The sequence below is a fragment of the Gardnerella sp. c11Ua_71 genome, assembly GCF_055818025.1.
In genome coordinates this window covers 173015-230685 of the sequence record NZ_JARFVR010000003.1, presented here as the reverse complement: position 1 = coordinate 230685, position 57671 = coordinate 173015, and the positions used below count along the sequence as shown (strand labels likewise).

General features: G+C 45.2%; 42 protein-coding genes (2 of these 42 running past the window's edge). 13 read left to right on the top strand and 29 right to left on the bottom strand.

The window, feature by feature from the left end:
* The 5 genes from P0106_RS03460 to P0106_RS03440 all read right to left on the bottom strand — a co-directional run.
* Nucleotides 1–1149 carry the 5' portion of a hypothetical protein gene (locus P0106_RS03460; RefSeq protein WP_257987295.1) on the bottom strand. 171 nt of this gene lie to the left of the window's left edge, so the window shows 1149 of its 1320 coding nt (coding positions 1–1149); the start codon lies at nucleotides 1147–1149; the stop codon falls past the left edge of the window.
* Nucleotides 1150–1504: 355 nt separating this feature from the next.
* Nucleotides 1505–2311 carry a GTP pyrophosphokinase gene (locus P0106_RS03455; RefSeq protein ID WP_004574898.1) on the bottom strand — a complete coding sequence of 269 codons (807 nt, stop codon included), beginning with the start codon at nucleotides 2309–2311 and terminating at the stop codon, nucleotides 1505–1507.
* A gap of 237 nt (nucleotides 2312–2548) precedes the next feature.
* On the bottom strand, nucleotides 2549–3649 hold the full coding sequence (locus tag P0106_RS03450) for a class C sortase (RefSeq protein WP_473730445.1): 1101 nt from the start codon (nucleotides 3647–3649) through the stop codon (nucleotides 2549–2551).
* Nucleotides 3650–3966: 317 nt separating this feature from the next.
* Nucleotides 3967–5658 carry a SpaH/EbpB family LPXTG-anchored major pilin gene (locus P0106_RS03445; protein ID WP_473730444.1) on the bottom strand — a complete coding sequence of 564 codons (1692 nt, stop codon included), beginning with the start codon at nucleotides 5656–5658 and terminating at the stop codon, nucleotides 3967–3969.
* A gap of 292 nt (nucleotides 5659–5950) precedes the next feature.
* The gene (locus tag P0106_RS03440; RefSeq protein ID WP_013399713.1) at nucleotides 5951–11080 is read right to left on the bottom strand and encodes a Rib/alpha-like domain-containing protein; all 5130 of its coding nucleotides are present in this window, start codon (nucleotides 11078–11080) and stop codon (nucleotides 5951–5953) included.
* A 793-nt stretch (nucleotides 11081–11873) separates the two neighbouring features.
* Here P0106_RS03440 and P0106_RS03435 point away from each other — a divergent pair.
* Entirely contained in the window at nucleotides 11874–12191 is a 318-nt protein-coding gene (locus P0106_RS03435; RefSeq protein ID WP_473730443.1) for a DUF6725 family protein, read from the top strand.
* Nucleotides 12192–12430: 239 nt separating this feature from the next.
* Here P0106_RS03435 and P0106_RS03430 read toward each other — a convergent pair whose 3' ends face one another.
* The 9 genes from P0106_RS03430 to sufB all read right to left on the bottom strand — a co-directional run bounded on the left by P0106_RS03430 (nucleotide 12431) and on the right by sufB (nucleotide 22719).
* Nucleotides 12431–13270 carry a ParA family protein gene (locus P0106_RS03430; RefSeq protein WP_004113420.1) on the bottom strand — a complete coding sequence of 280 codons (840 nt, stop codon included), beginning with the start codon at nucleotides 13268–13270 and terminating at the stop codon, nucleotides 12431–12433.
* Nucleotides 13271–13323: 53 nt separating this feature from the next.
* A complete protein-coding gene (locus P0106_RS03425) occupies nucleotides 13324–14343 on the bottom strand; it encodes a site-specific tyrosine recombinase (protein WP_472997825.1) in 1020 nt (339 codons plus the stop codon).
* Between the two features lie 15 nt (nucleotides 14344–14358).
* On the bottom strand, nucleotides 14359–15426 hold the full coding sequence (locus tag P0106_RS03420; RefSeq protein WP_473730442.1) for a prephenate dehydrogenase: 1068 nt from the start codon (nucleotides 15424–15426) through the stop codon (nucleotides 14359–14361).
* Entirely contained in the window at nucleotides 15420–16448 is a 1029-nt protein-coding gene (locus P0106_RS03415; RefSeq protein ID WP_101887675.1) for a prephenate dehydratase, read from the bottom strand. Before P0106_RS03415 ends, P0106_RS03420 begins: the two co-directional genes overlap by 7 nt.
* Before the next feature lie 91 nt (nucleotides 16449–16539).
* Nucleotides 16540–16974: an alcohol dehydrogenase gene (locus P0106_RS03410; RefSeq protein WP_101887676.1), complete on the bottom strand. Its 435-nt coding sequence runs from the start codon at nucleotides 16972–16974 to the stop codon at nucleotides 16540–16542.
* A 21-nt stretch (nucleotides 16975–16995) separates the two neighbouring features.
* A complete protein-coding gene (gene typA / locus P0106_RS03405) occupies nucleotides 16996–18921 on the bottom strand; it encodes a translational GTPase TypA (protein ID WP_101886560.1) in 1926 nt (641 codons plus the stop codon).
* Between the two features lie 161 nt (nucleotides 18922–19082).
* Nucleotides 19083–19859: a Fe-S cluster assembly ATPase SufC gene (sufC, locus tag P0106_RS03400; protein WP_004113429.1), complete on the bottom strand. Its 777-nt coding sequence runs from the start codon at nucleotides 19857–19859 to the stop codon at nucleotides 19083–19085.
* 11 nt (nucleotides 19860–19870) lie between these two features.
* Nucleotides 19871–21160: a Fe-S cluster assembly protein SufD gene (gene sufD, locus P0106_RS03395; RefSeq protein WP_473730441.1), complete on the bottom strand. Its 1290-nt coding sequence runs from the start codon at nucleotides 21158–21160 to the stop codon at nucleotides 19871–19873.
* Nucleotides 21160–22719, bottom strand: a complete 1560-nt coding sequence (gene sufB / locus P0106_RS03390) for a Fe-S cluster assembly protein SufB (RefSeq protein WP_004117361.1) — start codon at nucleotides 22717–22719, stop codon at nucleotides 21160–21162. The genes sufD and sufB overlap by 1 nt, the downstream gene beginning before the upstream one ends.
* A 232-nt stretch (nucleotides 22720–22951) precedes the next feature.
* On the opposite strand from sufB, the gene P0106_RS03385 reads away from it, so the two are divergent.
* Together P0106_RS03385 and P0106_RS03380 are read left to right on the top strand one after the other, a co-directional pair.
* Nucleotides 22952–23215, top strand: coding sequence for a type II toxin-antitoxin system RelB/DinJ family antitoxin (locus tag P0106_RS03385; protein WP_004113434.1), 264 nt, complete (start codon nucleotides 22952–22954; stop codon nucleotides 23213–23215).
* Complete coding sequence (locus tag P0106_RS03380) at nucleotides 23208–23468, top strand: Txe/YoeB family addiction module toxin (RefSeq protein WP_004113436.1); 261 nt, start codon at nucleotides 23208–23210, stop codon at nucleotides 23466–23468. Before P0106_RS03385 ends, P0106_RS03380 begins: the two co-directional genes overlap by 8 nt.
* Nucleotides 23469–23477: 9 nt before the next feature.
* Here P0106_RS03380 and P0106_RS03375 read toward each other — a convergent pair whose 3' ends face one another.
* The 6 genes from P0106_RS03375 to coaD all read right to left on the bottom strand — a co-directional run bounded on the left by P0106_RS03375 (nucleotide 23478) and on the right by coaD (nucleotide 28265).
* Nucleotides 23478–24551, bottom strand: coding sequence for a tyrosine recombinase XerC (locus P0106_RS03375; protein WP_473730440.1), 1074 nt, complete (start codon nucleotides 24549–24551; stop codon nucleotides 23478–23480).
* A 42-nt stretch (nucleotides 24552–24593) separates the two neighbouring features.
* Nucleotides 24594–25490, bottom strand: a complete 897-nt coding sequence (rnc, locus tag P0106_RS03370) for a ribonuclease III (RefSeq protein WP_174190870.1) — start codon at nucleotides 25488–25490, stop codon at nucleotides 24594–24596.
* Nucleotides 25491–25600: 110 nt separating this feature from the next.
* Entirely contained in the window at nucleotides 25601–25795 is a 195-nt protein-coding gene (gene rpmF / locus P0106_RS03365; RefSeq protein ID WP_004113441.1) for a 50S ribosomal protein L32, read from the bottom strand.
* A 250-nt stretch (nucleotides 25796–26045) separates the two neighbouring features.
* Nucleotides 26046–26690 (bottom strand): YceD family protein, encoded by a 645-nt coding sequence (locus tag P0106_RS03360; RefSeq protein WP_065189531.1) that lies wholly within the window; start codon nucleotides 26688–26690, stop codon nucleotides 26046–26048.
* A 2-nt stretch (nucleotides 26691–26692) separates the two neighbouring features.
* Nucleotides 26693–27622 carry a hypothetical protein gene (locus tag P0106_RS03355; protein WP_246979672.1) on the bottom strand — a complete coding sequence of 310 codons (930 nt, stop codon included), beginning with the start codon at nucleotides 27620–27622 and terminating at the stop codon, nucleotides 26693–26695.
* Between the two features lie 73 nt (nucleotides 27623–27695).
* Nucleotides 27696–28265: a pantetheine-phosphate adenylyltransferase gene (gene coaD / locus P0106_RS03350; protein WP_014554409.1), complete on the bottom strand. Its 570-nt coding sequence runs from the start codon at nucleotides 28263–28265 to the stop codon at nucleotides 27696–27698.
* A gap of 319 nt (nucleotides 28266–28584) precedes the next feature.
* On the opposite strand from coaD, the gene P0106_RS03345 reads away from it, so the two are divergent.
* On the top strand, nucleotides 28585–29994 hold the full coding sequence (locus P0106_RS03345) for a nicotinate phosphoribosyltransferase (protein WP_009994867.1): 1410 nt from the start codon (nucleotides 28585–28587) through the stop codon (nucleotides 29992–29994).
* Here the strand turns inward: P0106_RS03345 and P0106_RS03340 are convergent.
* Nucleotides 29991–30338, bottom strand: coding sequence for a DUF3039 domain-containing protein (locus tag P0106_RS03340; protein WP_014554407.1), 348 nt, complete (start codon nucleotides 30336–30338; stop codon nucleotides 29991–29993). The two genes, P0106_RS03345 and P0106_RS03340, sit on opposite strands and share 4 nt — an antisense overlap.
* Nucleotides 30339–30477: 139 nt before the next feature.
* On the opposite strand from P0106_RS03340, the gene cysS reads away from it, so the two are divergent.
* The 7 genes from cysS to trmD all read left to right on the top strand — a co-directional run bounded on the left by cysS (nucleotide 30478) and on the right by trmD (nucleotide 37674).
* Nucleotides 30478–32067: a cysteine--tRNA ligase gene (cysS, locus tag P0106_RS03335; protein WP_473730439.1), complete on the top strand. Its 1590-nt coding sequence runs from the start codon at nucleotides 30478–30480 to the stop codon at nucleotides 32065–32067.
* Nucleotides 32068–32139: 72 nt separating this feature from the next.
* Complete coding sequence (ffh, locus tag P0106_RS03330) at nucleotides 32140–33840, top strand: signal recognition particle protein (protein ID WP_004114574.1); 1701 nt, start codon at nucleotides 32140–32142, stop codon at nucleotides 33838–33840.
* A gap of 25 nt (nucleotides 33841–33865) precedes the next feature.
* A complete protein-coding gene (locus tag P0106_RS03325; protein WP_473730438.1) occupies nucleotides 33866–34948 on the top strand; it encodes an endonuclease/exonuclease/phosphatase family protein in 1083 nt (360 codons plus the stop codon).
* 572 nt (nucleotides 34949–35520) lie between these two features.
* The gene (rpsP, locus tag P0106_RS03320; protein ID WP_004113466.1) at nucleotides 35521–35982 is read left to right on the top strand and encodes a 30S ribosomal protein S16; all 462 of its coding nucleotides are present in this window, start codon (nucleotides 35521–35523) and stop codon (nucleotides 35980–35982) included.
* A gap of 2 nt (nucleotides 35983–35984) precedes the next feature.
* Nucleotides 35985–36218: an RNA-binding protein gene (locus tag P0106_RS03315; RefSeq protein ID WP_004113470.1), complete on the top strand. Its 234-nt coding sequence runs from the start codon at nucleotides 35985–35987 to the stop codon at nucleotides 36216–36218.
* Nucleotides 36215–36811: a ribosome maturation factor RimM gene (gene rimM / locus P0106_RS03310; protein ID WP_473730437.1), complete on the top strand. Its 597-nt coding sequence runs from the start codon at nucleotides 36215–36217 to the stop codon at nucleotides 36809–36811. Before P0106_RS03315 ends, rimM begins: the two co-directional genes overlap by 4 nt.
* A 32-nt stretch (nucleotides 36812–36843) precedes the next feature.
* Nucleotides 36844–37674, top strand: a complete 831-nt coding sequence (gene trmD / locus P0106_RS03305; protein WP_075038756.1) for a tRNA (guanosine(37)-N1)-methyltransferase TrmD — start codon at nucleotides 36844–36846, stop codon at nucleotides 37672–37674.
* A gap of 382 nt (nucleotides 37675–38056) precedes the next feature.
* On the opposite strand, the gene rsmD is transcribed toward trmD, so the two are convergent.
* Nucleotides 38057–38638: a 16S rRNA (guanine(966)-N(2))-methyltransferase RsmD gene (gene rsmD, locus P0106_RS03300; protein WP_415697034.1), complete on the bottom strand. Its 582-nt coding sequence runs from the start codon at nucleotides 38636–38638 to the stop codon at nucleotides 38057–38059.
* Nucleotides 38639–38863: 225 nt separating this feature from the next.
* Between rsmD and uriH the strand changes: the two genes are divergently transcribed.
* Nucleotides 38864–39802, top strand: coding sequence for a uridine-preferring nucleoside hydrolase UriH (gene uriH / locus P0106_RS03295; protein ID WP_004113476.1), 939 nt, complete (start codon nucleotides 38864–38866; stop codon nucleotides 39800–39802).
* A gap of 28 nt (nucleotides 39803–39830) precedes the next feature.
* Nucleotides 39831–41252, top strand: a complete 1422-nt coding sequence (uriT, locus tag P0106_RS03290) for a uridine transporter UriT (RefSeq protein ID WP_004114561.1) — start codon at nucleotides 39831–39833, stop codon at nucleotides 41250–41252.
* 125 nt (nucleotides 41253–41377) lie between these two features.
* Here the strand turns inward: uriT and P0106_RS03285 are convergent, their stop codons facing one another.
* The 7 genes from P0106_RS03285 to P0106_RS03255 form a co-directional block, all read right to left on the bottom strand.
* A complete protein-coding gene (locus tag P0106_RS03285; protein WP_004113479.1) occupies nucleotides 41378–42526 on the bottom strand; it encodes a PfkB family carbohydrate kinase in 1149 nt (382 codons plus the stop codon).
* 256 nt (nucleotides 42527–42782) lie between these two features.
* Entirely contained in the window at nucleotides 42783–45185 is a 2403-nt protein-coding gene (locus tag P0106_RS03280) for an ATP-dependent DNA helicase RecG (RefSeq protein ID WP_473730436.1), read from the bottom strand.
* A 367-nt stretch (nucleotides 45186–45552) separates the two neighbouring features.
* The gene (rpmB, locus tag P0106_RS03275) at nucleotides 45553–45747 is read right to left on the bottom strand and encodes a 50S ribosomal protein L28 (protein ID WP_004105392.1); all 195 of its coding nucleotides are present in this window, start codon (nucleotides 45745–45747) and stop codon (nucleotides 45553–45555) included.
* Nucleotides 45748–45891: 144 nt separating this feature from the next.
* Complete coding sequence (gene fni, locus P0106_RS03270; RefSeq protein ID WP_473730435.1) at nucleotides 45892–48381, bottom strand: type 2 isopentenyl-diphosphate Delta-isomerase; 2490 nt, start codon at nucleotides 48379–48381, stop codon at nucleotides 45892–45894.
* On the bottom strand, nucleotides 48378–49517 hold the full coding sequence (gene mvaD / locus P0106_RS03265) for a diphosphomevalonate decarboxylase (protein ID WP_020759554.1): 1140 nt from the start codon (nucleotides 49515–49517) through the stop codon (nucleotides 48378–48380). Before mvaD ends, fni begins: the two co-directional genes overlap by 4 nt.
* A gap of 66 nt (nucleotides 49518–49583) precedes the next feature.
* A complete protein-coding gene (mvk, locus tag P0106_RS03260) occupies nucleotides 49584–50741 on the bottom strand; it encodes a mevalonate kinase (protein WP_182835732.1) in 1158 nt (385 codons plus the stop codon).
* Between the two features lie 918 nt (nucleotides 50742–51659).
* A protein-coding gene (locus P0106_RS03255) for a peptidase (RefSeq protein ID WP_473730434.1) crosses the window boundary here: on the bottom strand, nucleotides 51660–57671 show its 3' portion. The gene runs 1518 nt beyond the window's last position; the window shows 6012 of its 7530 coding nt (coding positions 1519–7530); its start codon lies beyond the right edge, outside the window — the gene reads right to left on this strand; it ends in the stop codon at nucleotides 51660–51662.

Below are 57671 nucleotides of genomic sequence, written 5' to 3'. Positions count from 1 at the left end.
ATTTGTGCTGAAGTTGTTGACATTTTCAACACTTCCATCAAAATACTCAGTACGCAAGTCGCAAGCAACCGAGCGGCTATCAAGCAAAGTTCTATCTTCAATCAAATATTTATCAGTGCCATCAAACTCTCCAACAATAATTTTTCCGTTAACTTTCCACATAAAATCTGCGCGATATGGACTCTGTGGATAATTCGGGTTTGGAAACTCGTGCTGCAACTCTGGCTCCACAAAACCAAGCTCAAGCATTATCGCCCGCGCAAGTGACTCTCCGCCGTTTTCGCTCTTAGGGTTCGCATAGTTTACCAAAGTCTCCATTCGCGACAAAACATCAAATTCATCGGTGCCAAGAAAATTTGGATTGTTAATAGGAGAATAATTTACACCATAAAAATCCGCGTTTTTTGGATTCTGAACACTGTTCAAGAACTGCGGCGTATCGCTACAACAATCCATGGAGCCGTAAAATTTACGACAAACACGCAAAATTTTGTTAAGATCTTCACCTTTTCGAGCAGCAGAATCGAAAGTTGCTAGCGACTCGGAGAACGACCCCTTCCAAGCGCACACGTAGAGAACGTTGTAAATGCTGGCAACATGACTAATCGCAAGCTCTTCAGCAGTCGGAATATGCCCAAAAGTATGGCCAAATGACGACGCCGCCTCATTTTTATAGCTGTTTTTATTAAAATCATCAAGCCTTATGCCAGACTCATCCTCTATTATGTCTGAAAGTTTTAGTCGGTTATATTTATGTCTAAATGCACTTCGCACCGACTTTTTCTTGTCCAAAGCAGATTTTTTACAATTCGAAGCAAATTTTTCCGCATAACTAGACGACACATATATTTCGGTAAGCGAATGATGTATGTAAGGCAAGTGAACCACCTCCAGCCCCAAAAGCACAGCGGCAGTTTCGCCAGTAAAATTCCACTTTTTTATCTTTATCTTATTTGTAAGAGTGACTGCAATACGCTTGACTTTATCTTTGTACAGTAATCGATTCCAGTGATCGCGAATAGCGTAGAAGCCATTGTAAGGCTCAATCAGCTCTCCAGACTTAAGATATCGGCGCAGAATTGAGCGATCGTTGAAACGCGACGCCATTAGGCATGAATTATTTCGCTCCGACTCAAGTAAATTGTTCATGAGTCTGGCAGGGAGATTTGTATTTCTACAAGATTCCTCTGCACCATATGAGAAATTTTTGTTAGTAAACATAGACCGATAATAAGTGGCGGCGTTGCGCTTGTAAATAGATTTTTAGCAATGTGGTTAAAGGCTATAAACCGTTGAAAACCGCGCGTTTTGTAGCGATTCATGGCGTGTCGAGCAACAAAAAGCGTCAAGTTTTCCCGATTTTGTTGCTCAAAATGGCAAAATCAACAACAAAAAGCGGACGATTTTCCCGAGAATGTTGCTTAAAATGGTGTGTCGTGCTACAAAAAGCGGAGATAGCGCTCGCGCGCTCTAAGTGCGAAGGCAGGTCGTCGCGCATTAGTTGTTACGACTCAGGCGCATCCTCCACGCGCGGCGCACCATTAATATCGCGATGAATACCCTGCATTTGCGCCTCAATTGCCTGCAAATTCTGCGCGCACTCAAGCAGCGTCTTAGAATGCTCCGCCAACTTTGCGTCCGGCAAATCAGCCTTATAGCGCAACGCGTGCTCCAAACTCGCCCAATAATCCATTGCGATTGTACGGAATTGCACCTCCACCGGCGTGTAATGCGCACCCGACGACAAAAACACTGGCACAGCGTAAATTACATGCAAACTGCGGTACCCATTCGGCTTTGGGTTTTTAATATAATCCTTAACCTGCAAAACTTGAATATCCGTTTGCTTGGAAAGGTATTGCGCAACCGCGTACACGTCGTCGCGATAGTTGCAAATCACACGGATTCCAGCCACGTCGAACAGGTTGTCGCGAATCGAACGCGTTGATATGCTTAGGTTTCTGCGGCGTAGCTTCTCAAAAATCGAGTGCACGGATTTTAGTCGCCGCTCCATGTGATGCACGGGATTGTGCGAAAATCGCACCTGAAACTCGCCGTCCAAAATCTCCAGCTTCGTGCTAATTTCGTACATCGCACCTTCGTACACTTGCATCATGTTTACGAATTCGTCCATTTGATCGGGCGGAAGATGCGGCGTTTCGCTTTTTATAGGTGATTTTTGCGCGGACTTTTCGTCAGCGGTTGCTTGCGACTTTTCCGCGGTGGCGTCTGGCGCCCCACCATCTCCCGCTCCTTGCAAGCTGGCGTAAAGTTCGGCCAAATTTAAACGATTATGACGATCAAGTATCACGGTTCTTATTCTACTCGTAATTTTGTTATAAGTCTGATAATCGCCTGAGAATATGCGCGACGACCTGCCTTCGCGCTTAAAGCGTAGCGAGCGAAGGCAATTCGGAGCGCTGAGCCGCTCAAGGCAGAAGCACTGCTTCTGCGCGGCGAAGACGTGAGCGCGGCTAATCCGCGCGAACGATGTGACGCACTTTCTAGCTCTAAACAGCGTGTTGGACTACAAAATCGGGAAATAGCGCTAGCGCAGTTTAATCTCGCCGCGCCCAACCCACAGTATGTGCTTGCCGCGAATATCCCACTTACGCCGCCTCTTACCAGCAACCACAGTGATCATCATGGCAAGAATCGCCGCCGAGAATATCATCGCAATAACAAACAACGTCATCCATAGCGGCCATTGCACATGGTCTTCTGGCGGCGCAACAGGGTCCGGCAGCACACGATACCCCGTAACCAGCAACCTATGCGAGTTCACACCATACGGCGTACAAGTAAGCAGCGTAGCTAAATCGCGCCCCTTCTCGCGCTGCAGCAAACTTATATCGTGCGGATCCACCACGTTTATACGAAACACCTTGTAACGCAAGGTCTCCCCTTGCACATCAAGATAAAAGTAGTCACCCTTTTTAAGGTCTGTTAGCGAATCAAACATGGTTGCGTTCGGCAAACCAGTGTGCGCAGTGATCACAGTATGCCGCCCCTTGCCACCCACTGGCAAATCCGTGCCGTACAAGTGTCCAGCGCCTCGCGCCAACGTGTCTTCTTTTGTACCGTGGTAAATCGGCAGCTTTACACCAATCTTCGGAATTTTTACAATGCCAATAATGCCCATCGGCTCCTCAAGCGTTTTAAGATAACGCTTGTATCCAGGCGTGTTAGTTATATCTTCCTGACCGTCGCCGCCGTACGGGTCGCGCGTGAACATGTCTTTGCGCGTTGCGTTATAACGTTTCGCAGCGCGAATGTGTTCGCGCCGCACGTCGCCAGCCTGATCGTGATTATATTTATCGTACGCTGTCGATATCTCCTTAGAAACGTGATTGTTCCACAGCGTTGAGCACACAGGGTAGCTAAAGCACAAAATGCCTGCAAGAACCAGCGCAATCGGCTCTAAGATACGCATCAGTGTGCTTTTCTTTTTAGTTGTTTTTTTAGTTTTGTTTATATTTTTGCTTGAGTTGGATCGTGGAGTCTGCTCTTCGGTTGCTTGCGATTCTTCCGCTAGCAAATCACTCGCACCAGCCACACTGGAGGTACGCTTCGCCTTATTCTTAAACAATTCAGCAATCGCTCGCGCACGCAGTGAGCGGCACCAATTGCTAATATCGGCTAGCTTCATAACTCCTCCAAGCTCAAGCTATTTAATGAAAGATAATATTTGGTTTGATTTTGCTACAAACGCAGTGGGATTTTGTGCTTTTTGTTGCTCAAAACGGCAAAATTAACAACAAAATCGGGAAAAACTTACCGAAAATGTTGCTTAAAACCACAAAATCAACAACAAAAAGCGGAAAACGACGGGTTTTGTTGCTTTAACAGTCCACATAGGATTGAGTCTAGGGTTTTTGCCCTAGACTCAATCGTTATAGACTCAATCGTTTATAGATTTAATCTTATAGACTCAATCGTTTATGATTTGCTAATTAACTGAGCAAATCACGCAGCCTGCTGCTCTTCTTCCTTCTTGCGATTCTTAAGGAATACGAACATACCAGAGCCCACAAGACCAAGACCAACGAGAGCAAAGATAATCACGCCAGCAGCACCAGTCTTTGGAAGCTTGAACCAATTGTTGCCCTTGTTATCTGGAATGTTAGGAATTTCAAGAGTAAATACCTCTGTATCACTCTCATTAGTTGTGATATTCACTGTATAAACCTTGGTAGAACGAGCATATCCTTCCGGAGCCTTAGTTTCCACAACATAGAACGTATTACCAACTTTAGCTACATAAGGCGTTGTTTTACCGTCATCACCAGTTTTCTTTCCAGCTGTATTATCAGAATCTCCAAAGTTACTCATTGCTTTATCACATGCATTATTTTCATCTGGATTAGCAGCACACTTAGTTGCTTCATCTTGATTTGTAAATGCCTTAAAAACTGCATCTTTTAGTTTCTTTCGAGAATCACTATCAACAGAATTACCTTTTTCAGTAGTGCCATCAAACTTGAAAATCTGGAATTTACGGAATTCATCATCTGTGCTTCCACCTGGCGTTGGGGTGCCACCACCAGTACCATTACCTGGAATGAATCCAGACTTGTTGGCTAATTTTTTCTTAGAACCAAGATCAGTGAAACTAGCTGTCTTGTTAAGAGTTAATTTAAGAATAACCTTAATCTCAGGAACTTCAGCACTACCAGATACAGCATTTAACTTAGTGCAGATTTCAGTAAGACCAGTATCTGTAAACTTAACCATAATACGTCTACGAGTTACGGTCGAACCAGACTTATCAATGTCACTATCAGATTCCGATAGTTGATAGTCTGTATTTACGGTCAATTTTTTGTCGCCAATGTAAACTTCTTTGACTGCACCTACACCAAGATCAGTGTAAGCATTTTTCAATGCATCATCATAAACAGCTAAACCTTTAAGATCGGCAGCAACAAGATTAGTGTTACCATTAGACGCTTTAGTCTTGTTTGGCTTCGCTTTTATAGTGTAGGTGATAGTATCGCCAGCACCAATGATTTCGCCAATATTAGATGTCTTAGTAACATTATTCTTAATATTAGTGTTTTTTGGCTCAACACTCACATCATACGTGTACGTATTGTTAGTCTTTGCATTTTCACGAGTAATCTGAGGAATAGTTACAAAGAATGGATCAAAATCAGCAGTGTAGCCTTCTGGAGCACTAACCTCATCTACACGATATAGACCTATTTCTAGATCGTTAAACTTGGCGACACCATCTTCATTACCCACATGAGCTGTAGTTTGTTTTTTAACATCTTCATCGGTAAGATTTTTATCATATTCGACTGATATAGCATTACCATTTCTAATGCTTTCATTGAGCTTAGTAACCTTAGCAGCAAGTTTTACCCAGCTATCTTCTTTCTTAAGATCGTACATAGTTTCGTTACCGATTTTTGTAACTTTCCTTAAGGCAAAGACCACTCCGTTCAATCCAACTTTTGTTTGAGAGTCCTTCTTATGAATGGTAATGGAACCTTTCTTGTTGGCGTCAAGAGTTGTATCCCATGGAGCCTTTTCAGCAGCAGTCTGAGCAGCCCAAGCGGAGCTGCCAGCAACCACGGCGCCAGCAACGCACAGCGTGCCAGCCATTGCAAGCGAAGCCACCGCGGCAACGCATTGTTTAGTGAACTTATTCACTTTCTTCTCCTTTATATCAGTGCCCTTTTGGGCAGGTTTTTGAGGAAAATACGGTTATTGTTTAATGTTTATTGTTTATTTTGTGTTGCGATATGTAGGCAAGCCACAATCTGTAAGCAAGCCACGGTCGTGATCGAGCCACGGTCGTGATCGAGCCACAATTATTCATCGCGCTAATGTTTACGCGAATCGTAGTACGCAACAAGTTTTAGCGAGAATCGCACCGCAAGCTTGCAAGCCAGCGCTACTCTTTCGACTAGCCGACTAGCAGGATTGCGTGCAAATTTTTTCATCAGCATCGCCACCTTTCGCTACGTCGCCTTAAAGCGCGAAGCTTTTTGGCAGTTTTGCAGATAAAATCTTTAATCAGTGTCTTACGCAACAACGCATCAAGCATCGCGCGCCCCCACTTGGTCTGATCAAGGAAGAACCCAGCCGCCATGGTGCCCGTGCCAATCACGCACACTACGCTCAGCAGCATGTTCCAGTTCACGCAATCTTCCCCGCCTGTCTTCGGCAGCTTAAATTGTTCGACCACGTGTACTGGGAAATACTTGACAGCCCAATCTTCATCCCTATTACCAGTTGGATTAATCGTTGCTGCAATGTCGTTATTTGTAACGTCAATTTTGTGATCGTCACCAACAGCCGCTTTGTATGTATCCAAAGCATCAGGCTTCAACGCAAACACAGCGCAATAGTATTCTCCAGTTTGAGCAGGCGCTTTGCTGCTCGTAATAGTTCCGCTTGCGCGCTCTGTTGTATTTCCAGTGCTGTCAAACAAAAGGTACTTACCTGCAGGATTGCAGCCATCACCAGCTTTACCACTCTTACGGCACTCCTGTTGTTCCTGGAAGCTTGCATGATCCCATGCCTTCTGCCAATCAAGTTTGAAGAACAGCTTATCGAGATTTTCACTCCACTGCTGCGAATTACTGCTGTTAGAAGTAGCACTACCTTCCCTACACAGTAATCTAAGAGTAATGCCGCCAATTTTATGAGATGACCAAGAGTCAATACCCATATTCTTCAGCAAGCCAATACCCTTCATAACAGTAATGCCATTAATATCGTCTACAGGTCCAGTAAACTTGCCATTTTCATACTGCTTGTATACGTTAAGATGCAAATCACCATTCAACTTCCATGGTCGCAAAATATTCACAGACGCATAAATAGGCTTACCATTGTTACCAGAATCTTCATCTTGAGAAGTGGAACCATCTGGATAGTGAACAACAACAGGCACTTTATCAGGATTATTCTCTGTCGTGGCAGGCATCCACTTATGAGGATAAAAAGCTACTTTGCCGAATTTACCAGCTTGGGTTTTATCCTTAGCATTCTTTTTATCATCGGTATTATCTTGGCCATTTTCAAACAAAGCGTAGGTTAACAATGGAATATTTGCATTTTCAGATTTATACTTCTTAATCTCAAACCAAGTTCCAGCAGGCAAATCGCCTGTTTTAATATCATCCTGATTGTAGGTAGCTTCATTTGCATTCTTGGTACTTTTAGGCACTTCAGAAGTTCCGTGAGTACCAGCATCAAGGGTAATGGTCTCATACTTTGGGTTATAGTAGTGAGAATCTGGATGCACGGAAATATTTAACGTACTTACTGACCAGTCAATACCATTTACAGTATCCAGCTCAGGATTATTTGCATTTGTTTTATTATTTAAAACAGTTTTAATCTGATCGAAAACATTACCTGAAGAAAGGTGCTTTCTTACAATTCCATCGAACTTATCTTGCAGTTTTCCATGCTTACCTTTAATGACAAGATCTTTAATAGCGTATACTTTGCAAACAAAGTCACCGTAATTCTTAGGAGTACCTTTAATATACCCATTAGTACGCTCAGTAGTTTCATTATTACCATTGGCATTCACGTCATAGTCATAAAGGTAATCTGAAATATTACATCCACTACCATTAGATTTATTACACTTCTTACGCAAAGCATTATCCGTAGCATGCAACCACTGTTTTGGAGAAGAAGCGTTCCCTGGACCAACAAGAGTTAAACCATTAATTCCTCCAAGTTTGTAAGAATTAGGTTTAGCTTTACCAGTCTTAGTATCCTTCTCGTAGCAAATCATGCGTTGGTAAATAAGACCTGGCTTATATGTTGACCAAGAGTCAACAAGCTTATCTTGAATTTTTTTATTCTTCTTATACTCGTTACCTCCAAGAATATGGAGCTTTAAATCACCATTACGTGGAGTTTCTCGAACAACATGTACCTTCGCGTACACGGGGTTTCCAAGATTACCTGAATCTGGGTCTTCAGAAGTAGAACCATCTGGATAATGCACAACTACAGGCTGATTATAATCACCATCTTCCATCCACTTATGAGGTCGGAACGTAACCTTACCAAATCTACTTCCAGATCCCTCAGATGAATCATTGCCTTTATTTCCGCTCTTTGGCTTATTACTTTGATTTTCAGGTTCCCAATCAGCCCAGTTTAACTTATTATCACCAGTTTTATATTTTTTAAACTCAAACCATGTTCCGTCAGGAAGTGGGCCTTGCTTAACATCACCCTGATTCTTATTGGCATTGTTAGCATTTTTCTGGCTTGTAGGAGATGAAGTTGTATTCTTGTACACTTTACCATCAATAACTTTTGTACTGTTAGTAAAGTTACCAGCTCTAGCAGTTATAGGCACATAACTAGGGTTGTATCTGTGAGACAGTGAGTAAACAGTAAAGCGGAAAAGAGATGAAGCCATATCTCCGGAGTTATAATCCTTCATAAGAGACGGAGAATCTTTAGCTAATTTATCAAAGTTTTCTAATAATTGGCTACCTTGATGGAACGCAAACACTCTGCAACCAAAGGTACCTTTAGAGATAGGAGTACCACTGATTGTTGCGCGAGAACGCTCCATAGTATCTTTTTCATAATCTTTTTTATAAAGATACTTATTAGTTTCACACTTAAGATTATCTCTTGTACATAGTGCTTCTTGCTTTTCGCTTGCACGTTCCCATTGCACTGGATCTCCAAGATGCAATCCATTAAAACTATCAGAACTACTTTTTATAAAAGTGTGATTTGCTGTGATATTATTCTTCTCTTCGTAACAAATAGAACGAAATACAATCTTGCCCTGATTAACATTAGACCATGAGTCAAGAATCAAATTTGGTTTCATTTTTTCATTGATAGTAAGATTCAGCGGCCTATTCGAATCCACTCCAATACCACTTAGACTATAATTATCGTTACCTTTATTTATTGCTAAATGTAAGTCACCTTGACCTGCAATAATTTTTTTTACGGTGACTTTGGCATAAACAGGAGCACCATCATTCGCTGAGTCAGGTTCTGCAGACGTAGAACCATCTGGATAGGTAACAAGCACAGGCGTCTGTTCGCTTTTGCCTTGATCAACTTTACCTGGAGTAAAATGTACCCTACCTGTGTTTGAATCATTATTCTCAATTTTTGACCAACTTAATACATTAGAGCTAATGTCAATAGTGCTATTGCCTAATTTATTAGTATATTTTTTTAAGACAAATGAAGTACCTCGAGGAAGAGGACCCTCTTGAATAATAACGTTATTTTTTCTATTTGAATCTTTAGCACTAGCAGGTGGATTTGTATAAGCATTCTTCGCAGTAGGCTCAACATTTTCTAACGTCTCATACACAGGGTTGTATATCCACGATTGAGGTATGACCTTAACCTTCGTATTGTGAGTGTATTCAAGAGTCTTAGAATTGTTGCAATTGTACAATTCGGGATTAGGATATGTAATTTTTGTTCCAAAAGTAAAAGTCTTATCTTTATCAGATTTACGCGGATTATACGTTATATATCCTGAATTAGGATTAATATAAACAGACCCTTCAGGCATCTTATTAGGAGAATTTACTGTTTGAATACTACTATCAGACTTGTTTACAATTGAGTATCGTATACCAATATCATCAGGTAAATCAGTGGAAGTTTTTCCATCATACACAAATTTACCTGTAGAACTGTCACCCTCCCATTTACCCGTTTTGATAAAAGGCTTTACTGTTACTGGACGACCATAAGTAGTAAGCGGAACATTATCCTTACCGTAATCTTTCAGCATAGAATCGTTATACTGTGGATAATCAATGTCATTCACACCTTTAGGGTTCATGTTATGCAAGTGTTCCACATAATCAGGTATGCCATCACCATCAGTGTCAAATGGACCAAAAACCGCGTACTTATTTCTACGCCAACTACTTCTAAAACCAGCAGCAACAGGCATTTTTGTATACACATCTTTTTCAGTGTATCCATTTGCTAAGTAGGCACTTACAATCCACGTAAAGCGCTTATCACCAGTATCCCATTCAAGACTTGCAAACATCGTTTCAAAAAGATTATTCTGATTCCACTTGTATATTTCGCACATAGAATACTGGCAATCCTCAGGTTTTCCCTGCAATCGCGAATATTTGTAAGGATTTGGAAGACCACCACCAACGCCATTGTCTCCACTAGAAGGACCAAGATTATCATTCCAATTATCGTTGAAACCTTTAAACTGCCCACGATCACTAGGATCTTTAGTATATGTCCAAGCTGTCCAAGTCCCTGCAAATGTTTTCAAAGTACCAATGCGCATATCATCTTGATCTTCACGAACAAGTTGCGCAGAAGTATCACCTGTTTGTACCTTACCGCTTGAGCCTTCCCAATAGCGTTTAACAAGTATTGAGCTTTTATCTAGACCTTTAGGCAAAAACACTGAAAGAGTAGGTTTACCCCAATAAGCAGTACCGTCTTTAGGTTTATTTCCTTTAGGCTGCAACTCACCTGAATCAAGCTGCCTAGCAAACTCAGCATTTCTGTTGAAAATTATTTTATAAGTTACTTTTGTTCTTCCATTTTCTTTTTCAATAACAGGATCTTCAATCCTCATATCTCTAAATGCATCAGCAGCATCATAAGTGTGCTCTTCATCTTTCCTACCTCTATTATCTTCAGTTGTAGGAGCAACATAACCGTTACCAGCGTAATCCCACCAAACACTTGCCGCATTAGCCCTATTCACTGGCGGCACGATGAGCATGGTTACTATGGTGGCAAAGGTGACAATTATTGCAAGAATCATGTTTCGGAAGATATGCGATTTTCTTGCTGTTTTACCTACGTATGAACTTAATGAATCATTATCCGATAATGAAGAAGAAGATGATGAAGATAAAGAAGATGATGAAGAATTTACTTGCATATTTGAGTACGAATAAATTGGCGCACTGTGGTAATCGGAATCTGGGCGCATTGAATAGGTAGAGTCAGAACCAGCAGACGCATCTGCCACACTATTCGCATTGTCAGTATCGCTCACAGAAAAAACCTTCTGCGCAATGCAGCACACGCGAGATGCGAAACGAGCAAACTTTGCAGGTAACATAATCGACTCACCTTCGATTGTCATTTTTGGCTAGTTTGTACATCCTAGCCATTTTGGCAATTTCGGCTATTGCATAAGCAACACCCTGCTTTTACACGAATCCCAAAATTGGGCAGAATACTACACGTATCAAGTACAGAAGTACTAAGAGCATTCAAATACATGAACTAGCATTTAGCAATTGCAGCATTTACAAACAACGCTTAATGCAATTCCACATGTGAGCACAACAATAAAGCAGCAGAACGCGCAGCTTTACTAAAGTACTCAAGCAAAAGCATTTAGCAAATATACCCCCCCCATAACGAATTGCAAGAAAAAATAGACTTTAACAGAGCTTTAAGGAAAAGTTTTTATAATTGTTCTCTTTTACAAAAAAATATATTGATTGATTGCTAATAACAGAATAGTTTTATGTAGTAGGTGAAGTGTTTTGCGTGACCTGCGTGTCGTAAAACCACAACATCTTGTGGTTCGGATGCGCACTGACCACAAATCGCCAGCTATGTAGTGCGATTGTACTGAATTTCAGCGTTTTTGATACAAACGCACTACATAAAAGCTCTCAGGCAGGTCGTCGCGCAAACTCGGGAAAGCAGATCATTCGTTCGAGCACTGCAGAGTATTGCAAAACGTTACGAGTTTGATAGCACTGCGATACAATTAACAAAGTCAAAGCAAAACACACGGCAAATAACGCGAATACACAAATAACACGGAAGGCAGCACTACGATTAGCTTAATTAGGCGGCAGATTCTGCCAGAGTTTATACCAGTTGGCGCACGAATTGTTGTGCGAACATACAAAGTCGCGCAATTAGGCGGCGACGAAAGATTGCAAACCAATTGCAACGCACAAACAAACAATGGCAGAACAGAAACAGCTGGCAGCGAGCAAGCAAACAATGACAATGCTCAAACAGGCAATGGCAGCGCGCAAAAAATCGAATACCACGACGCGATTGGTCACGTAATCAGCTGGGACGGAGCAACATTGCATCTTATGCGAGATGCGGCAGCAAACGGAAGCCGACCCGAGCAAGAAATGTTCATTGACGCGCGCACAATCGTGCGATTAAAGCCCGTGCCCGAGCGCAAACATCGCAGCTAATCTACGCAAGCTATGTAGTGCGATTTTACCGAATTTCAGCGTGTCGTACCGCGTGCTACGCTTTAAGCAAAAAGGCAGGTCGTCGCGCGAGAGAATGTTGCTCTAATTGGCGTGTCGAGCAACAAAAAGCGGAAAGTTTTCCCGACTTTGTAGCTCAAAACCACAAAATCAACAACAAAAAGCGGAAATATCGTTCGCGCACTACAGCGCAATGCGAAGGCAGATCGTCACGCAAAGCGCTATTCAACAACGCCGTTAGAAATCAGCTCGCGCGCAACCTCGCGATACTCCTTAGCAGTCTTATGCTCAGGAGCAAAAATCGTAATCGGAACCGCCGCAACAGTGGAATCTGGCAGCTTAATCGAACGCGAAATAACAGAATGCAGCACGCGCCCCTGGAAAGCCTCGTAAATCCTTTGCAAAACCTCTTCGCTATGCAAAGTGCGCGTAAACATAGTAACGAGCACGCCAAACACTTGCAAATCTGGGTTAATTCTGTGCTGCACTTTTTCAATCGACTGCATAAGCAGCGCAACGCCTCTAAGCGCAAAGAACTCCGCAGCAACAGGAATAATCACACCATCCGCCGCCGTAAGCGCGTTTACAGTGAGCAAGCCAAGCGAAGGCTGGCAGTCAATAATAATAACGTCGTATTCGTTACGAACTTTGCGCAACACGCCAGCCAAAATCTGCTCGCGACCAACCTCGGTAACAAGCTGCACCTCTGCAGCAGAAAGATCAATGTTTGCAGGCATAACGTCAATGTTTTCGGTGGCAGTGTGACGAATCACATCGTGCACGTCTACAGAAGAATCAAAAAGCGCCGTATAAACCGTGTTATCAAGCGCGTTCGCATTAATCCCAAGCCCCACCGTTGCAGCGCCTTGCGGATCGAAGTCAACAATTAAAACTCGCCTACCGTATTGACTCAACGCACCAGCGATATTGATGGAGCTGGTGGTTTTACCAACGCCACCCTTCTGGTTACACATAGCAATAATGCGCGCAGGACCGTGCGTTGTAAGCGCATCGGGCGCGCGGAAAGTCTCATATTCGCGTCCAAGTAAATCAGTAGGCATAAACTTCAGTCTATCAAAAGGTATGTTCAGTGAATCGATGCGTCGTTGTGTATCTATCTCGCGCGCGGATGACTCATAACATACGCCTCCATAAGCGCATCTGGGCTTATATGCGTATAAATTTGCGTTGTTGTAACGGACGCATGACCAAGCAGCTCCTGCACAGTGCGCACATCGGCTCCGCCCGAAATCAAATGCGTTGCAAATGAATGTCGAAGCGTGTGCGGATGCAATTCTTTGCCAATTTTAGCCATTTTGCCAGCACGCGAAATCGCCTCCCACGCGGATTGACGAGATAGCGATTTGCCACGTTTGTTGAGGAAAATCACGTGAGTATTAGCAGATTTTGACGATGAGTTTAAGGGTGACTTGAGTCGCGACTTTACTTGCGACTTTGCGGTTGCTGGCGACTTTTGCGCGCGACTTGCAAGAATAGGTCTTGCGTTAGCTAAATAATCGCGCAACGCACGTACCGCGCACTTTCCAATCGGCACGAGTCTCTGCTTTTGTCCCTTGCCACTAAGCCGCACAACTGATTCCGTCAAATCAATATCCTCGAATTTTAGTCCAACCGCCTCGCTCACACGCGCGCCAGTCGCGTACAAAAATTCCACAAGCGCACGGTCTCGAAGCGAGACAGCATCCGTGCTACCAAATCCGCCAGCAGCATCGATTACGCGCTCCACTTCGCTAATGCTGAGCACGTCTGGAAGATGCTCCGCTTGCTTTGGCGCTTTGACTTCTGCAGAAGGGTCGCTTGCGATTTGCGCGTTGGAAAGCATGAATTTGTTCCACTCGTGGATGCTTGCGATTCGCCGCGCAATCGTGCGAGGCCCTAAGTTTTGCGATGCCATTGCTTGTGATGACATTGCGCGCACGTATTCTTCAATATCTAGTTGCGTGATTTCATTAACATCGTTTATTTTTCGGGCTTCACGCAGCCAGTTCGTGTATTTTGTAAGATCCGACTCGTAGGCTTCAACGGTTTTGGGAGAAAGCCCACGCTCCACGCTTATGTGGTTTAGAAACTGCTGGATTTTTGGGGAAAATGGTGATTGCTGCGATTCGGTCATATGTGCCGCTCTAATCTACCACTTCGAGTTGCGTAATGCGCAAGCAACCGCAGAATCGCTAAACGCCACGCCAACAATCTGCTCGCCGCTTTGCGCGCTTTGAATCAGCTGACTTTGCCAATCACCTGCACAATCAAGTGCAAATCGAAGCTCGCGCAAATCGCCAGCCGACTTATCGCAAGCAACCGCGCGCTCCTTATACTTGTATTCGCGCCAAGAATCAGCCTTAGCAAAAAACGCGCGCTCATCGTAAGCAACCGCCGAATCGCCATCGCTTCCCTCAAGCATCTTCTTCGCAAAACTCAACTCCTCAATCACACTCCCAAGCAAATCCGCCACATTTCGCCGATTTTCCACAACCATTGCACGCGTGCGATCTGGATCCGTAAGCGCCACTCGTGTCATATCTCGCCAAGAACCAGCCGACATTTGCAACGCAACATTGCGATTTTCGCTTCCGCACAAAACGTTCGCCAGCGCTGTAGCAACAACGTGCGGCATGTGCGAAATCAGCGCCGCCGAAGCGTCGTGTATAGAATCGTTCAACACAAGCGCGCGATTGCCACACAACGCCACAATAACGCGCAAAACCGCCAAAAACCGCCAAAAATCACTGCTCTCATCAACGCTAACTGCCCAAAGCGCGCCGCGCAGCAACTCCGCGCTCGACGCCTGCCAACCCGTAAACTCGCTTCCAGCCATAGGATGCGCGCCAATGTAACAATCGCCAAGCCCCGCGGCCTTAACCTGCTCGCGCACAAGCCCCTTAACGCTACCAACATCCGTCAAAGTAGTGCGCTGCTTGTTGATTCCGCGCGAAATCTCGCCAAGAACTTCTGGCATAGCAGCAAGCGAATTGCACAAAATCAAAACATTTGGCTGCATGCGCGCAAGATCCGCAACGCTTTCAACGCAAGTGATTCCAAGCGCCCTCGCCTCTTTATACATTGTTTGATGGCGATTATACGCGTACACTTTGCAAGAGCCAGTCGCCGCCAAGCGTTTTGCGATTGAACCTCCAATAAGCCCAAGTCCTACAATACCAACAGAAAATTTTTGAGAAAATTCAGCATCTTCTACCATAATAATTCTCTTTCTGCACGCATTACATTCAAAGTACTCAAAACATCAGCCAAAGCCTCATCCGAAGCCTCAATGCACACTCCACCATTTGGCAGCATCCAATCATTCATAACTGGATTCTTGCGATTATCAGAAGGGTACACTGCTAAAACTCGAACCCAATCACCATGTTTAACAACTTCTTGAATCATAGCTTTACACGTAGAATCCCAAGGAGCAGAATCAACAGTTGCAATAAAACTATATAAACCATCCTGACCTTTAATCGGCCTAGACATAAAAGAAGTCATATTAAGCCCATGATCGCGCACAACATCAAGCAAATTTGCTAATACTCCAGCACCTGTAGAACGCGGAATAAAAGCAATAATCGAAGAAAAAGATGAATAGCTTTCGCGCTGCATATTAACAAAACTTAAAGCCTCATCTCTAGGAGCTAACACTAAAAACTCAGTTCGCGCGCCAGAAAAATCTTCAACAGCTTCGCTCACAATCTGCCTATTGTATAAATCAGCACAAATTTTAGGGCACAAAGCAACTTCGCCAGGAACTAAATCCCTACAAGCAGCAGCGTTTGAAGACGCAGTTTTTTCTTTCAATCCATGCTTTTGAGCAAACTTACGGCATTGTGCCAACGCGTGAGGATGAGCAACAATAGTCGAACAGTTATCGATTGAATCCGACTGGCAAACAACAGCATCAAAACTTATATCAACGCCCACGCGCGCAATGCCAACCATATTTTTTGCATCAATTAATAAATCTAAATTAGGTATTACTACGCCTTCAATATTGTTTTCCCACGCAATAATACCTAAATCGTGACAATCTTCAATTTTGCTAGCGATATTACAAATATTCTCACACGCAGTTGGAATAAGACGCAAAGCACCTAACGATTTACAGTGCTCTTTAACTTTTAAAGCCGCTTGATGAGTAAAAGAACCTTCTGGCCCTAAATAGCATAATTTACGAGCATTATTACTGTTCTTATTGCTATTCATGACTATATTGCTATTCATGACTATTCCTCAAACTACTTTAAGACTATAAGACTAAGACTATAAGACTAAGACTACCTTACACTGATTTGGCAGCACTTATTTAGCGCCACTATTTAGCATCAGAGATAACAAAGAATTTATTAGGGATAAAAAGCAAAACTACGTGAGCGATGATAATACCATAAAGCCAAAAATATCCAGCATTTTGCGCAATCCACGGAAGATTATCCACGCCAAAGCCAATGGCAACTAGCACGCCATTAAACGCGCCAAAAATCCTAAACAATCCAAGCGCAATCATCCACACAACCGAACAGCACACAATTGCGTGCAAAATAAAACCAAACATGCCGCAAAGCATGCGAGCAAAACACGCGCTCAAAGTAACAAGCAAAAGCGCGATTATAAGCCCGTACGGAAAATCGTACATAGCGCCCATTCGATGCGCAAAAGTGCCCAAAACCGCGCAAAATACCGCTAAAACGCATGAAGCCGCACACTTGCTAGCAAATAGCACAGAATGCGACTTTATGTTAAACATCATTTTGAGAAATATTTTAAACAATCACGCAGCGTTGTTGTTCTGTCTACGCTGCTTAGCACGCCACTTATACCATTCATCACGGCTCAAAATGATCTTGCGCACGCGAATCGACTCAGGCGTAACTTCCACACACTCATCTTCGTTAGCAAAGTCAAGCGACTCTTCCAAGCTCATCTTAATTGGTGGAGTCAAAGTCTCAAGCACATCTGCTGTAGAAGAACGCATGTTAGTCATATGCTTAGCAAGCGTAATGTTAACGTCCAACTCGTCTGGCTTATTGTTAATACCAACGATTTGGCCTTCGTAAACAGGGCTTTGCGGATCCACAAAGAACACGCCACGAGCTTGCAAACGCTGCATAGCATAAGGAGTAGCAACACCCTTACGATCGCAAACCATAGAGCCATTTTGACGAGTTACAATCTGACCAGCCCAAGGCGCGTATCCTGCAGAAATAGAGCTTGCGATACCCGTTCCGCGAGTTGCAGAAAGCAAAGCTGTACGGAAACCAATAAGACCGCGAGAAGGAACAGTAAATTGCAAGCGAATCCAGCCAGATCCGTGATTGCTCATAGAATCCATGCGACCCTTGCGATCCGCCATAAGCTGCGTAACAGTACCCATGTATTCTTCTGGAACGTCAATCGTAGTGTTTTCCATAGGCTCGTTAATTTGACCGTCAATCGTCTTAGTAACAACTTGAGGACGACCAACTGTAAGCTCGTAGCCTTCGCGACGCATTTGCTCCGCCAAAACTGCCAACGCCAACTCGCCACGACCCTGAACTTCCCAAGCATCTGGGCGGTCTGTTGGAAGAACCTTAATAGACACGTTACCAATAAGCTCGCGATCAAGCCTATCCTTAATCATACGCGCTGTAAGCTTGTGATCCTTGCCTTCTGTGCCAGCAAGCGGCGAATCGTTAATGCCGAAAGTCATAGAGATAGCTGGATCGTCAACGTGAATCAATGGAAGAGGCTTTGGATCATTCTGATCCACAATCGTCTCGCCAATCATAATGTCATTAACGCCTGCAACTGCAACGATATCTCCAGGACCTGCAGATGCAACAGGAGTGCGCTCCAAGCCTTGCGTGCGCAAAAGCTCAGAAACGCGGAAGTTTTCAATCGAGCCATCTACACGAGAAAGCCCGTAAGTCTTACCCTTTTCCAAAGTGCCATTGTAGATTCGCACTAAACCAAGACGACCCAAGAAGTCAGAGGAATCGATGTTTGCAACATGAGCCTGAAGAGGTGCGCCTTCCTCGTATTCTGGTGCTGGAATGTTGGAAATAATAGAGTCAAAAAGCGGCTCCAAATTATCATTGTCTGGCAAACCGCCGTTTTCTGGCTGATTCAAGGATGCATAGCCAGCTTTTGCAGCGCAATAAATCACAGGCAAATCAAGAAGCGAATCAATATCTAGGTCGATTCCTTCCTCAACAACGTCTTGTGCAAGACCGAGAAGCAAATCTGTAGCTTCGCTCACGACCTCGTCAATACGCGCGTCTGGACGATCCGTTTTGTTAACGCATAAAATCACTGGCAACTTTGCCTCAAGAGCCTTGCGTAGAACGAATCGAGTTTGCGGAAGTGGACCTTCGGAAGCGTCAACAAGTAACACAACGCCATCAACCATGGAAATGCCGCGCTCTACCTCGCCACCAAAGTCGGCGTGACCTGGGGTATCAATTACGTTGATTGTGATTCCCTCTGGGTGACCGTACTTTTCTGCGAGCGGACCAGTGTATTGTACAGCAGTGTTCTTGGCAAGAATGGTGATGCCTTTTTCGCGCTCGAGGTCGTTGGAGTCCATTACGCGGTCTGGCACTTCTTCTCGCTCAGAGAATACGTGCGACTGCTGAAGCATGGCATTTACGAGCGTTGTTTTACCATGGTCAACGTGCGCTACGATTGCCACATTTCTGATATCACCGCGAACAGTCATTACAAACCTCTTCCGTTTTATTTAGCCAAACCTAGACGAGTTTACTCGCGGCTTTAGACACGCCATTACATGAGAGATACTGACGCATTTTGTAGCTCGAAACGGCAAAATCAACAACAAAAAGCGGAAAACAACCGACGCGCTATATAACAGAAACCGATTCAAGCAATTGCAGATTCGCTGGCGCCTTCTGGCAAATACTTGTCGTATCCTTCTTCTTCCAGCTCGTCCGCAAGCTCTGGTCCTGCCGTCTTTACAAAGTGACCTTGCGCAAAAACGTGCACAATATCTGGCTTAATATACTTTAAGATTCGCGTGTAATGCGTAACCATCATAATGCCTAAACCAGTGCTTTCTTTGGCACGATTTACGCCTTCCGAAACAATTCGCAAAGCATCCACATCTAGTCCAGAATCAGTTTCGTCTAAAATCGCGAACTTTGGTTTTAAAATTTCTAGTTGCAAAACTTCCGCGCGCTTTTTCTCGCCGCCAGAAAATCCCTCGTTTACAGAGCGAGACGCAAACTTTGGATCCATTCTTAAGCGCTTCATTGCTTCGTTAAGCTCTTTAACCCACGCGCGCAAAGTCGGAGCCTCGCCGCTCACTTCTGTTTTTGCTGTGCGCAAAAAGTTCGTCATCGAAACGCCTGGTACCTCTACCGGGTATTGCATCGCAAGAAACAGCCCAGCTTTTGCGCGCTCGTCTGGAGTCATCTTCAAAATATCTTCGCCGTCGAGAAGCACTTGACCCGAATCCACTTCGTACTTTGGATGACCTGCCAAAGTGTATGCGAGAGTAGACTTTCCAGAGCCATTCGGACCCATAATCGCGTGCGTTTCGCCAGAATTAACTGTAAGATTTACACCCTTTAAGATTTGCTTTCGTCCTTCTTTTGTTTCTACAGACGCGTACAAATCCTTAATTTCTAAAGTTGACATGTTTCTATCTCCTATTCTTCGGTTGCTGGCGATTTTTCCGCATTTACAGACTCTGCGGCTGCTTGCGATTCTTCCGTCTTAGCTAAACGCCTCTCAATCGCAGCCATCAAATGATCTACGATTTGCGGCACGCCAATCTCCTCAATAAGTTCGTTAAAGAATCCGCGCACAACAAGCTTTCTAGCATCCGCCTCGCTAACTCCGCGAGATTGCAAGTAAAACAGCTCCTCGTCGTCGAATCTGCCTACAGAACTTGCGTGACCTGCGCCAATAATATTGCCGTTTTCGATTTCCAAATTCGGCTCCGAATCAGCAATCGCGCCAGGAGTTAACACCAAATTTCGGTTCAACTCATACGAATCCGTGCCTGGAGCTTCTGGCTTAATAAGCGCGTTTCCAACCCATGTAGAATGCGCTCCTTTGCCGTAAAGCGCGCCCTTATACACTACTCGCGACTTGCATTCTGGGTGATTGTGCACAACCATCGTGCGATGCTCAACATGCTCGCCTGGGTCAACAAAATACATGCCAAGCATGTTCAAATCGCCCTTTTCGCCGCCAAAATCCTGATCCATGCGGATTCGCACAACGTCTCCGCCAAGCGTGACCATTGTGTGACGGAGCGAAGCACCCTGCCCAACGTGAATCCTATGATTTCCAACGTGTTTGCTGCCTGAATCCCACTCTTGAATGAACGTTGTAGAAACATGCGCGTTATCTCCAAGAATGATTTCTACGCCTTCAGCAAGCTTTGCAACTCCTGTGTGTTCTACGATAATATCCGCGTTTGTGTAAGAATCAGCTTCAATCACTAAGTGCAATGCGTCAAGTGACTTCGCAGCGTCTAGCGATTGCAAGTTGTTTCCGTGAATTTGCAATATTATTGGCTTTGTAACTTCGCCACAAACATGCAAAACGTACGCCGACTTTGCAGAATTCCACGCAACAGCAGCCACGCGATCCGAAGGCTTCATCTCTGTATGCGGAGCCTCGTTTTTAGGCAAAATTTGCATCGTTACATGCGAATCGCCATCAACACCTTTTAGCTCCACAGCAACGTTGTTAGACGGCTCAAAGCTATCAAAAAACTCGGAAATTCGCTCAACTGGAGTGTATCGCCAATCTTCCTGCTGCCTAGTTGGAATCGCAAAGTCTTGCACATTAAAAGAGCGCACGGATTTATCTGCACTAGAAGGCATTGCAGCAGGAACCGCGTAAGGATCATTAGGGTCTGCTACAGGAATATTAATTTCTTTTTCCGTCATTTTATTGCCTAAATTCTTTTTCAGATCTTCGCTCATCACCCCACGGATCCTTCCATTTGCAATTCCACAAGACGATTAAGCTCCAGAGCATACTCCATAGGCAACTGGCGACTAATCGGCTCCACAAAGCCGCGCACAATCATGCCCATAGCCTCTTTTTCTTCAAGCCCTCGACTCATCAAATAGAAAAGCTGATCTTCGGAAACCTTAGAAACAGTGGCCTCGTGAGCCATCGAAACGTTATCTTCGCGCACGTCAACATGCGGATAAGTGTCGGACCTTGAAAAATCGTCAACAAGCAAAGCGTCGCACACAACTGAAGAGCTAGAGCCGCTAGCGCCCTTAACAATCTTCACAAGACCGCGGTAAGCAGAGCGTCCACCGCCGCGCGAAATCGACTTAGCAACAATCGTAGAACTCGTGTGCGGAGCCAAATGAATCATCTTCGCACCCGTATCTTGGTACTGACCGCGGCCCGCAAAGCTCAAAGACATGGTTTCTGCTTTTGCGTACGGCTCAGCAAGAATGCATGCAGGATACTTCATAGTAGCCTTGGAGCCAATGTTTCCATCAACCCACTCCATTGTGCCGCCTTCGCGCACGTAAGCTCGCTGAGTTACCAAGTTGTACACGTTATTTGACCAATTTTGCACGGTTGTGTAGCGCACGCGCGCATGCTTTTCTACAACAATCTCAACGTTTGCAGCGTGGAGCGAGTCCGTGGAATAGATCGGAGCTGTGCAACCTTCAACGTAATGCACGTACGATCCTTCGTCTGCAATAATCAACGTGCGCTCAAACTGACCCATGTTTGGCGTGTTAATGCGGAAGTAAGCCTGAAGCGGAATATCTACATGCACGCCTTTTGGCACGTACACAAACGAGCCGCCACTCCAAGCCGCTGTGTTAAGAGCCGCAAATTTGTTGTCGTCAACTGGAATCACAGTTGCAAAATACTTTTTTACAAGCTCTGGATACTTTTGCACTGCTGTATCCGTATCAACAAAAATCACGCCTTGAGATGCTAAATCCTCGCGAATCGAATTGTAAATAACTTCCGACTCGTACTGTGCTGCAACGCCTGAAACTAAACGCTTTTTCTCCGCTTCTGGAATGCCAAGCCTATCGTAAGTTTTGCGAATATCTTCTGGCAAATCATCCCAAGTTTTCGCTTGATCGTGAACTGGGCGCACGTAGTATTTAAAATCGTCTGCGTCAAAACCGCTTAAATCCACTCCCCAATCAGGCATCGGCTTTTGCAAAAACGCGCGGTAGCCTTGCAAACGAAGGTTTAGCATCCATTCTGGCTCGTGTTTGTCTGCGGAGATTGCGCGAACAACCGACTCGTCAATGCCCTTCTTTGCAGCTTCGCCTGCAGCATCCGAATCATGCCAGCCGTAATTGTACTCGCCAAATTCGGCAACAATCTGCTCGTCTTGGCGAATTTTATCTTCGTTTACGCGAGCGCGATCTGCCACGTACTGGCTCATTTCAACGTCTGCCGCGCTGGATTCTGGCGTGCTGGAGTCGTTTTGATTCGCTGCATTCTCGTTCAATGATGCGCTTGATTCAGGCTTATTTGAATCATCAACCACTGTTTTACCCTCCTATCAAGCTTATAAATCGATTATACATTTAGCCACGCAACGCACGCTCCGAGATTTTTGACTTTGCGCGATTTTGCCACCATTTTGCCACCAAACGTGACTCAAATCACATCTTTACATTCTCTGCATAAACCTTGTCTGTATAAATGAAAATAAAGAAAAATACTTTATTTTTTATTGCATTTTTATTAAAATCTTATTTAGAAAGGTGGTAATTTAGATGACAACAAATACAGTGAACATTAATTTCAAGCTAAATGCAGACGATAAACGACTTATGGAAAATGTTTGCCGAGAACTAGGGCTTTCAATGAGTGCAGCATTCACAATATTTGCTAAGAAAGTTGGAAGAGAACACAGAATACCATTCGAAGTTTCAGCAGATCCGTTTTACAATCCGGAGAATATAAGTCGTCTTAAAAAATCCATAGCACACATGGAAGAAACAGGCGGCACTATACACGAGGTTCCGCTCGATGATTAAAGCCTGGACAGATGAAGCGTGGGAAGACTTTGAGTACTGGTCTAAGCAAGATAAGAAAACTCTTAAGAGGATCCTTCAGCTTCTTAAAGATATTGATCGCAACGGATATAACGGCATAGGTAAACCAGAACCTCTGAAAGGTGATTTTTCTGGATACTGGAGTAGACGGATTGATGACTGTAACAGAATAGTTTACCGAATCGATGGAAACATAATGAGAATAGTTCAGTGCGGTTCACATTATGATAGATGATCGCAAAATCTACGCACGCGGGAAGGCTTGCGAGTAACGCTGTTTAAGAGCCTGAATAGAAACGTGCGTGTAGCGCTGCGTTGTGTTAAGCGACGAATGCCCCAAAAGCTCCTGAACCTCGCGAAGGTCCGCTCCCCCGTTGAGCATATGCGTTGCAGCACTGTGACGAAGCGCGTGCGGCGCAACGTCTGGCACGTTTGCAGCAGCTGCAGCCTCGTGAACAATGCTCCTAACAATGCGCTGGTCAATGCGCTTTGCTCGCACGCCCAAAAACAACGCTTGCGAGCTTGCGGCAGATTTTTCTTGCAGCGCACTTCTCCCACAGTCAAGCCACTTTTTACACGCTTTCGCAGCAGGAACACCGAATGGTACTACACGCTGCTTGTTTCCCTTACCTGTAACTTTTACAGTGTGATTTTCAAAATCCATATCTTGCACATTAAGACCCGTAAGCTCCCCCACACGCATGCCCGTGGCATATAAAAGCTCTAAAATCGCAGCATTTCTGAGTGCGATTACATACTCTTGTTTCGTTTTTGTTTGAGATTTTGTTTGAGATTTTATTCGCATTTTTATTTGCGACTTTAGTGGTGTATTTTCTTGATGCTCGGTTGCTGGCGACTTATCCACAGCATAATCTTCAGAACGATCCTCAGCACAATCCAATAACTTTTCCGCTTGCGCCTCGTCTAAAACCGTAGGAAGCTCATTAACAATTTTAGGTGTATTAAGAATTTGCGCAGGATTTGCGCTAATCAAACCAACGTGCGTAGCCCACGCAAAAAAGCCGCGCACAGCCACTACTTTGCGAGCCAAACTAGAGCGCGCGTGATTCTTATTAAGCCAATACATCCATTGACGCAGAACGCTTGTAGACACAGAATTTAAATCAGAAAGATCGTTTACACCACACCATTCAAGGCATTGCAAAACATCTACCCTATATGCGAGAAGAGTGCGACTTCCAAGGCCTTTATTTGAACGCAAATAATCAATATACCGATCGGATAAGTCGGAAGCTTCCGTTGACGATACCAAACCATCGTCAAATAATAAATCATTATTATTACGACTGCTAGCCATAGAACCGCCTCAAATCGCTTATATCACAGCAATCAGAAAGCTCTAATTACCGCTTTCTGAACTAGACTTACGCCTTCTATCCAACACGTGCCAAGCTTTATCTGCAGCAGCAAGCTGAGCCTTGCGCTTGCTAGAACCATCCGCCTCACCCAACAGCTCGTCGCCGCTTTCGTGTGCCAAAACCGCGCGCGCATGGAACACGGGCGCATAATCTGGGCCAGAAACCGACATCCTATATTGCGGCTCGTCAAGCCCCATCTCGTGCGCCAAAACCGTAAGCGAAGTCTTCCAATCCAAAGCTGGGCCTTCTGTAAGAACCTCCGCCAAAGTGTCGTCAATCAAACGATGCACTACAGCGCGCGCCTCGTCAATGCCATGCTCAACAAAAGTCGCGCCAATAAGCGCCTCAACAATATCGCACAAAATCGAGTCTTTTTGAGCGCCTCCATGCTCCATCTCGCCATGACCCAAAAGAATATACGGTCCAACGTGCAACTTATCTCGCGCAACCGCGCTCAAAGCCCACTCCGAAACAGCCTTAGCGCGAAGCTTAGCCAACTGACCTTCCGTCATATCTGGGTGAGCAGAAAACAGCGTTTCTGTAGAAACAAGCTCCAAAACAGCGTCTCCCAAAAACTCTAGACGCTCGTAGTTTTTAGTGCCTGGATGCTCGTGCGAAAACGAGCGATGAGTGAGCGCCTCAACAAGTAAATCTGGCGAAATCGTAGTACCGAGCGCGCGTAAAAGCTCCTGAGTAGGGTCACCATCATGAGTATGTCCGTCTTTAGAACGCGTAACACCTATGCTGCTAGTTCTAGCATTTTCTGGATGATTTGGGTTCTGATAATTGCGATTTTGAACGTCATTTTTTACATCATCTTGAATGTCATGCTGATCTTTTGTATTGTTCCCACTCATATTTTCAACATTATAGCGCATGCGTTGAAGTCGTTGATTTACAACCTCATGCAATTTCAAGCTCAATAAAAGCGTGCAAAAACACAAGAACCCTGCCACCCGTCGATGGCAGGGTTCTTTTAAAATACAACCTACTTGGTGTGCGCAGAGCGAATTGCTTCGCGATACACGCGACCGCGGAAGTTACCGCAGGTTGGGCAAGCCATGTGAGACAACGCTGGCGAACCGCAGTTCGGGCAGGTAATAGTCTGCACGGCAGAAGCCTTCCAATTGGCGCGACGCGAATGAGTATTAGCGCGCGAGGTCTTGTACTTTGGCAGTGCCATAATCTTTCCTCTATTTCGTTCAACCGATTGAGCTTAAGCGTTCTGTATATTACAGCAAGCGCCATACATTATTCAGAAACACACTACATGGCAGGTCGTGTCGTTCGCGCAGATTAGCTGCGCTCACGCCTTCGCCGCCGTAGAAGCACACCGTGCTTCTACGCTAAGCGGCTCAGCGCTCCGAATTGCCTTTTCGCGCTACGCTCTAAGCGAAAAGGCAGGTCGTCGCGCACTACGTAATTAGTGTAAATCAGCCGCGATTTTGCGAGTTTTCAAGCTTTTGCTTAAGTCCCTCAAGCGCTGCAAACCGAATATCCGTAATATCGTGATGATGATCTGGATGTTCGTTCAAGTTTTCTCCGCATTGCGAGCAAAGGCCCTTGCAATCTGGCTCACACAAAGGTTTAAGCGGCAGCTCGCTAACCATTGTGTCCCTAATCAATGCCTCGATATCAGCAAAGTCGCCTCCGCCAACCAGTGGATACACGTTTCCAGAATCGTCGCCCTCGTCCCAAATATCAGCATCTTCTAAATCATCATTATCGCCATTAGATCTATTAAATTTGGAATTATTGGAACGCGCACCACCCTTGCTTTCCACCTGTGCAAAGAACGCGCACACATCGACGCTCCAATCCCTATGCAACGGCATCAGGCATCTAGAGCACTCTGCGTGTACGCGCGCTGTAATCGTACCCTGGAACATAAGCCCATCCACTACGGAATCAAAGTTGCAGTCTACTGTAACATCGCTCCCTGGCTTCACGCCAATAACGCTGTCTCCTATACCTTCTGGCGCCGGGAAAACGCGATGCAATTGCATGCTACTTCCTGCTCGTGCCGCCATTTGCGCAACTGGTACCGCCCATAAAGACTGGGAGGGATGCGATGCCATTTTTAGTTCCTTTCTTCGCTTTCGTTTACAACTTCTCCATTAACTTGTCTGTTAATCTCGTCTTGCACATGCGCCGCCGCACGCCTGCGTTCTTCTAGAACTCGCTGACCTGCTTGAACATCCTGCTCTAGCTTGTCTAACTGCTGTTTTAAACCTTCCATAACCGTAGCACTGTACTGATCTGCACCACGCGTGAGTTTATCAGCCTTTGCCTGCGCCTCGTTTACGATTCCTCGCGCCTGATTTCTTGCAATAGCGACCACGTTTTCTTGCCCAGCCAAGAATTTAGCTCTCTCTTGTGCTTCTTCAATCATCTGAGCAGCCTGGCTTTGCGCAGAGCTTACGATTGAATTTGCTTGAGCCTGAGCCGTGCGCAAGCGCCTCTCTGCCTCTCGCATTAATGCACTCGCGCGCTCAAGTTGCACTGGTAGCATGTCTTTTAACCTAGATAAGTAGTCGCCGAATTCTTCGCGATCAATCTTTGCCATTCCAGCAGAAAACAGCACGCCTTTTGCTTCATTTAATGTGGTTTCCATTGTGTCGATTATGTCGTAAACTGTTGTGAATTCTTCACGCGACTTTGTTCGCACTTCTTCGCTTACTGTTTGCGGATTAGCGGCTTTAAACACGTTTTCTTTTTCATCTTCAAATTCTATTGCACCACCGTCTTCGCGTTCACGCAAATCTGGCATTGGGAACAAGTTTTGCGCATTATCGCCATCAACCGCAGAATCAGCAGAAGAATCGCCAGCAACCGTAGAATCGCCAGAACTATCATCCTTAGTCTTATTTGCCGCAGGCACTGCGTCGTAAGCTTCAAAAGCAGCACTGGGCGAATCATCGTTGTTTGCAATCACTGGATTTAATGGCAACTTTTGGCTGCGATTTGCCGATACTTGGCTTTCCATTGTGTCGTCTTCGTTTTCGCTCATTTTTTCTCCTTCGCTAAGTAGCTGCTCTCTGTTTCTCCTAATAATTTTATTTTATTATTTTAATTTTATGACTTTATTGTACGTATTTTTGTGATATTGCAATTGTTTTAGAAAAAACGTTCTGTAAAAGTGGAACCACATTATCTGGCACCATTCCCGAAACGTCTCCGCCGTGACGAGCAACATCTTTTACAACGGAGCTAGAAACATGTTCCAAAATAGGGTCTGCAGGCAGGAACATGGTTTCTATCCCAGCAAGCTTGCGATTAACCAGAGCCATTCCAAGCTCCGCCTCATAGTCACCATTTTGGCGCAATCCCTTAACTATTACGGTTGCGCCGACTTTTTTGCAATAATCTGTGATAAGACCATCTGTTGAGGCAACAACTATTTTGCACGCTGGCGACTGTGCTGCTCCGCATAAAGGTGGAGCAAATTCCCCGACTGGAAAATCATTTTTTAGGTTTTTAACAGCATTGCGAATAATATCCACACGCTCCGATTCGGAAAACATTGGCGTTTTTGCCGCGTTAACAGCCACCAAAACATGCACTTCTTTAAAGAGATGCGTACAACGTTGTATCACGTCTAAGTGTCCGGCTGTAACGGGATCGTAGGAGCCTGGGCAAACAGCTATAGTCATGCTTTTAGATTACCACGAATCTGCCACGAGTCTGACACGAATCAGGCATGAGCTATACATAAGCTAGACATAAGCCTATTTTTCCTGATTGTGTTTCTTTTTCCCCGCGTTTGTTCCCATATTTGACGTTTTGATAAACAAACACGGGCAAAATACGCAGCTCGAAGTCGTCGATTCGCGCGGCGAAAAATCGAGAATCCCCACGCACTAATAGTAGATAGGCGTAGGACTATGATTGGCTGCAGGTAAAAGTCGCTTATAAAAGTCGTAAAGAACGCGCTTTAAGTTTGATTACTAAAATCGCAAGAAAGGATTGAAAATGCTTGATTCTTTTGATTTCTCAAAGTCCGAAGCAAAGTCTGAAGTAAAGTCTTACACAAACTCTTCCGTACTCATGACAGACATGTACGAGTACACAATGCTCGACGCAGCACTAAAAGACGGAACAGCAAATCGCAAATGCGTTTTTGAGATTTTTACTAGGCACCTTCCTCAAGGCCGCCGCTACGGAGTGGTAGCAGGCACAGGCAGAATCCTAGAGGAGCTAGCGCGATTCCACTTTAGCGACGATGACTTGCGATTTTTGCAAGACCGCAAAATTGTAAGCAAAGACACCATTAAATGGCTAGAAAACTACCATTTTAGCGGCAAAATCCGCGGTTACAGAGAAGGCGAAATGTTCTTCCCAGATTCGCCGATTTTGCAAGTTGAAGGCACTTTTGGCGAGTGCACGTTGCTAGAAACGTTGCTACTTTCCGTGCTTAACTACGATTGCGCAGTGGCGAGCGCCGCCGCACGCATGGTTTCCGCGTCTGCTGGAAGGCCGTGCATGGATATGGGTGGCAGGCGCACAAACGAGTGGTCGGCTGTGGCTGCTTCTCGCGCGGCGGTAATCGGCGGTTTTAAAGGCACGGCAAACCTGCTTGCGGCAAAGCTTTACGGGCTTAAGGCGATTGGAACGGCCGCGCATTGCTTTACGCTTGTGCACGATTCGGAGCGCGATGCCTTTGAGTCACAAATTGCAGCACTCGGAAAAGGAACAACGTTGCTTGTAGACACATACAACGTAGAAGAGGCTGTTAAAACCGCCGTGCAAGTTGCTGGTGCGGATCTTGGCGGCGTACGCATTGATTCGGGCGATTTGTGCGTTATGGCTCGTCGCGTTCGCGCACAGCTCGATGCGTTGGGTGCTAAAAATACTAAAATCACGGTTACGAACGATTTGGACGAGTATGCGCTTGCGTCTTTGCAAAATGCACCAGTCGATTCCTACGGCATTGGAACAATGCTTGTTACAGGTTCGGGCGCGCCTACTTGCGCAATGGTTTATAAACTCACAGAACGTGAAGGCGCGGATGGAGTTATGCAACCTGTTGCTAAGAAGTCTAAGAATAAGGCGACTGTTCCAGGGCGTAAGCTTGCGTACCGTTCCTACGATTTTAGCGGCGGTGCGAATGGCGGCGTGGCTAGCAATGGCGTAGCCGATTGTGAGCATGTAATTTCTGGCTCGGAGAGTGTCCTCGCGACTTTTAAGCCGCAAGATTCTTGGGAAGATTTGCTAGTTGACTACGTGCAAAATGGCGAATTTAATACGGAGTTTATGGGTCATGACGCAATTATGCGAGCACAGGACTATTGTGCTAGAGCACTTAGCAGACTTCCGATTTCTGCTCAAAGTCTTATGCGTGGCGACCCTGCTATTCCTACAGAAATCAACGTTTTAGGCTAAAAGCCCAGATTGTTCATCTCTTCGTAGATTTTTTTGCACTCTGGGCAAACAGGATAGTCGTTAGCTTCGCGCTTTGGAATCCATACTTTTCCGCACAGTGCTACAACAGGACGGCCAGTTAGTCGCGATTCGATTACGCGATCCTTGGAAACGTAGTGTGCAAAGCGGTCTGCGTCACCGCCATCGTCCATTCGCGCTGATTCATCTACCTCTGGCTTTTCAAGTATGCTCGTGCTTGTGCTAGACCCAGAATCCGGGAGGCTTTGTGAATCGTCTTCCATAACAGCGTTCAAATTAGCAGCGTTTGGATCTTCGCTATACTTTGAATCATTTGAAAACGTCATTGCATCCCTTTCGTACAAATCGCGCTTTGTTGATTGCGACTCATGTTTATACAAGCATAAGTCATAATCGCAACAAATACTCGAATCGACAACCTCGAGCTTAACGCGTGAGTTATTAGCTAAACATATAATTGAGATTATGCTTGAAAATACGAACAGAACTCTTACAGCAGCAGCGGCACGATTGCGCCTATATAACACAGCAACGCACAACACTAGCGAGTTTACAACAGTTACTCCTGGCCACGTTGGCATGTACGTGTGTGGCGCAACTGTGCAAAGCTCGCCTCATATAGGTCATATTCGCGCAGCAATCGCCTTCGATGTTGTTCGCCGATGGCTTTTGCGCCTTGGCTACACTGTTACTTTTGTTAGAAATATTACAGATATTGACGATAAAATCATCAAAAAAGCTAGCGAAAATGGCCAAACATGGTGGCAGCGCGCCTACATTTACGAGCGCGAGTTCACTAAAGCTTACGACACTCTTGGCGTTATGCCGCCTACTGTGGAACCGCGCGCAACTGGTCACATAAACGATATGGTGGAGCTTATACAGCGCTTGATTAATCGCGGACACGCATACGCAATAACAGACGCGAATGGCAATCCTACTGGAAACGTGTATTTTAGTGTGCCAAGTTGGCAAGATTACGGCGCGCTAACGCATCAAAATGGTAATTCAGACGGCAGCAATAGCGACGACAAATCCAGCAAAGCCGACAAATACAATCCAGTTGACCCTGCTGACGCAAGCCCAGATAAGCATGATGCTCGCGATTTTGCGCTTTGGAAGGCACCTTGCGATTTTGACCAAAAAGACGCGCGCTGGAACACGCCGTTTGGAGCAGGACGCCCAGGTTGGCACATTGAATGCTCGGCAATGAGCCACCGCTATCTTGGCGATGCTTTCGACATTCACGGCGGCGGACTAGACTTGCGCTTCCCACACCACGAAAACGAGATGGCGCAAACACTCGCTGCTGGATGGAAAAGCGCAAACGTGTGGATGCACTCCGCGTGGGTTACATCTAAAGGCGAAAAAATGAGCAAATCTCTTGGAAACGGTCTTTCTGTTCCATCTGTTTTGGCTCAAAAATCCGCGTGGGTCGTGCGATACGCGCTAGGCGGCGTGCAATATCGAGCAATGCTTGAGTGGTCGGATCAATCTTTGAACGAGGCACAATCTGCTTACGATCGCATATCTAACTTCCTCGAGCGCGCTGGTCGCGTAATCGAAAATCAGCCAGATTATGCGGAAGTTCAAAGCGTTGATGCAGATAATCTTCCAGAAGATTTTACTAAAGCTATGAACGACGATATTAACGTTTCGGGCGCGTTGGCTGCGATTTTTACTGCGATTCGCTCTGGTAACGCGCTTTTGGATGACTATGCGCAAAATCAAAATAACAGTCAAAACGATGGCATTAAAAACCTTATTAAGACTTGTGTTTTGCAAGTTCGCGCAATGCTAGACACGCTTGGACTAGACCCCTACTCTCCACAATGGCGCAGCAACGCGCAAAAATCGCAAGATTTAGGTGCGAATAATGGCGCAAGCGCGGAGCATAAGGTTCTTGAATCTTTGATTGCAAATCAGCTTGAACAAAGGGCGATTGCACGCGCAGCTAAGGATTTTGCACGCGCAGACGCGATTCGCGACTCTTTAACCGCCGCTGGCGTTGTAATCGAAGATTGCGCACAAGGGTCATCGTGGCATTTGTCTTAAGTAAAAGCAATGTAAACATAATAAAAAGCAATACAACAAAACATTCCAAACAACCTGTAGAATAGAGCAATTATGGCAGCATTTAGTTCGTTAACAGAAAGACTTTCTGGCGCATTCAAACACTTGCGCAGAAAAGGGAAATTATCCGACGCAGACATCGACGGCACGATTCGTGAAATTCGCCGTGCGCTTTTAGACGCAGACGTAGCTCTAGATGTTGTGCGATCATTTACCGCTAAAATTCGCGAGCGCGCACTAGGTGAAGAAGTTTCTAGCGCACTGAATCCTGCTCAGCAAGTTGTGCGAATTGTAAACGACGAGCTTACAAACGTTTTGGGTTCAGGCGTTGATAGACCGCTGAATTTTGCAAAATATCCACCAACTGTAATCATGCTTGCTGGTTTGCAAGGCGCTGGTAAAACAACGCTCGCTGGAAAGTTGGGCTACTGGCTTAAGGATTCGGGTCATACGCCTTTGCTTGTTGCGGCGGATTTGCAACGTCCTAACGCTGTTACGCAGCTTGAGGTTGTTGCAGAGCGTGCAGGTGTGGCGATTTTTGCGCCAGAGCGAGGCGTGCAAAGTGACGGCGGCAGCGAAGTTGTTTCGGCTGGTTTAGCCACTGGGGACCCTGTTAAAGTTGCGCGAGATTCTATTGACTACGCGCGCGCAAAAATGTACGACACGGTTATTATCGATACCGCTGGTCGCCTTGGCGTGGACGATGCTCTTATGCAGCAGGCGCGCGAGATTCGCGATGCTGTTAATCCGCAAGAAATTCTGTTTGTTATAGACGCCATGATTGGTCAGGACGCTGTTCGTACGGCTCAAGCGTTTAACGAGGGCGTTGACTTTACGGGTGTTGTGCTTTCTAAGTTAGATGGCGATGCACGAGGCGGCGCTGCGCTATCTGTTGCAAGCGTTACAGGAAAGCCGATTTTGTTCGCTTCTACTGGCGAAGGTTTGAAGGATTTTGAGATTTTCCATCCAGATAGAATGGCTTCAAGAATCCTCGACATGGGCGATATTCTAACGCTTATTGAGAATGCGCAAAAACAGTTTGACGAGGAAGAGTCTAGAAAAGCTGCCGCTAAAATATCTGAAGGAACTTTTGGACTAGACGACTTTTTGGATCAGCTTCAGCAGGTTAAAAAGCTTGGTTCTATGAAGAAGATTCTTGGTATGATGCCTGGAATGGCAGCGCACAGACAGGAACTTGAGCAGTTTGATGACCGCGAGATAGACCGCACGGAAGCTATTATTCGTTCGATGACGCCTAAAGAGCGCAAAGACACCAAGATTATTGATGGTTCTAGGCGCGCGCGCATTGCAGCTGGCGCAGGTGTTCCAGTTTCTGCAGTGAATGCGCTTTTGCAACGCTTTGAGCAAGCAGCTAAAATGATGAAGCGAATGAGCAATGGCGGCGGCGCAGGAATGCCTGGAATGGGCGGAATGCCTGGGTTTGGCGGTCCTGGCGGAAAGTCTAAGCGTAAAGACAAGAAGAGCAAGAAGAAGGGCGGAAAGTCCGGTAATCCTATGCGTCGCGAGGCCGAGGAGCGCGCGCTTAGAGAACGCTTGTCTGGAAATTCTTCTGCAAATAGTGCAAATGATAACGCGAATGGCGAGTCTGCTTTTATGAAGAAGAAGCAGGACTTGCCTAATAATTTGCCAGAAAATCTTCAAAATCTTATGAGTGGCGAAGGTGACTTTGCTGACGAAATGCCTGATTTACCGCCTAATTTGGGCGGCGGACTCGCAGGTCTTTTCGGCAGATAACGCGAATAATACGAATAATCAGTAGATGATTTACGCTATTTTACTTGCGATTTTACTTGTTGCACTTGTTTTGCTTCTAGCTTGGCAGCTACTTAGGTGGCTGCCAGCTGGAGCGGATAGACTAAAGCCACTGCCATATGTTATTGCATTGCTTCCAATTGCGCCGTTTTGCGCTGCGCTTGGGCTAGTCGTCAGCGCTGTGGCTGCAGTTGCAACACGATCGCAAAATGAATTTTATAAATCTTATTTATTTTTGTGCGTAGCATATGCGCTGTTATTCGTAATCTCTTTAAAATCGTATACGCCGTATTGGGCAGTAAGATTGCGGCGAATAAAACAGGAAAAATCGCCAGAATTATCACTAGAAAAATCGAGAGAAATCCGCGTTATGACGCTTAATTGCAGATATGGTCGCGCAAACGCAAGTCAAATAATAAAGTTAGCAAAAACGCATAAAATCGATACGATTCTTTTACAAGAAGTAAGCAAAAAACTTGTAAAAAACCTTGAAAAACTTGGGATTAAGCGCGATTTTGCGCATGTGCAATTGGGAAATACAAACAACCACGAAAATGGCGGATTTAACGCGATTTATACGCGACTAAGCAATGTTAAATCTTTTGGTAAGTCGATTAAGATTGATGCAGCAAACGTGCCAATTGTTACGGCGGTTGCTTGCGACTCATCTTTAGAAGCTGGCGATTCGCGCGCGGAAAATCTTTTAATAACATTCGCTTCGGCGCATCCAAAATCGCCTATGCGCGGGTGCGCTGCTTGGAGCAGCGGAATAATGGCGCTTGCAAAAATCGGCGAAAATCATAATGAAAGCAACGTCAAAAAAGTCACAATAATCGGCGGAGACTTAAACTCCACTCCAGACCACCCAAGCTTTAGAGCGCTACTAAAATCAGGCTTTTTAGACGCATCAATGCAAATCGGCAAGCGACTAAAGACTTGGCCAACGTGGCAAAAATGGCCGAATCTTGCGCTTGACCATGTGCTAGTAAAGTCAATCGGGTGCAACGCTATAGCCACAGAACAAAGCACGATTCTCGTGGATGGAAGCGACCACTTTGCGCTAATCATTTGCGTTTCAATCCCCCTCTAGTCACCGCTTTTTGATGGTCTATTACTTTACCTTCGCGCATTTCCTTCTTTGTTGTTGTGTGAGGGCTGGGTGTTTCTTGTCTCACAACGCTCTGCCTCTTACGTGTTATCTTGTATTGCGGTTATTCCGATTTGGTTTTGATTTTGTTTTTGGTTGAGGTTTGTTTGTAGTGGTTGATCATTGGATTATTTGGTATCGGCGCCGCTCTTATATTGTTCGACCAAGAATCACCCAGCCCTCTTACATGCTTGAACAATTGCGTATCGCTTAATCACCGAGATTCTCGATTTTTCTTGCTACTTCAGCGAATCACCATTTCATGCTGAGGTTCGCTTCATCCGCCGCGAAAAATCTCGAATCTCTACCTAGCTTAGTGATGTACTTTGTACGAAAAATCGGAACAAATTACGTACATTATTAGCAAAACACTAGTCCACGCAATCAGTCATAATAGAAAAGTTATTCGCGTGAATCGAAGCCCTCTTATCGACCACGCGAGGAACAGTGGAACTCGCAAGGAGTGCCCCACACCCGAGCGAAATTCTACGACTCTAGTTATAAGGAGAGCCATTTTGGCAACCAAGATTCGTCTTAAGAGATTGGGCAAGAAGTTCTACGCCTTCTATCGCGTTGTAATTTCTGATTCGCGCAACAAGCGTAACGGCAAGTCCATCGAAGAGATCGGCATCTACGATCCAAACAAGCAGCCATCTTTGATTCAGATTAAGTCTGACCGCGCACAGTACTGGCTTGGCGTTGGCGCACAGCCAACCGAACCAGTGTTGAAGCTGCTAAAGATTACTGGCGATTGGCAGAAGTTCAAGGGTCTTGAAGGTGCAGAAGGCACTTTGAAGACTTCCGAAGCTGGTCCAGACGCACAGGCTCGCGTTGAGGCTGTAGAAGCCGAAGCTCAGAAGCTTAAGGCTGCTAAGTCCGAAGCCGCTGCAAAGGCTCAGGCTGCTGCAGAAGCCGCTAAGAACGAAGCTGAAGAAGCTCCAGCAGCAGATGCTGAAGCCGAGGAAAAGGCTGAGTAATTATGCTGGCTCAAGCTGTGGAACATCTCATTAAAAACATCGTTGATTTTCCAGATGACGTGTCCGTGCGTTCTCATGAAAACGCTCGCGGCGAACTCTTGCGCGTGCGCGTAAATCCAGAAGACATCGGTAGAGTTATTGGAAGAAACGGTCGTACCGCTAATGCCATTCGCGTTGTTGTACAGGCTCTAAGCCGCCACAACGTTCGAGTTGACATTATGGATGTACGTAAGTGAGATTGAACGTGGCTAAAAACCAACTTTTTGACAACCCTCAGCAAGGTTCAAACAACCTACTGAGGGTTTGTCGTATTGGAAAAGCGCAAGGACTAAAAGGCGAAGTCACTGTCCAAATTTTTACCGACGAACCTTATGAGCGCTTTAAAGCAGGCAATGTGCTTTACACGCAAGACGGCGAGCGCGAGTTTACAATCGAGTCTGCGCGAACGTTTAAAAGCCGTTGGATTTTGCTTTTTGAACAAAGTCTAAATCGCAACGATGCAGAGGCCTTAAACGGCTTAGAGCTTTATACTAAGGCTCAAAGCGCGCAAGAGTTAGAGCAAGAAAATGCTTGGTATATTAAGGATTTGGTGGGTCTTAGCGCGCGCATTTGTGAGAATAATTCACTTGGAGTTGCGCCGCGTGGAATCGGCAAAGTCGTAGACGTTATTGATGGTGCTCAATCATTGCTTAAAATCCGACTTTCAACTCCTGTTGGCGATGATAAAACTGCGCTAGTGCCTTTCGTTCAAGCACTGGTTCCAGAAGTTAATCTTAAAGAAAAATATTTGACTTTAGATCCTCCAGGTGGATTAATCCCAGGAATCTAAAACACATGATTTAAGCTTAAAGGCTTTATAAAATGCAAATCGACATAATCTCCGTGTTCCCTGAATATTTTCGCATGCTAGATCTGAGCTTGCTTGGTAAAGCGCAAGATAATGGCTTGCTTAAAATCAACGCGTATAATCTTAGAAAATGGACGCATGACGTTCATCAATCTGTTGATGATACGCCAGTTGGTGGCGGCGCTGGAATGGTGATGAAGCCAGAAGTGTGGGCGGAATGCCTTGATGAGCTGCTTTATAATGGAGATGACGCCGATAATGACGATAACAAAGCCGATATTGGCGATAACGGCACAGTTCTAATCTTCCCAAACCCTTCTGCCCCACTGTTTTCGCAAAAAGACGCTACACAATTAGCAAGCGCAAAGCGACTTGTATTTGGGTGCGGACGCTACGAAGGCTATGACGCGCGAATCCCAGAATACTATAAATCGCGCGGAGTAGATGTGCGCGAATATTCCATTGGCGACTACGTTCTTAACGGCGGCGAAGTGGCTGTTAGCGTTATGGTAGAGGCCATTACGCGCTTGATTCCAGGCTTTATGGGTAACCCAGAGTCGATTGTTGAAGAGTCGTACACTGGCGCGGATGCGATTCTTGAGCATCACCAATACACTCGTCCCACAACTTGGCGCGATATTAGCGTGCCTGCGATTCTTACTTCGGGCGACCACGCTAAAGTGGATCGCTTCCGCAGAGATGATGCACTAGCGCGCACGAGCCAGATTAGACCAGATTTAATTGAGAAACTTGATTGCAAGTCGCTTAGTAAGCAGGATAGAAAAACTCTGATTAGCCTTGGGTGGGAGGTTTCTGGCGATTCGCCAAAGCGCGCCAACCTGTAAAATTTAGCTGCGCTAGCGCGATTTCTTACTTGATGTTGCGTGAGGGCTGGCTAATTCTTGTCTCACAACGCTCCGCCTCTTGCGTGTAGTCTAGAGTTGCGGTTGTTCCGTTTTGGCTTTGATTTTGTTTTTGGGTTGAGGTTTGTTTGTAGTGGTGGCTCATTGGATTATTTGGTATCGGCGCCGCTCTTATATTGTTCGACCAAGAATCACCCAGCCCTCTTACATGCTTGAACAATTGCGTATCACTTAATCACCGAGATTCTCGATTTTTCTTGCTCTCTCGGCGAGTCACCACCTTCGGTGCTGAGGCTCGCCTCGATAGCGGCGAAAAATCTCGAATCTCTACCGCACTTGGTCACGCTCTAAACGCGAATAAAGGTCAATTAGTAGATTGAATGAACATAACAGCAGTTTCGCCATAGTTGCGCGTGTCGAAAATCTCCCACCCCGCGCAAATCTTAGGCGCAACGCTGCGCGCGCTACGCTCCAAAACAATCAACGTATCTGCAGCAGCGCTCACAACGCCGTTTTTAACCATGTTTTCAATCAGCTGCTCAACTTGCTCTGTTTCCAACGCGTACGGCGGATCCACAAACACCAAATCGAACGCTTCACCGCTGTAGTCTTGTACGAACTGCTCTGCGCGTCTTTTATTTACGCGAGCGCTTAAATCTTCACTCCACGCGCCTTGACTTTGTAGTACTTTAACAGTTTTTGTTATTAACGCCGCCGCAGCTGCGTTCGCTTCTACGCACACGAGTTCTCTTGCGCCCCTAGAAATCGCTTCTACACCTAACGCCGCTGTGCCAGCGAATAAGTCGAGTACTCGAGCACCATCGCATACTCCCCATGAGTCGAGCCTAGAAAAAATCGCCTCTTTTGTGCGATCTGTTGTTGGTCTTGTACATGACTTTGCAGCGCATAATGGCGTGCCTTTAAATCTTCCTGCAATTACGTGCATATTTTAAGCATATCATTTTAAATTACTTAGACTTGTGTCGAATTTTGTTATTGATATACTTGGAACGGTCATTTGTTTATTTATATAAACAAATGTTGCTTAGCACTGGTTTCTGACGATTTATCCCAAACTACGCTAAACAATGAAGTTCGCTAAAAAGCCTAAGCATAAAATATATAAATCCCAACTACAACTGACATATAGCTAAACAACTAAGGAGCTAAAATGACCACAATCATTCTAGATTGCGATCCAGGTCATGACGACGCTATGGCTATTCTGCTAGCGCTTGGCAATCCAAACATTGATTTGCTTGGTGTAACAACAGTCGGCGGAAATCAAAGCCTAGAAAAGGTGACTTACAATGCGCGAGCAACTCTAGAAATGGCACATGCTACAAATATCCCTGTTCACGCAGGCTGCGACCGCCCAATGATTCGTCCTCTAGAAGTTGCTGCTGCTGTTCACGGAGAAACCGGCCTGGATGGAGTGACTTTGCCAGAGCCAACTCGTCCTTTAGATGAGGGACACGCAGTAAACTGGATTATTGACACAATAATGAGTCATGAGCCAGGCACGATCACACTTGTACCAACTGGACCTCTTACAAACATAGCTATGGCAGTTCGCTTAGAGCCACGAATCGTTAGCCGAGTTAAGGAAGTCGTTCTCATGGGCGGCGGCTATCACGTTGGCAATTGGAGCGCAGTTGCAGAGTTTAACATTAAGGTAGATCCTGAAGCCGCTCACGTTGTGTTTAATGAAGATTGGCCTATTACAATGGTTGGTCTTGATTTAACTCATCAGGCACTTTGCACTCCAGAAGTACAAGCTAGGATTGACGCTATCGGTACGCCTCTTTCTGCTTTTGCAAGCGGATTGATGGACTTCTTCCGTAAGGCATACAAGAACAACCAGGACTTTATCGACCCACCAGTTCATGATCCTTGCACGGTTGCATATTTGATAGATCACAGCGTTGTACAAACTCGCAGATGCCCTGTAGACGTTGAGATTAAGGGAGATTTGACGCTTGGCATGACGGTAGCAGATTTGCGTGGACCAGAGCCATCGGCTGACAAGTGCCATACTCAAGTGGCAACTAAACTCGACTTTAACAAGTTCTGGGATTTGATTATTGACGCTTTAAAAGAATTGAAATAATTGAGGTAATTGAAAATAGAGGTTAATTATGACTGAGGTTTCATCTAAAAAACCATCTATGTTGGATAAGGGTGGACGATCAATCGTAGCGCTTATGGTAGCGCTGCTTGTGGCGATTTTCGCATTCCAGCTTAACGCATCTATGCTTTCTCCAGCTCTAGCAACAATGACTCGAGAGCTTAAAACAACGGATTCTCAAATCGCCTTAACGCAAACAGTATTCTTTACTGCAGCAGCATTATTCTCGCTGTTCTTGCCGCGTTTAGCTGATCTTGTTGGACGAAAAAAGGTTCTTACTGGAATTTTAATCTCCACTATTTTGGGTTGTGCAGTGAGTGCTATTGCGCCAAATGTAACAGTTCTTATGATTGGACGAATTCTTCAAGGAGCAAGCGGACCTGTTGTACCAATGTGCTTGATTATGCTTCGCGTGCGCGTTAGCGAAGAAAAACGCTACGCAAAGCTAATGGCAATTCTGACTTCTGTGAACGGCGGTATTGCAGGCGTTGATGCGCTTCTTGGCGGCTGGCTTGCAGGAAACTTTGGCTTTAGATCCGTATTCTGGACTATGGCAGCCATTGGTATAATCGCTGTTCTTTTGGTTGCTTTCTATGCTGAAGAATCCCATGCTCAAGATACGCCAAAGATGGATTGGGTTGGAGTTGTAACCCTTGGTATAGCATTCCTAGCAGCATATCTTGCTATCAACGAGATTGGTAAACTTGCTGGCGCGAATTTGAGTCTTGTAGCAGGTCTTGTGGTTCTTGCAGTAGTATTCTTTGTAGTGTTCTGGAACGTAGAGGGCAAAAACTCTGCTCCTCTTGTTTCTACAAAATATATGAGTCAGCGTCGCACTTGGGGCTTGCTTTCTTGCACGCTTCTTACTATGACTGGCGTATTTGCAATTATGAACGGCGTTGTTCCACAGCTAGCTCAAGATGCTAAGGCTGGCGCTGGAATGGGTGCGGACATCGTAAGCTTTGCAACTCTTACACCTTACGCAATCATCGGCTTCGTGTTTGGACCTGTTGCGGGTATGCTTGCTGCAAAGTTCGGGTATCGTCTTGTGCTGCGTGCTGGAATTCTTGTGAGCGTTCTTGGCGTGGTGTTTGGAATTTATGTTGCAGCCTCGCCTTCTGTTTGGTCGCTTGTAGTGCTTTCTTTGTGGCTTGGTATCAGCTATGCTGGCGTTGCAAACATTATGCTTAACGGTCTTGGAATTGTGCTTTCGCCAAAGGATAATCCTGGATATTTGCCTGGAATGAATGCTGGCGCGTTTAATCTTGGTGCAGGCTTGAGCTTTGCGATTCTTTACGCTGTTATGACTAATTTTGTACAATCTGCTGGAGCATCAGCTGGATATATTGCTTCGATGGTTGCTGGAATCGTGCTACTTGCTTTGGCGTTTGCATGCTCATTCTTGATTCCTAAGCCAGAAGATTGCGAGTGATTCACTAATCTAATTCATTCGTTTTCATTCTTTTAATAATTGCCTGAGAATGTTGCAAAAATCATATTTTGCGCACCATTCTCAGGCAAATTTTTTGCTCAACACCAAAGATAGAGATTTGGTATTTACACGCGCTCGTGAATGTTTTCCATCCTCTCCATTACAAGCTCTGGAGTCATCGACTCGTGCACAGCTTCTACCGACTCTGTGTTAAGAGCTGCGGCGGCTACAGCGAATCGCCCTGTCTTCGTGTTATCAAAATGATTATATCTAGCATAGATCAACGCCGCTGTAGCAGCATCGCTTGAACCATTGTCGTTGCCAACCGCGCGCACGCCTTCTCCACCGTTTCCGTGCGCAACAATCATTCTTTGTACACGTTTTAGCGGTACGGGATAGAACGCTACTCCTTCGTCCGCTACGCCATACGCTACTCCTTCGCGCCCCGAGTTAACAAACACATGCCCAACTCCTCGTTTTAGCAATACCTTAGCGCATCTTACTGCAGATTTTTCGTCTACCGCACAAATGCCTGTTAACGCCTGCGATTCGGCTGTGTCTAATATGAGTGTGTCTATGCAGTGTAGTCTGGAAAGTATTCGTGGAGCTTTTGCATCGGTTATTGCGCGCACCATTATTGGTCTATGATAGTTGTCGCACACCCATTCGAAGGATTTTTGTGAAATGTTGGTGTCTAGTGCAACTATGTCTGCGTTTTCTATTATCGATATTCTTTCGCGCAAGAAGTCTGGTGTCATGTAATCGTAGATGCTCATGTCGTCTAGTGCTAAAAGCCTTTGCCCCGATGCGTCTCCTACATACATGTATGATGCTGTCATTGCGTCTGGTAGCTGCTTTGAGTATCCTATTTCTAATCCGTTTACAGATGCGTCGACTTTGAATAATTCTCCGTTGTGGTCGCCGCCGTACACGGATACTAGGCTTACTCGTGTGTTCATTCTTTCTAGTGCCACGGCTATGTTTCGTCCGACTCCGCCTAGCGCGTATCGTACTTTTGCAGCGTTTGAAGTGTAGTCCATTAGGTCTCCGCACGCGATTCCCAGCACGTCCATGCTTATTCCGCCTATTACTGTTACGTAGCTAGGTGGTGTGACTATGTATCCTTTTCCTCTAAGGTATCCTTTGCGAATAAGATTGGAAATGTGTGCAGCTACGCCTGATCTTGTTATTCCTGCTAGGTCTGCAAGTTCTTGCTGACTAATCATAGGGTTCTGTTGAATCCACGATAGAATTTGTTGTTCGCGCTCAGTCATCTTTGCCTCATCTCTCGCGATTTTACCTTTCTATATATCTAGGATATTCAAAAATTGTTTTTTTCGCACGTTTATTGTGAAAATATATATTATTTTTTATTATATTATTTTTTTATTTGGCGTTTATTTTTTTTATTTGGCGTCTGGGTGCTTAATCGTTATCAGCCGCTTTTAATAGTGCTTTTAGCCTATTAAAAGCGATTTTTGTACAAAACTACTTGGGCAATTTGTGTTTCATGAATCTGATTTCATTAATCTAATTGCTTAGTATTGCTGTGCTGCTACCTTGTGTAAAGTCTAAAACTGCTCCGGCGGTTTGTGGATGTTCTAGTAAGGTCGGGTCGTGTTCTAGTAGCGTGTTTGCGTCCTCTCTTGCTTCTGCAATGATTTTTGCGTCTTTTACTACTCTTAATAGTTTTAGACTGGATTTTCCACCTGACTGACTGTCTCCTAGAACGTCTCCAACGTTTCTTAATTCTAGGTCTTTTTGGGCTATTATGGCGCCGTCTAACGAGTTTTCTACTACTTGTAAACGTTCAGCTGCTAACTGGTTGTTTGGTGCGTTTGACACTAGGAAAGCCCAGGATTGTGTGCCTGAACGTCCCACTCGTCCTCTGAGCTGGTGTAGTTGTGCTAGTCCGAAGCGGTCTGCGTCGAAAATCACTATACAACTGGCTTTTGCTACGTCTACTCCGACTTCTATAACCGTTGTGGAAACTAGGATTTGTACTTGTCCACTGTCGAATTTGTGCATTATTTCGCGTTTTTCTTCGTCGCTTGTACGACCTGTTAGTTGTGCGAATTCTACGCCTTTGAATTGTGGTAGGTTTTGTAAGCGTTTTGATATTTGTAAAACTGTGTGGACTTCTCGCTGAGCAATTTGTGTATTTTGTGTATTTTGTGTATTTAGCGTGTATGAGTCTTGGTTTTCTTGGTAGATTGCATCCGCATTATTGTAAGTATTGTAAGTATTATCGTTGTTTTCTTCACTGTCTTCACTATCTATTCGAGCGCATACAACATATGCTCGCTCTCCTGCATCGATTCTAGAGCGAATGTGGTAGAACATGGATGCCATCTTATGCGAGTCTTCTTCGTTTATTACAAAAGTGCGGATTGGTTTGCGTCCGCCTGGAAGCTCTGTTAAATAGGATGCGTCTAGGTCTCCAAACCATGTCATTGCTGCGGATCGCGGTATTGGTGTGGCTGTCATGACTAACAAGTGTGGAACCGCGTTTCCGCTTATCTTGCGTAATAGTGTGTCTCGTTGTTCTACGCCAAATCTGTGCTGTTCGTCGATTATCACCAGCGCTAGGTTTGTTGGTTTAAAGCTTGCGGAGAAAGCTGCGTGTGTTGCCACAATAATCGCTGGCTCTCCACTTGCTACTTTTGCTAGTGCACTTCGTCTGCTGGCTAGCTTCATTCCGCCTGTTATGAGCGTTATTTCAACGTTTAGTCCTGCACGCTCAATCATCTGTTGTAGGTTTGTGGCATGCTGTGATGCTAATACTTGTGTTGGGGCTATTAGTACCGCTTGGTGTCCTGATCCTACGGCTTGTAGCATTGCGCTCATTGCTACTATTGTTTTTCCAGAGCCGACTTCTCCTTGCAAAAGACGACGCATTGGTTTTAATAGAGATTCGCTGGTTGCTTGCGATTCGCCTTGCATATCTGCTGTTATTTCGCTAATAACGTTTTTTTGTCCTTCTGTTAGCTCGAATGGTAGGCTTTCTTCAAAGCGTTTTCTTAGCTCGCTGTTTTCGCACGTGTATGCCTTATTTTCTCCTGATTTTTTGCATGATTGCAAAACTGCTATTTGTGATATGAATGCTTCTTCGTAGCGCATTGTGTGTATTGCGTTTTCAAAGTCGTTTTTGTTTTGTGGATTGTGGATTGATTCGAATGCTGCCGCGCGGTGCATTAGGTTTCTACTGTTTGTGACGAATTGTGGCAGAACGTCTGGCAAAACATCTGAAAGAATATCTGTATCGGTAACATCTGTAGCATCAACATTAGAATCGCCAGAATCGCAATTCTTAAAAAGTTGCAATAATCCTAAAATCGTATCGTGAATATGTTCACTAGATATTCTCGAATTTGCGTGGTAAATCGGTTGTGGGGCGCAAAGTTTTTCAATTCCTTCTTCTACACTTTGCACAGCAGAATCATCGCTGTTTTGCACGCGCGCATCAGTATTATGTGCAGAATCATCGCTTTCAGCACTCTTTGCTCGAACAGTTAGAATCTGCGGATGTGTAAACTGTAGTCTCCCATTGAACTCGCCGCTTGTGCCTCCTACAACAACGGTTTGTCCTACTGCAATTCTGCCACTAACCCATTGCACGTATTGTCTGTTCTTTGAAAAATACACAATCTGTGCTTGTGCCGCATCTTGCGCTACGTTTACTTCTAGCCGATATCCTCGTCGCGCTGCCATTTGCACTATGTTTATAGATTGTATTGTCGCTGAGAACGCCACTTCTTGACCTGGCAAAATTTGGCTTAAATGCGCGCGTTTTAGCGGATTTGTGACTCTAAACGGGTAGTATGTTAGCGCGTCTTTTACTGTGATTACGCCTAGTGATTTTAGGGAAGACACGCGTCTCTTGTTGCTTACGATTGACGATATTGCTGTGTTTAGTGTTATGCGTGCTGCCATACTTCGATTATAATCGTTGCGCTACGATTTAAGCGAAAAGGTAGGTCGGAGCGCAAGTGAGGTGGAGATTCGAGATTTTTCGCACTGAATGAGATGAACCTCAGCATCTTTGATGGTGATTCATCGAATGAAGAAGAAAAATCGAGAATCTCGGTGATAAAAACCACGCAAAAGTTTTAGATATTCAGAAGGTTTGATGTATTTCTATACGAGCAATAAAAGAGGAGCGTAGCGACGGGACTTGCGAGGAGAGAAATACTCAAACCTCGCGCAACAACAAATAGGAAAGCGTGCTACGATTTAAGCGAAAAATAGGGAAACAAAAAAGCCCCGAGCACTGCTCAGGGCCTTACATCTAACACGCGATTCACGCCTCAACGCGCTGAACCTTACCTGCCTTAATGCATTTTACGCACACACGAAGGCGAACATTTTCGCCATCAATGGTGGTGCGAACCGGCTGAAGGTTCGGGCGGAAGGTGCGCTTATTGCGGATGTGCGAATGTGAAACGCTGAAACCGGTTTGCGGTCCCTTGCCACATACTGCGCAACGAGCTGCCATAATTGGACTCCTATTTTCTTTGACTTGCAAGTCTTGCGTCGCTCACCCACGCAAACCGCCCACGCGACTAACCGACGCTAAATCGCATAAACAAATAAGCATGCTTGAACGCACAACTACACAAGTATATCACTACGCCCGACATTAAAGCACACAGGGCTTATCATCAATCAAAATCCGCGAATTTTCGCGCAAATCCTCAATATTCTTGCATCCAAGCAACGCCATAATCACACGAATCTGCGACTTCCAAGACTCAATTTGCTCAACAAGCGCATCTTCTCCTTCGTTAATAAGCGTGTGCAAAAATTCGCCAGCAACTCCAGCAGCGCTTGCACCAAGCCGCAATGAGCGCACAACATCAAGCGGTGTTCTCACTCCTCCGCTTGCAAACACTTGCATTCGCGCACTATTGCAAGAATCCACTGAATCGCGCGGCTCGCACAAAATCTCATCGCATTGCGCTATGTCTAGCAACGATTCGACAGTTGTAAGACCCCAGGAGTCGAGGAACTCGTAGTCGCTTTTACGCCCACGCCTTGCGTTTTCAATCGCAACAAAATTCGTGCCTCCGCGTCCGCCAACGTCCACCGCACGCACGCCCACATTTTTCAACCGCAGCACATCATGAGCGCTCATTCCGCACCCAGTTTCTTTAACAACAACTGGCACTTTCATTGAATCAAGCTCGCGCGCAATGGCCTCAATATTGTTAATCCACGCACTAAAATCGCGGTCTCCTTCGCTCATCACAAGCTCTTGTGCCGCGTTTAGGTGGATTTGCAACGCGTTTGCTTGCAAAATTTCTACAGCTTTAATCGCCTGCTCAGCGCTCATTCCTGCGCTTACATTCGCCATTACAAATCCATGCGGATTAAAGCGTCGAATCACGCTAAAAGTCTCTTCAAGATGCGGATTTTTAAGCGCTGCGCTTAGCGAGCCAGAAGCCATTGCTAAGCCAGTTTTTGCAGCTACCCTCGCTAGCGACTCGTTTATATTTTCGCCTTTTTTGCTTCCGCCCGTCATTGCGTTAATATACAGCGGAGTATCCCATTTTGTGCTTTCGTCAAACACGCTCACGCTTGTATCTACATCGCTTAATGCCAATTGAGGCAGCGCGTTTGGAATAAATCGCACGTGTTCAAAACCAGATTCCGCGTGCGCATTGTATTGTTCGCACGCGAGTTTTATGTGATCGTCTTTGCGTTGTTCAATAAGCGAGAGGTCGCCGCTTTCATCAAATTCTGCGACTTTCAGATTAAGCGCCTCAATACCGCTGTTTTGCCATTCTTCTTCAATGCGAGCAAACACAGCATCAAAATCTTCCGCGCGCGCAATCGCGATTCCGCAATCTCCTCCGCCTGCTCCACTTGTTTTGGACGGCAATCCTGCACCATTGGCAACTTCTATTAGCCGCGTGAGTTTTGGCGTTTCGATTAGTGTTCCTGTGATCTCGCCAAGATCTTTTAGCAGCGCACGATTTCGCGCAAATCCGCTTAATAACGCGTCTATGCGCCCATTTTCTAGCGCATTTGCGATTTTTTGCACGCATTTTTCGCTTTGTACGCAAAAATCTTCGTATGTTTTAGCGTAAGTCTTAGTGCTTGTTTTAGAAGGATTGTGCGCGGTTAAATCGCCAGCCTTCACTCCAGCTTTTACGCTTCCAACAAGTTCTGCGCTGCTGGCAGGATTCCCCGTCCACCCAACTAAGAGTCGCAAGCCTGCGCCTACTTTTAATCGTTTTACTTCAAATCGCGGCCATTTTTTTCTAAGCAGCTTGTGTAGGCTTGAGTCTCCACTTTCAATCATTTCTATTTCTGCCTCAAGCCATTCGCGATTGTACGCGCGGTACATTACCCATCCGCCGTATGCGCTTGCTGCCACGTCTCCGCCGCTTCCTGACTTTTTTACTAGCGACGATGCAATTATGGCTAGCTTGCACAATTCTGGCGTTGTAAGCGTTAATCCGTACCATTTGCACAGCGCTCGCACAGCCGCCACCGTTACGGCTGCAGATGATCCAAGCCCGTATTTTTTGCCTGTTTTTTTATCGTCTAAATCACTTTCTATTTGTAGATTGTATAGGTTTATGGCTGGATTTCCTTCATCTAGTAGAACGTTTTTTACTTCTTTTGTTTCGCGCGCAAAATTGTCTACTATTTGCATTGCGGAAAATACGTATGAATAGATTTTTTTTAATTTTTTTATTTGAGAATCTTGGTTTTGTTCATCGCTGGTTGCTGGCGACTTTTCCGCTGGCAAGTCGCAAGCATCCGTTGAGTCTTTTGCGCTCATATTTATATCTTCTGCATCTTTTTCGTCTAAAATAAATTCCCTGCCGAAAATTCCACGCTTCCAATAAAGAGGCTTATAGTTTTTAGACTCACTCGTGATTTTTCCGTAAAATGTTGGTAAATCTAGTTTTTTAAGATTATTTTTTTCGGATTCGTTTTTATTAAAGTCGCAGCTGTTATACGTTTTTCCATGGCTATCGCGTATTAGTAGGTTGTCATCGTCAACTGTAACTTTTACATAACGATTCACAGCTGCTACGATTGCAGCACATCCATCTACAACAGCGTATTCGCCTGCTATGTAAAGTTTTCCAGGCGCTAAAGCTTGTTCATTAGTCATGATTCTCTCCGTATGCTAACGCCACTTCCTGGGCGCGCAATAACAAACTGCGGATTGGATTGCGCAAAGCTGCTAAATGACGGCGATTCCTGCGACTCGCGCAAACGCTTAATCTCACTCAACACGCGCAAACTCAACTCGTTTTTAACTCGCAAAACTTGCTCCGCGCTAGTTAAAACTTTAACATTCGGACCAGCATCCATTGTAGCCCAAACTGGAAATCCGCTTTCATCGCGCATTTTTCGCACAACGTTAAGCACAACATGCGTTTCATCTGTTAAATAGTTTACGCTTTCAGCAGCCGCGCGCATTGCGTCGTGCATTCCTAAAGCGTTTCTCTCCGACACTTCTCCCAATGCTTGAATATCACAATTTTTGATAGCTGATAACGCCGTATTTAGGTCTTTTTTGCAGTTTTTGATCCAGTCTGCGTAGATTGGTGATGTTTCTACTGTGCGTCGCATTGCTTCACGGCTTGAAATCTTCTTTTTACTAGAGTTTAAAATAACAGTTACCATTGCGAGTTGAAGCTCTTCTGGCGTTTCGATTGGCTCTGCGTAAGACGTTTCGTCGCTTGCGCCAGCGTTCCATAATACTAATCCGCCGTAAATCGACCTGCATGCTGATCCAGATCCTTTGCGAGCTAGAATCGATAAGTTGCGTGGGCTTAGGTTTAATCCTGCGGCGTATGATGCTGCAGACGCAAGTGCCGCAAAACCAGATGCGCTAGAAGCTAATCCTGCGGCTGTTGGAACTGTGTTTACGCTTACGACTTGTGCTTTGCTCTTAATTCCAGCAATTTTTCGCACAATATCTAGCATTTTTACTATTCGTGCACGCTCTGAACTTTGGAGTAAATCGCCTGTAAAGTTTACTCCGTTTAAGCAAATCGAGTCTGCCTCTAGGCAATCATCAAATCGTACTTTTGTTGTTGTGGAAAATCCGTCTAAAGTCAGAGATAATGAGGAAGTATATGGCAAAATCAGAGTTTCATCTCGTTTCCCCCAATATTTGATTAGCGCAATATTTGCGTTTGCTGTAGCTGTAAAAGCTGCTCCGTAATTACTGTTATTAAACGCATCAATATCATCAAGCACATTAAACGCTATTTTTGGCTCAATTTCAACGTTTTCCACGCGTATCCTTTCTTAAGTCTTTAGTCTTTAAAGCGTTTTTAAAGCATACTAACGAATTAGTTATGATTATTGCCCGATTTCTACAATCCACGTTCTAGCTGCTCCAGCGTTTTTAAGCGCTATGCTTACTTTAGACGCATCCTCCTGACTTTGCGCAATGGCTATAATGCATCCACCTCCGCCTCCGCCTGTAAGCTTTGCTCCTAGAGCACCATTTTCGCAAGCATTTTTAACTAGAGCGTCTAAAAATGGCGTACTTATACCTAATTCCGCAAGAATTTTGTGAGCACGAGTCATGCTCGATCCAATATTTTGTATATTGCCAAACTCTAAATCATTCTCTGCGTTAAGAGCGATTTGACCAAGCTCTTGCAAAAGTGCATTTACGATTTTCGGCTGGCTATCGCGTTTTTTGCGTAATGCTTCTACTGTTACTTTTGTTGTTCCTTTGAATCCCGAATCAGCTAGCACAATCCAAGCGCGTATTGTTGGGCTTATGCTCATTCGGCTAAATTTGCCATCCAAGAAGCGAACTGGCTGCTGCAGCATCGCACTGGTTGCTGTGGCGTCTAATCCAGATGCTTTCCCGTGCGCAACGCGTTCTGCGTCTTGCGTAATCTCGAATAGTTTTTCATCGCTGGCATTAATACTGTAGTAGTCGAGTATTGCGCGGATCACTGCTCCTGCCGCTGCCGCCGAAGACCCCAATCCTCGCTCTGGCGGAAAATCGCAAGCGGTTTCTATTTGCAATGCTTCGCCCTGCCAATTGGCAAAACGTAATGCCTCTTGTATTGCGGTTTTAATCGACGCGAATCGCGCAGGTGCGCTTCGTAAAAGACCATCAAATCCTAATGCTTTAAATGTTATGAGATTTTGCATATGGCAGCTAAAGTCTTCTACTGAATCGCATAATTCTGCTCTTTTGCCTTCGTTTGCTGTGGCGCTTGTGTCGTTGAGTGTTCGTGCACTTGTTACTGTTGCGTGCATCTTAAGATTTTGCAATGGAAGCGCTACTGCGCTGTAGCCATAAACAACCGAGTGTTCGCCAAAAAGAATCACTTTTGCGCAAGTTGTGCCTCTGCCAACGCGATTTTTTGCGCGCGCAACCACGAGCATACTATTGAACTCGTTATTGCGCTCTTTATCACGCTCATTCTTGTGTGCATTCTTGCTCTCGCACGGATTGGATGCGTGGCGATTCGCTAAAGTGTTGCACTCAGTCACTAATCCTCCTTTGCGACACATATGGCTTACTTGTTGGCACTGCTTAATTGATGCGCGTTTAAGCTTATTTGCCCAACTTTTATAATCTAGTCGCTAAAGCGATTAAACACCACGATTTGCGCTATACGCACACAACACATTCACATTTCCCGAATTTGCGCTCCAATCTACCTTTTCGCTTAAAGCGTAGCGCGAAAAGGTAATTCGGAGCGCTGAGCCGCTCAAACGTAAAGTCCAGTGGACTTTACGTGCGGCGAAGACGTGAGCGCAGCTAACCTGCGCGAGCGACACGACACGTCGTAAACTCGGTACAATCGCACTACATGATTACGCCAAACTAGGTAGAGATTCGAGATTTTTCGCAGCTATCGAAGCGAGCCTCAGCGTCGCTAGATGGTGACTCGCCGAGAGAGCAAGAAAAATCGAGAATCTCGATGATTAAGTGATACGCAATTGTTCAGACTTGTAAGAGGGCTGGGTGATTCTTGGTCGAACAATATAAGAGCGGCAGCCGATACCAAATAATCCAATGATCAACCACTACAAACAAACCTCAACACAAAAACAAAATCAAAGACAAAACGGAACAACCGCAACTCTAGACTATACGTAATAGGCGGAGCGTTGTGCGAATCGACGACTTCGAGCTGCATAGCGCGCGAGAAGTCACCTCGATTCGCTGAGCCGCTTAAATGTAAAGTCCAGTGGACTTTACATGCGGCGAATGCGCGAGCGCGATGTAACGCGTGAGCGTAGAATTAGCCAGCCCTCATACAACAGTAAACAGAGAATGTCGCGCAATACCAAGTAAGGAAAACCGCGCAACACCAAATAATTAATGGCTTGAAGAGATTATCTCCAAGCCATTAATCTACACTACACACGTTGCAGCAGCATCACACACTGCTACAGATTAAACTAACGAGCCGAATGCTTCCTACGCTTAGACGCAGCACCAGCCACTCCGAGCCCAGCAAACACCGCAGCCAAAGCAGCAAACACCGAGGAACTAGCGCCAGTATTAACACCACTCACGTCACCACGCTTAAGATTCACTCCAGCAGAATCACGCGCCGCAAGCATACCCTCGCGCAAAGCTGCACGCGCAGCACGCAAACGAGCCAACGCCGAATCAACCTGCCCCTGAGTAGCATTCGCGTCCGCCAACACTAAACGAGCATAATTCAAAGCCGCATTAAACTCACTCACCAAGTTAGAATCAGCCACCACGCCACTAGCATTAGCCGAAACATCACCAAGAGCTTGATCAACCTCAGCCTGCAAAGCACCCTTATCAACAACATTATTAACACTAGTATTATTCGAATCATTAACACCAACACCAGTATTGTCACCAACACCACTGCCACTATTAATAAGTCTGTTATAAGCATCAATCAACTTTTGCTTAGCATCACGAAGCCTACGAAGAGCCTGATCAACCTGAGCTTGTGTAGCATTAGGATCCTTAAGCACACTATCCGCATCATTCAACGCCTGCTGATACTCCGCCAAATCAGCAGCCTTACCAATAATGAACGGAATCGACTTACGGAAATCAGGATCCTTACCAGCTTCAGTGTTCAAATCAGACTTATCGGTCTTATGAGAATCAGCAAGCTTCTGCTTAGCATCCTTAAGCCTCCTCAAAGCCTCATCAACCTCAGCCTGAGTTGCATTCGGGTTCTTAAGAACTGCATTAGCTTCATCCAATGCGCGCTTGTAAGCCTCAGCCTCTGAGCTTCCTGCAGCATTCTGATACTCAGGAGACTGAGTGAAATCAGAATCCTTACCAGCCTCAGCAGTCAGATCAGTCTTATCAGTCTTATAACCTTCAGTAATCTTCTTCTTAGCGGCTTGCAATGCATCTAGAGCATCGTAAAGCTCTTTTTGAGTTGGAGCCTTATCCATGCCTTCTGGAAGCTTGGTCTTTGGCTTGCCAGTAGTACGGTCAAATGCATCGAGAAGCTTCTTAGCAGCCTTAAGCTTCTCGTTGTATTCTTCGAGTGCCTTCTTTGAATCTTCATCACCCTTAGCCTGAGCATTCTTGAACGCAGGAGTGTTCTCAAACACTTCATCACGCTTGTCGTTGTCTCCATCCTTAGACTTGTCAAATTCTTGCTGAAGCTCAGTAGAACTGGTCTTGTAGTCAGCAATAATCTTGTCCTTGATTTCCTTCAGCTTCTGAAGAGCCTCGTCAACTTCCTTCTGGGTTGGAACATCCTTTTCACCAGAATTTGGCTTACCACTCTCATCGAACTTGCCAAGCAAAGTCCTAGCATTCTTCAACGCTTCCTTATAAGCAGCGATATCAGCATTATCCTTGCCGTCTTTACCCTTCTTAGAATCAGCGTTCTTGTACTCGGTAGTATTCTCAAAGTCATCTTTACCAACGGTAGTTGCACCATCAGCAGTAGACTTCGCAGACTCATCCTTCAAATCCTTAGCGCTGGTCGTAAAAGCGTCATCGATAGCTTTCTTTGCCTTTTGCAAGGCTTCCAAAGCTGTCTTAACATCAGCATTAGTTGGCTTTTTATCTGAATCAGCATTCGGATCTGGATTATTCACCTTGTTAATAAGATCCTGCGCAGCCTTAAACTTCTCGTTATAATCTTGAAGCTTCTTGGTGGCAGAAGTATCAGCCGTTGCATCATTACCAGTTTCGGATTGCTTCTTATACAGAGCATTCTTGTACGGAATCGACTCCTCAAATGGAGGTGTTACAGGCTTGCCTGTAGCATCCTTGTCGCCAACCTCCTTTTCAAGAGGATCAACAACAGTCTTGTACCCGTTGGTAACTGTATCCATGGCTGCTTGCAGGGTCTTAAGAGCTTCATCGACTTCCTGCTGAGTCTTGCCAGTTGGATTATCAATGATGTCCTTGGCTTTCTTCAAAGCACTGTTTTCAGTGGTCTCATCCAAAGCTCCAACATCAGTTTTAGCCTTGGATTGCTTCTGCGTATCAGAGGAGTCATCTTTAAGAGCTGACGCATTCTTATACTCAGGAGTCTTCTTAAAGTCACCATTCGCAAAATCTTTAGCAGCGGTTAGCGCATCAAGATTGGTCTTGTAACCATCAGTAATAGTTTGCTTTGCCTTCTTCAAAGCCTCAAGCGCCTCGTCAACCTGCTTCTGCGTTGGACGCTCAGAAGGCTTCTTGTTTGTATCTGTTGCAGCCTTTACAAGATCGCGAGCAGCCTTAAGCGCCTTCTTATAAGCATCAATATCAGACTTTGCCTGCTGAACATCAGGATCAGTATCTGGCTTAACGCTTTGCTTGTAAGATGCGTTCTTAAACTCTGGAGAGTCCTCAAACTGACCAGCGGTTGGAGTAGTTGCACCATCTGCCTGAGATTTCTCAGCTTCTGTGCTCAAAGCAGTCGTATCAGTCTTGTAGGCATCAAGGGCTTCACGCTTCTTATTTAGCTCTGTCAAAGCAGCGTCAATCTGCTTCTGAGTTGGCTTAGCGTCAAGCGGTGTATTGCTCTTAGGGTCGTGCTTTGCAAGCAACTCCTGAGCCTCGGCCAACGCCTTGTCGTAATCGGCCTTAGCCTTCTTAGCTTCATCATTCTTCTTGGCGTCAGGCTTACCCTGAGCATCCAAGAAGTGTGGATCAGAAGCATTGCGGTACGCATCAGAAGTAACAGTACCTTCGGTAGCAGCAGTCTCGCCTTGCTTCTCTGTACCATGCTTTCCAACACTATTCTTCAGCGCTTCAACGTTAGTATCTTGAGCCTTAAGAGCGTCACGCTTCTCATCAAGCTTCTTAAGAGCCGCATCCACCTGCGCCTGGGTAGCGGTTGGATCCGTCAAGAGCTTCTTAGCCTCAGTAAGCGCATCGTCGTAGTCTTTAGCCTTTTTCTCGATATCAGCATATCCAGAAGTATCTTCCTGGCCGTTATCACCCAGCTTGTGCGGATTCTTGGAGTTCTTATACGCTGGGTCGTGCTGAGTATCGGTATCCTTATTGATGGATTCCTGCAGCTTATCGGTCTTAGTCGCAAACTCATCCAGCTTCTTAGCAGCGTCGTTAAGCTCCTTAAGAATAGCGGTAACATCCCTATCCAAAGGCTCGCCCTTTGCATGCTGTTGAATATTATCAAGACAATTAGGCTTTGTGGTATCTACATCTGTTCCAGGAGTAATATCTTCAGATATAGGTTGACTGTCTGCGCCCTTATCCTTATCCATCTTGTTGTCGAACGCATTATGAAGCTTCTTGAGAGCAGCATCGTAAGCGTCTTTAGCCTTCTTAGCATCCGATCCTTCAGTACCGGCAGAAGCATTTTTGTAAGCAGGGCTATTCTTAATAGCCAAACTGTTGAGCAATGCAGCAGAAATCTTGCTGGTGTCGGTTGCATACTTATCAATAACTTCGCGCGCTTTTTCAAGAGCTGTCTTAGCCGCATCAATCTCTTCTTGAGTTGGCGCGGTTCCACCTGTCTTAGCAGCATCTAACTTCTGCTTAAGAGCCTTAGCCTTCTGATAAGCATCGTTGTAATTCTTGAATGCAGTAGCAGCCTCTGTATCCCCTGCCTTGCCTTTATCAAATGCATTGAAATATGCAGGCATAAGGTAGCCGCTGAAGTTGTCCGCAATAGCTTTCGTAAGATCGTTAGCATCGGTCTTGTAACCATCATGCAATACTTTTTCAGCAGCTTCGAGTTTTTGTTTGGCTTCATCAACTTCTTTTTGAGTTGCCTTATCGTTCTTAAGAACCTCACGTGCCTTAGCTAACGCATTGTTATAGTTGTCAACGGCAGTTTTAGCAGCTTGTTTTTCTTGATCGTTTGCGCCGTTAGTCTGCTTATTAAGCGCATTCTTGTAGAAGGTACTTTGCTTGGTTGCATCATCCTTATCAGGATTATCAAAGGTGAGCTTTTCGGCAGTTATCAGCTGCGACTTATCCGTAGCTTTAGCATCAAGAGCTGCTTTAGCTTTCTTAAGATCCTCAATAGCTTTGTTTACATCCTTTTGAGAAGCGTTTGGATCCTTAGAAAGTTCGTTTGCCTTCTTAACAGCTTCGTCATACGCCTTGCGCTCTGTCTCGTTAGAGTTCTGGTAAGTCGGGTCGGCTTTAGTCACATCCTGTGCACCCTGATCGTTCTTGCCCGTGTTCACCTGACCATGCTCAGCAATAGCAGCGTTAAGCTTATCCTTGTTAGTGGTGTACTTATCAAGCTCCTTACGCGCAGCATCGAGCTTTGCCTTAGCATCGTCAACAGCCTTTTGCGTGGCATTCTTGTCTTCCTTTACCTTATTGGCTTCAGTCAGCGCGTCATCGTAAGCTGTCTTGGCTTTCTTAGCAGCTTCGTTCTTGGTGGTATCTGTATTGCCGTTAGCATCCTTGAAGTCAGGCTCAGTAACATTCTTATATTTATCGCTTGCCTTCGTACCAGTTGTAGCTTGCTGACCTTGAGCAGGTGTTCCATCTTCATCAATCGACTTATTCAGCTCTTCCTTCTTGGTAGCATCACCATCAAGAGCCTCGCGCGCCTTATTCAAAGTAATAGTCGCGTTATCAACCTCAGCCTTAAGCTCTTCGGTTAAATCAGCATCAGTTTTGTTACCAACTTTTTCAAGCGTTTTTTTAGCAGCATCAAGCGCCTTATCGTACGCATCTTTCTTCTCAGCAGACGCGTTGTAATACTTAGACTCGGTTGGAGTCTTCTTGTCAGCAGCAAGCTTGTGATCGCCAATCGACTTAGAAAGATCATCCTTCTTATGATTCGTCTGCGGTACAAACACCACGTTGATACCCTTAGGAGTATTGCGCAAATTATACTTGTTCTCGCCATACACGTAGTTGTAGTAATACAAGCTATAAGGCTCAATAAACAAGCGCCCGAGCATGAATTTGCCTGTTTTACCAGCAACGTTTACCTTTTTGCTGTCATCGTCAAACGTAAAGTCGCCTACACTTGACTGCTCGTCACCCATCTTCTTGTTGGAGTTATCAACAGGTTTTGCAAAACCGCCATAGCTACTACCATTAAGCTTAACAAGATTTAGAACACCAATTGGCTCTCCTTTGTCGTCAACCGTGTAAGACCTGTGAGTACGTCTAGCTTGCCCGTTCGAACCTTCTCGCTTAACAGTATCAATCTCAGTTCCAAGAAGATTCTCTCGCAACTGTGGGTTATCAGTCTTCACATCAGACTTTACAGTAGCTTTCAATAAACCAAGTACGGCTTTCGTATTGATTTGCTCGCCTTTATCTGGATCGTAACGGTAAACCAGAGTCTTGCCTTCTTCCATCCAAGCAAGACCTTCATCGCTTGTGCGCCCACTAATCTTGTTATTGCTAGCATCCCAGCTAAGCGTGTAATCCTTGCGCAAATCAATCAAACGCGTAAGCTCATGCTTCTGAATGTCGGACTCAAACTGAGCATATGCTTTATCGGTTCTGATAGTAACGGTAATTTTATTTTCATTCATACCGTTGGAAATGCCCGTGTTCTGACCACCACTTGCAGTCGTATCTCCAGTAAGCCAACCAAGCGAAATCTGCTTTTCGTAGTCTTTTGCACTTAAACCAAGCTCTTGATTGTCTTTATTAGCTTCGTAAATAGCTTTCTTGATTTGCTTCAACTCAGCTTGCGAATAGCCCAAAGGATTAGCAACAACCACTGCCTTAACCTTCGAGTTTTCAGAATCACTTGGAATTGCAACTTTATCAGTAGCAACTCTTGTAAGCACTAAGTCTCTCAAAGGAATCTTTGGATCATCTTGCGGACTTAATCCATCAAAGTCGATTGTCGCATTGCCATTGTTATCAAACGTAACTTTGTCGGTAGATACGCCGTTAAGTTTTGCAAGATTCTTTCTGATTTGAGTCTTTTGATCCTCTGTAAGCTTGCTAAAATCAACTGTATCCACAACCGGCTTCTCAATGCGAGTGCTATAGCGCACTACAGTAAGAGGTATTTC

Coding starts and splice junctions, on each gene's coding strand:
- P0106_RS03355 (WP_246979672.1), bottom strand. CDS start 27,622: ATGAGCGAAAACGAAGACGACACAATGGAAAGCCAAGTATCGGCAAAT.
- rpmB (WP_004105392.1), bottom strand. CDS start 45,747: ATGGCAGCTCGTTGCGCAGTATGTGGCAAGGGACCGCAAACCGGTTTC.
- P0106_RS03315 (WP_004113470.1), top strand. CDS start 35,985: ATGCTGGCTCAAGCTGTGGAACATCTCATTAAAAACATCGTTGATTTT.
- P0106_RS03410 (WP_101887676.1), bottom strand. CDS start 16,974: ATGATGTTTAACATAAAGTCGCATTCTGTGCTATTTGCTAGCAAGTGT.
- P0106_RS03420 (WP_473730442.1), bottom strand. CDS start 15,426: ATGGTAGAAGATGCTGAATTTTCTCAAAAATTTTCTGTTGGTATTGTA.
- sufD (WP_473730441.1), bottom strand. CDS start 21,160: ATGAGCGAAGATCTGAAAAAGAATTTAGGCAATAAAATGACGGAAAAA.
- uriT (WP_004114561.1), top strand. CDS start 39,831: ATGACTGAGGTTTCATCTAAAAAACCATCTATGTTGGATAAGGGTGGA.
- P0106_RS03380 (WP_004113436.1), top strand. CDS start 23,208: ATGATTAAAGCCTGGACAGATGAAGCGTGGGAAGACTTTGAGTACTGG.
- rsmD (WP_415697034.1), bottom strand. CDS start 38,638: ATGCACGTAATTGCAGGAAGATTTAAAGGCACGCCATTATGCGCTGCA.
- uriH (WP_004113476.1), top strand. CDS start 38,864: ATGACCACAATCATTCTAGATTGCGATCCAGGTCATGACGACGCTATG.
- P0106_RS03340 (WP_014554407.1), bottom strand. CDS start 30,338: ATGACGTTTTCAAATGATTCAAAGTATAGCGAAGATCCAAACGCTGCT.
- P0106_RS03375 (WP_473730440.1), bottom strand. CDS start 24,551: ATGGCTAGCAGTCGTAATAATAATGATTTATTATTTGACGATGGTTTG.
- P0106_RS03450 (WP_473730445.1), bottom strand. CDS start 3,649: ATGAAGCTAGCCGATATTAGCAATTGGTGCCGCTCACTGCGTGCGCGA.
- trmD (WP_075038756.1), top strand. CDS start 36,844: ATGCAAATCGACATAATCTCCGTGTTCCCTGAATATTTTCGCATGCTA.
- P0106_RS03325 (WP_473730438.1), top strand. CDS start 33,866: ATGATTTACGCTATTTTACTTGCGATTTTACTTGTTGCACTTGTTTTG.
- P0106_RS03425 (WP_472997825.1), bottom strand. CDS start 14,343: ATGACCGAATCGCAGCAATCACCATTTTCCCCAAAAATCCAGCAGTTT.
- P0106_RS03415 (WP_101887675.1), bottom strand. CDS start 16,448: ATGAATAGCAATATAGTCATGAATAGCAATAAGAACAGTAATAATGCT.
- P0106_RS03385 (WP_004113434.1), top strand. CDS start 22,952: ATGACAACAAATACAGTGAACATTAATTTCAAGCTAAATGCAGACGAT.
- P0106_RS03360 (WP_065189531.1), bottom strand. CDS start 26,690: ATGGCATCGCATCCCTCCCAGTCTTTATGGGCGGTACCAGTTGCGCAA.
- typA (WP_101886560.1), bottom strand. CDS start 18,921: ATGACTGTTCGCGGTGATATCAGAAATGTGGCAATCGTAGCGCACGTT.
- sufC (WP_004113429.1), bottom strand. CDS start 19,859: ATGTCAACTTTAGAAATTAAGGATTTGTACGCGTCTGTAGAAACAAAA.
- rnc (WP_174190870.1), bottom strand. CDS start 25,490: ATGCGCTATAATGTTGAAAATATGAGTGGGAACAATACAAAAGATCAG.
- P0106_RS03430 (WP_004113420.1), bottom strand. CDS start 13,270: ATGCCTACTGATTTACTTGGACGCGAATATGAGACTTTCCGCGCGCCC.
- P0106_RS03285 (WP_004113479.1), bottom strand. CDS start 42,526: ATGACTGAGCGCGAACAACAAATTCTATCGTGGATTCAACAGAACCCT.
- P0106_RS03345 (WP_009994867.1), top strand. CDS start 28,585: ATGCTTGATTCTTTTGATTTCTCAAAGTCCGAAGCAAAGTCTGAAGTA.
- P0106_RS03280 (WP_473730436.1), bottom strand. CDS start 45,185: ATGGCAGCACGCATAACACTAAACACAGCAATATCGTCAATCGTAAGC.
- rpmF (WP_004113441.1), bottom strand. CDS start 25,795: ATGGCACTGCCAAAGTACAAGACCTCGCGCGCTAATACTCATTCGCGT.
- P0106_RS03440 (WP_013399713.1), bottom strand. CDS start 11,080: ATGTTACCTGCAAAGTTTGCTCGTTTCGCATCTCGCGTGTGCTGCATT.
- coaD (WP_014554409.1), bottom strand. CDS start 28,265: ATGACTATAGCTGTTTGCCCAGGCTCCTACGATCCCGTTACAGCCGGA.
- fni (WP_473730435.1), bottom strand. CDS start 48,381: ATGACTAATGAACAAGCTTTAGCGCCTGGAAAACTTTACATAGCAGGC.
- cysS (WP_473730439.1), top strand. CDS start 30,478: ATGCTTGAAAATACGAACAGAACTCTTACAGCAGCAGCGGCACGATTG.
- ffh (WP_004114574.1), top strand. CDS start 32,140: ATGGCAGCATTTAGTTCGTTAACAGAAAGACTTTCTGGCGCATTCAAA.